Origin of the sequence: Amycolatopsis decaplanina DSM 44594, from assembly GCF_000342005.1 — a bacterium.
Classification (GTDB): Bacteria; Actinomycetota; Actinomycetes; order Mycobacteriales; family Pseudonocardiaceae; genus Amycolatopsis; species Amycolatopsis decaplanina.
In genome coordinates this window covers 677460-735130 of the sequence record NZ_AOHO01000048.1, presented here as the reverse complement: position 1 = coordinate 735130, position 57671 = coordinate 677460, and the positions used below count along the sequence as shown (strand labels likewise).

The 57671-nt window shown below is 69.2% G+C and carries 53 protein-coding genes (2 of these 53 cut by a window edge); 15 read left to right on the top strand and 38 right to left on the bottom strand.

Features of this window, described 5'->3' with window-relative positions:
• Window positions 1-747 carry the 5' portion of an IMP dehydrogenase gene (gene guaB, locus H074_RS16215; RefSeq protein ID WP_007031114.1) on the bottom strand. The gene continues 765 nt to the left of window position 1, outside the view, so only the first 747 of its 1512 coding nucleotides appear in the window; it begins with the start codon at window positions 745-747; its stop codon lies off the left edge, out of view.
• A gap of 135 nt (window positions 748-882) precedes the next feature.
• On the opposite strand from guaB, the gene H074_RS16210 reads away from it, so the two are divergent.
• Window positions 883-1269: a DUF5319 domain-containing protein gene (locus tag H074_RS16210; RefSeq protein WP_005166667.1), complete on the top strand. Its 387-nt coding sequence runs from the start codon at window positions 883-885 to the stop codon at window positions 1267-1269.
• A 90-nt stretch (window positions 1270-1359) separates the two neighbouring features.
• Here the strand turns inward: H074_RS16210 and H074_RS16205 are convergent, their stop codons facing one another.
• From H074_RS16205 to H074_RS16185, 5 genes are all read right to left on the bottom strand, one after another.
• Window positions 1360-2307: an anti-sigma-D factor RsdA gene (locus tag H074_RS16205; RefSeq protein WP_007031112.1), complete on the bottom strand. Its 948-nt coding sequence runs from the start codon at window positions 2305-2307 to the stop codon at window positions 1360-1362.
• Window positions 2308-2880: a sigma-70 family RNA polymerase sigma factor gene (locus tag H074_RS16200; protein WP_026467317.1), complete on the bottom strand. Its 573-nt coding sequence runs from the start codon at window positions 2878-2880 to the stop codon at window positions 2308-2310.
• Between the two features lie 382 nt (window positions 2881-3262).
• Entirely contained in the window at window positions 3263-3859 is a 597-nt protein-coding gene (locus H074_RS16195) for a response regulator transcription factor (RefSeq protein ID WP_003073605.1), read from the bottom strand.
• 140 nt (window positions 3860-3999) lie between these two features.
• On the bottom strand, window positions 4000-4839 hold the full coding sequence (locus H074_RS16190) for a hypothetical protein (protein WP_007031110.1): 840 nt from the start codon (window positions 4837-4839) through the stop codon (window positions 4000-4002).
• A gap of 9 nt (window positions 4840-4848) precedes the next feature.
• Window positions 4849-5763 (bottom strand): MerR family transcriptional regulator, encoded by a 915-nt coding sequence (locus H074_RS16185; RefSeq protein WP_200865785.1) that lies wholly within the window; start codon window positions 5761-5763, stop codon window positions 4849-4851.
• 248 nt (window positions 5764-6011) lie between these two features.
• Here H074_RS16185 and H074_RS16180 point away from each other — a divergent pair, with 248 nt between their 5' ends.
• Entirely contained in the window at window positions 6012-6314 is a 303-nt protein-coding gene (locus tag H074_RS16180) for a WhiB family transcriptional regulator (protein WP_037335869.1), read from the top strand.
• A 285-nt stretch (window positions 6315-6599) separates the two neighbouring features.
• On the opposite strand, the gene groL is transcribed toward H074_RS16180, so the two are convergent.
• Complete coding sequence (gene groL / locus H074_RS16175) at window positions 6600-8213, bottom strand: chaperonin GroEL (RefSeq protein WP_007031107.1); 1614 nt, start codon at window positions 8211-8213, stop codon at window positions 6600-6602.
• Window positions 8214-8313: 100 nt separating this feature from the next.
• The gene (groES, locus tag H074_RS16170) at window positions 8314-8607 is read right to left on the bottom strand and encodes a co-chaperone GroES (RefSeq protein WP_007031106.1); all 294 of its coding nucleotides are present in this window, start codon (window positions 8605-8607) and stop codon (window positions 8314-8316) included.
• A gap of 541 nt (window positions 8608-9148) precedes the next feature.
• On the opposite strand from groES, the gene H074_RS41575 reads away from it, so the two are divergent.
• A complete protein-coding gene (locus tag H074_RS41575) occupies window positions 9149-9310 on the top strand; it encodes a hypothetical protein (RefSeq protein WP_007031105.1) in 162 nt (53 codons plus the stop codon).
• Here H074_RS41575 and H074_RS16165 read toward each other — a convergent pair.
• On the bottom strand, window positions 9307-9969 hold the full coding sequence (locus tag H074_RS16165; protein ID WP_051071930.1) for an HAD family hydrolase: 663 nt from the start codon (window positions 9967-9969) through the stop codon (window positions 9307-9309). The two genes, H074_RS41575 and H074_RS16165, sit on opposite strands and share 4 nt — an antisense overlap.
• A gap of 141 nt (window positions 9970-10110) precedes the next feature.
• On the opposite strand from H074_RS16165, the gene H074_RS16160 reads away from it, so the two are divergent.
• Complete coding sequence (locus H074_RS16160; protein ID WP_007031103.1) at window positions 10111-12006, top strand: N-acetylmuramoyl-L-alanine amidase; 1896 nt, start codon at window positions 10111-10113, stop codon at window positions 12004-12006.
• Between the two features lie 14 nt (window positions 12007-12020).
• Here H074_RS16160 and H074_RS16155 read toward each other — a convergent pair whose 3' ends face one another.
• Both H074_RS16155 and xrtP read right to left on the bottom strand, forming a co-directional pair.
• A complete protein-coding gene (locus H074_RS16155; protein WP_007031102.1) occupies window positions 12021-13409 on the bottom strand; it encodes a glycosyltransferase in 1389 nt (462 codons plus the stop codon).
• Window positions 13409-13912 carry an exosortase P gene (xrtP, locus tag H074_RS16150; protein ID WP_007031101.1) on the bottom strand — a complete coding sequence of 168 codons (504 nt, stop codon included), beginning with the start codon at window positions 13910-13912 and terminating at the stop codon, window positions 13409-13411. The genes H074_RS16155 and xrtP overlap by 1 nt, the downstream gene beginning before the upstream one ends.
• Before the next feature lie 425 nt (window positions 13913-14337).
• Between xrtP and H074_RS16145 the strand changes: the two genes are divergently transcribed.
• The 3 genes from H074_RS16145 (at window position 14338) to wecB (ending at window position 16572) form a co-directional block, all read left to right on the top strand.
• The gene (locus H074_RS16145; protein WP_007031100.1) at window positions 14338-15114 is read left to right on the top strand and encodes a choice-of-anchor P family protein; all 777 of its coding nucleotides are present in this window, start codon (window positions 14338-14340) and stop codon (window positions 15112-15114) included.
• 21 nt (window positions 15115-15135) lie between these two features.
• A complete protein-coding gene (locus H074_RS16140) occupies window positions 15136-15315 on the top strand; it encodes an LPXTG cell wall anchor domain-containing protein (RefSeq protein ID WP_007031099.1) in 180 nt (59 codons plus the stop codon).
• Window positions 15316-15420: 105 nt separating this feature from the next.
• Window positions 15421-16572 (top strand): non-hydrolyzing UDP-N-acetylglucosamine 2-epimerase, encoded by a 1152-nt coding sequence (gene wecB, locus H074_RS16135; RefSeq protein WP_039922599.1) that lies wholly within the window; start codon window positions 15421-15423, stop codon window positions 16570-16572.
• Here wecB and tsaD read toward each other — a convergent pair.
• Genes tsaD through tsaB form a run of 3 tightly spaced genes read right to left on the bottom strand, consistent with a single transcriptional unit; the run spans window position 16569 to window position 18750 of the window.
• A complete protein-coding gene (gene tsaD, locus H074_RS16130; protein WP_007031097.1) occupies window positions 16569-17615 on the bottom strand; it encodes a tRNA (adenosine(37)-N6)-threonylcarbamoyltransferase complex transferase subunit TsaD in 1047 nt (348 codons plus the stop codon). The two genes, wecB and tsaD, sit on opposite strands and share 4 nt — an antisense overlap.
• Window positions 17615-18094, bottom strand: a complete 480-nt coding sequence (rimI, locus tag H074_RS16125) for a ribosomal protein S18-alanine N-acetyltransferase (protein ID WP_039922474.1) — start codon at window positions 18092-18094, stop codon at window positions 17615-17617. The genes tsaD and rimI overlap by 1 nt, the downstream gene beginning before the upstream one ends.
• Window positions 18091-18750: a tRNA (adenosine(37)-N6)-threonylcarbamoyltransferase complex dimerization subunit type 1 TsaB gene (tsaB, locus tag H074_RS16120; protein ID WP_007031095.1), complete on the bottom strand. Its 660-nt coding sequence runs from the start codon at window positions 18748-18750 to the stop codon at window positions 18091-18093. Before tsaB ends, rimI begins: the two co-directional genes overlap by 4 nt.
• Before the next feature lie 398 nt (window positions 18751-19148).
• On the opposite strand from tsaB, the gene H074_RS16115 reads away from it, so the two are divergent.
• Window positions 19149-20570 (top strand): acyl-CoA synthetase, encoded by a 1422-nt coding sequence (locus H074_RS16115; protein WP_007031094.1) that lies wholly within the window; start codon window positions 19149-19151, stop codon window positions 20568-20570.
• Window positions 20567-21898, top strand: a complete 1332-nt coding sequence (locus H074_RS16110) for a carboxyl transferase domain-containing protein (protein WP_007031093.1) — start codon at window positions 20567-20569, stop codon at window positions 21896-21898. The genes H074_RS16115 and H074_RS16110 overlap by 4 nt, the downstream gene beginning before the upstream one ends.
• A gap of 73 nt (window positions 21899-21971) precedes the next feature.
• Here the strand turns inward: H074_RS16110 and tsaE are convergent, their stop codons facing one another.
• The 8 genes from tsaE to glmS all read right to left on the bottom strand — a co-directional run bounded on the left by tsaE (window position 21972) and on the right by glmS (window position 31583).
• Window positions 21972-22436 (bottom strand): tRNA (adenosine(37)-N6)-threonylcarbamoyltransferase complex ATPase subunit type 1 TsaE, encoded by a 465-nt coding sequence (tsaE, locus tag H074_RS16105; RefSeq protein ID WP_007031092.1) that lies wholly within the window; start codon window positions 22434-22436, stop codon window positions 21972-21974.
• Entirely contained in the window at window positions 22436-23533 is a 1098-nt protein-coding gene (locus tag H074_RS16100) for an alpha/beta fold hydrolase (RefSeq protein ID WP_007031091.1), read from the bottom strand. The genes tsaE and H074_RS16100 overlap by 1 nt, the downstream gene beginning before the upstream one ends.
• Window positions 23530-24669, bottom strand: coding sequence for an alanine racemase (gene alr, locus H074_RS16095; protein WP_007031090.1), 1140 nt, complete (start codon window positions 24667-24669; stop codon window positions 23530-23532). The genes H074_RS16100 and alr overlap by 4 nt, the downstream gene beginning before the upstream one ends.
• 28 nt (window positions 24670-24697) lie before the next feature.
• A complete protein-coding gene (locus tag H074_RS16090) occupies window positions 24698-25789 on the bottom strand; it encodes an ABC transporter ATP-binding protein (protein WP_007031089.1) in 1092 nt (363 codons plus the stop codon).
• A gap of 4 nt (window positions 25790-25793) precedes the next feature.
• Window positions 25794-27221 (bottom strand): xylulokinase, encoded by a 1428-nt coding sequence (xylB, locus tag H074_RS16085; protein WP_007031088.1) that lies wholly within the window; start codon window positions 27219-27221, stop codon window positions 25794-25796.
• Window positions 27211-28026 carry a DeoR/GlpR family DNA-binding transcription regulator gene (locus tag H074_RS16080; protein WP_007031087.1) on the bottom strand — a complete coding sequence of 272 codons (816 nt, stop codon included), beginning with the start codon at window positions 28024-28026 and terminating at the stop codon, window positions 27211-27213. Before H074_RS16080 ends, xylB begins: the two co-directional genes overlap by 11 nt.
• Before the next feature lie 234 nt (window positions 28027-28260).
• Entirely contained in the window at window positions 28261-29706 is a 1446-nt protein-coding gene (locus H074_RS16075) for a bifunctional ADP-dependent NAD(P)H-hydrate dehydratase/NAD(P)H-hydrate epimerase (RefSeq protein ID WP_007031086.1), read from the bottom strand.
• A 14-nt stretch (window positions 29707-29720) separates the two neighbouring features.
• The gene (glmS, locus tag H074_RS16070) at window positions 29721-31583 is read right to left on the bottom strand and encodes a glutamine--fructose-6-phosphate transaminase (isomerizing) (protein WP_007031085.1); all 1863 of its coding nucleotides are present in this window, start codon (window positions 31581-31583) and stop codon (window positions 29721-29723) included.
• A gap of 130 nt (window positions 31584-31713) precedes the next feature.
• On the opposite strand from glmS, the gene H074_RS16065 reads away from it, so the two are divergent.
• Window positions 31714-32538: a dienelactone hydrolase family protein gene (locus H074_RS16065; protein WP_007031084.1), complete on the top strand. Its 825-nt coding sequence runs from the start codon at window positions 31714-31716 to the stop codon at window positions 32536-32538.
• A 97-nt stretch (window positions 32539-32635) separates the two neighbouring features.
• On the opposite strand, the gene H074_RS16060 is transcribed toward H074_RS16065, so the two are convergent.
• From H074_RS16060 to H074_RS16040, 5 genes are all read right to left on the bottom strand, one after another.
• Window positions 32636-33172 (bottom strand): hypothetical protein, encoded by a 537-nt coding sequence (locus tag H074_RS16060; protein WP_007031083.1) that lies wholly within the window; start codon window positions 33170-33172, stop codon window positions 32636-32638.
• Between the two features lie 28 nt (window positions 33173-33200).
• Entirely contained in the window at window positions 33201-35582 is a 2382-nt protein-coding gene (locus H074_RS41015) for a collagen-like domain-containing protein (RefSeq protein WP_007031082.1), read from the bottom strand.
• Window positions 35579-35893, bottom strand: coding sequence for a hypothetical protein (locus H074_RS16050; RefSeq protein ID WP_007031081.1), 315 nt, complete (start codon window positions 35891-35893; stop codon window positions 35579-35581). The genes H074_RS41015 and H074_RS16050 overlap by 4 nt, the downstream gene beginning before the upstream one ends.
• 138 nt (window positions 35894-36031) lie before the next feature.
• A complete protein-coding gene (locus H074_RS16045) occupies window positions 36032-36337 on the bottom strand; it encodes an acyl carrier protein (RefSeq protein WP_007031080.1) in 306 nt (101 codons plus the stop codon).
• Window positions 36327-38024, bottom strand: coding sequence for a fatty acyl-AMP ligase (locus tag H074_RS16040; RefSeq protein ID WP_039922597.1), 1698 nt, complete (start codon window positions 38022-38024; stop codon window positions 36327-36329). The genes H074_RS16045 and H074_RS16040 overlap by 11 nt, the downstream gene beginning before the upstream one ends.
• 15 nt (window positions 38025-38039) lie before the next feature.
• Here H074_RS16040 and H074_RS16035 point away from each other — a divergent pair, with 15 nt between their 5' ends.
• A complete protein-coding gene (locus H074_RS16035; protein ID WP_007031078.1) occupies window positions 38040-38972 on the top strand; it encodes a cytochrome P450 family protein in 933 nt (310 codons plus the stop codon).
• A gap of 4 nt (window positions 38973-38976) precedes the next feature.
• On the opposite strand, the gene H074_RS16030 is transcribed toward H074_RS16035, so the two are convergent.
• From H074_RS16030 to rplM, 6 genes are all read right to left on the bottom strand, one after another.
• On the bottom strand, window positions 38977-39456 hold the full coding sequence (locus H074_RS16030; protein ID WP_007031077.1) for a hypothetical protein: 480 nt from the start codon (window positions 39454-39456) through the stop codon (window positions 38977-38979).
• 29 nt (window positions 39457-39485) lie between these two features.
• Window positions 39486-41987 carry a hypothetical protein gene (locus H074_RS16025; protein WP_007031076.1) on the bottom strand — a complete coding sequence of 834 codons (2502 nt, stop codon included), beginning with the start codon at window positions 41985-41987 and terminating at the stop codon, window positions 39486-39488.
• A complete protein-coding gene (locus H074_RS16020; protein WP_007031075.1) occupies window positions 41984-42295 on the bottom strand; it encodes a hypothetical protein in 312 nt (103 codons plus the stop codon). Before H074_RS16020 ends, H074_RS16025 begins: the two co-directional genes overlap by 4 nt.
• Window positions 42296-42431: 136 nt before the next feature.
• Complete coding sequence (gene glmM, locus H074_RS16015; RefSeq protein ID WP_007031074.1) at window positions 42432-43766, bottom strand: phosphoglucosamine mutase; 1335 nt, start codon at window positions 43764-43766, stop codon at window positions 42432-42434.
• A 257-nt stretch (window positions 43767-44023) separates the two neighbouring features.
• Window positions 44024-44518, bottom strand: coding sequence for a 30S ribosomal protein S9 (rpsI, locus tag H074_RS16010; RefSeq protein WP_007031073.1), 495 nt, complete (start codon window positions 44516-44518; stop codon window positions 44024-44026).
• 14 nt (window positions 44519-44532) lie between these two features.
• Entirely contained in the window at window positions 44533-44985 is a 453-nt protein-coding gene (rplM, locus tag H074_RS16005) for a 50S ribosomal protein L13 (protein WP_005166833.1), read from the bottom strand.
• 275 nt (window positions 44986-45260) lie between these two features.
• On the opposite strand from rplM, the gene H074_RS16000 reads away from it, so the two are divergent.
• Together H074_RS16000 and H074_RS15995 are read left to right on the top strand one after the other, a co-directional pair.
• On the top strand, window positions 45261-46151 hold the full coding sequence (locus H074_RS16000; protein ID WP_007031072.1) for a hypothetical protein: 891 nt from the start codon (window positions 45261-45263) through the stop codon (window positions 46149-46151).
• 59 nt (window positions 46152-46210) lie between these two features.
• Window positions 46211-46945 carry a DUF4333 domain-containing protein gene (locus H074_RS15995; RefSeq protein ID WP_007031071.1) on the top strand — a complete coding sequence of 245 codons (735 nt, stop codon included), beginning with the start codon at window positions 46211-46213 and terminating at the stop codon, window positions 46943-46945.
• Window positions 46946-47068: 123 nt separating this feature from the next.
• Here the strand turns inward: H074_RS15995 and H074_RS15990 are convergent, their stop codons facing one another.
• The 5 genes from H074_RS15990 to H074_RS15970 all read right to left on the bottom strand — a co-directional run bounded on the left by H074_RS15990 (window position 47069) and on the right by H074_RS15970 (window position 54365).
• Window positions 47069-47353, bottom strand: a complete 285-nt coding sequence (locus tag H074_RS15990; RefSeq protein ID WP_007031070.1) for a WXG100 family type VII secretion target — start codon at window positions 47351-47353, stop codon at window positions 47069-47071.
• A 52-nt stretch (window positions 47354-47405) separates the two neighbouring features.
• A complete protein-coding gene (locus H074_RS15985) occupies window positions 47406-47726 on the bottom strand; it encodes a WXG100 family type VII secretion target (RefSeq protein ID WP_007031069.1) in 321 nt (106 codons plus the stop codon).
• A 232-nt stretch (window positions 47727-47958) separates the two neighbouring features.
• Entirely contained in the window at window positions 47959-48321 is a 363-nt protein-coding gene (locus H074_RS15980; RefSeq protein WP_007031068.1) for a hypothetical protein, read from the bottom strand.
• A 12-nt stretch (window positions 48322-48333) separates the two neighbouring features.
• On the bottom strand, window positions 48334-50289 hold the full coding sequence (locus H074_RS15975; protein ID WP_039922469.1) for a type VII secretion-associated protein: 1956 nt from the start codon (window positions 50287-50289) through the stop codon (window positions 48334-48336).
• Between the two features lie 68 nt (window positions 50290-50357).
• Window positions 50358-54365, bottom strand: coding sequence for a type VII secretion protein EccC (locus H074_RS15970; RefSeq protein ID WP_007031066.1), 4008 nt, complete (start codon window positions 54363-54365; stop codon window positions 50358-50360).
• Window positions 54366-54835: 470 nt separating this feature from the next.
• Here H074_RS15970 and eccD point away from each other — a divergent pair, with 470 nt between their 5' ends.
• The gene (eccD, locus tag H074_RS15965; protein ID WP_083920423.1) at window positions 54836-56200 is read left to right on the top strand and encodes a type VII secretion integral membrane protein EccD; all 1365 of its coding nucleotides are present in this window, start codon (window positions 54836-54838) and stop codon (window positions 56198-56200) included.
• Window positions 56201-56223: 23 nt separating this feature from the next.
• On the top strand, window positions 56224-57671 hold the 5' portion of the coding sequence (locus H074_RS15960) for a type VII secretion-associated serine protease mycosin (RefSeq protein WP_007031064.1). 202 nt of this gene lie beyond the right edge of the window; the window shows 1448 of its 1650 coding nt (coding positions 1-1448); it begins with the start codon at window positions 56224-56226; its stop codon lies beyond the right edge, outside the window.

Below are 57671 nucleotides of genomic sequence, written 5' to 3'. Positions count from 1 at the left end.
GGCGTCAGCCAGCGCCATCGCGCGCTTGTGCCCGTCCGGGCCGACCCCGACGGCGGCACCGACGAGCAGGCGGCCGTTGGTGTCCTTGGAGGCGTTGGGGTACTGCTCGGTCTTGACGAAGTCCTTGACCGTGATCAGCCCGCGCAGCTTGCCGGCGCCGTCGACGATCGGCAGCTTCTCGATCTTGTGGCGGCGCAGCAGCCCGAGCGCGGCCTCCGCGGTGACCCCGACCTGCGCGGTGACCAGCGGCAGCTTCGTCATCACCTCGTGCACGGCACGGGTGTGGTCGACCTCGAACCGCATGTCGCGGTTGGTGATGATGCCCACCAGCGTCCCGGCGGCGTCCGTGACCGGCACACCGGAGATCCGGAACCGCGCGCACAGGGCGTCGACCTCGGCGAGGGTGTCCTCCGGTGAGCACGTGACCGGGTCGGTCACCATCCCGGCTTCGGAGCGCTTGACGACCTCGACGGCGGCCGCTTGGTCGTCGATCGGCAGGTTGCGCTGCAACACGCCCATCCCGCCCTGGCGCGCCATCGCGATCGCCATCCGGCCTTCGGTGACCGTGTCCATGGCGGCGGAGACCAGCGGGATGTTCAGGGTGACGTTGCGGGAGAGCCGGGTGCGGGTGCTGACCGCACTGGGCACCACGTCGGACTCGGCCGGCAGCAGCAGCACGTCGTCGAAGGTCAGCCCGAGCATGGCGAACTTGCTCGGGACGGGGGCGGTGACGCTGTCGCTGGTCATAGCAGGCGAAGGGCCTTCCTAGCGGTGATAAATGGGAGCCGCCGTGGCTGGTGACATGGTGGCGGGGGCCTGCCCCTCATGATATCCGGGCCGGGTGGCCGCCCGGCCCGGGTGGGCGCCCGGTAGCGTGCAGGCGTGCCGCAAGATGCGTTGCCCCCAGACCCGTTCGCGGATGACCCGGACGACCCGGCCCGCGCGTTCATCGACGACGCTGACCGGCTCGACGAGCCGATCAGTGACGAAGAGCGTACCGAGTTGCTGGCCGACCTCTCCGATCTCGCCGTCTACCAGGCGCTTCTCGAACCGCGCGGGGTACGCGGGATCGTGGTCGACTGCGGTGAATGCGACGAACCCCACTACCACGACTGGCATCTGCTGCGCGCCAGTCTCGAGCAGCTGCTCGCCGACGGCCGCATGCGGCCGCACGAGCCCGCCTTCGACCCGAACCCCGGTGACTATGTGAGCTGGGACTACTGCCGCGGTTTCGCGGACGGTGTCACGGCCAACGAGAGCGCCTACTGATCGCGTTTAGCCCGCTAAAGGCGATTTGAGCTGTACAACGAAAGGGCCTGGTGAGAGGGATCTCACCAGGCCCTTCGGCGTCTGCGGGTGTTACGGCGTCTCGACCGCGGCTGCGGGAGCCTGGGCTCCGGCGCCCGGCGACGGCTCGTTCCGCGAGCCACCGGGGTCATTGCCCGAGGCGGGCGGCGTCGTCGACGTCGTAGGCGGTGGCGGCTCGCTGGTCGTGGTCGGCGGAGTCGGCGAGGGAGTCGTGGTGCCCGGCAAACTCGTGCCGGGGTTGCCGCCTCCGGGCAGCGACGTCGGCGGAGCGGTCGGCTGCGGAGTGGGCTGCGGGGTGGTCGCGACCGGAGTCTGCGAAGGCGACTGCTGATCCGGGGGCAGCGGCTGCTGACCGGGGTTCTGCAGCTGAGCACTCAACTGGCGATGCTGTTGGAGCAGCTGATCGCGATTCTCTTCGTCGGTCACCTGGTTCAACGCGGCCTGTGCTTCGTCGAGCGCCTTGCGGGCGTCGTCGAGGCGCCCGCCGGCGAGCGCGAGGTTGGCCTTCTCGAGATCGAGTTTGGCCGCGGCGGCGGCCTCGACCGACCGGGCGTGGTCGGCGTAGAGCACCTTGGTCAGGCCCCAGAGCGTGTCACCAGGCTGCGCGTCCTTCGCGGCGAGACCGGTACCGGCGAAGGCGATGGCCAGGACGGCCGCGGCGGCGGCCACCGGGACCAGCAGCCGGCGTCTTCCCCCGTGTTTGCGGGCGAGCGCGGCGGTCTTCACGGTGACGACGGCGGTGTCGACGTCGACGAGTTCCGCGAGCGGTTCGCTGTCGATGTCACGCCGCCACGCCAGCAGCAGAGCGTTGAGCTCCTGATCGCCGAGGTCGTCGGCCATCTTCGGGTCCGAGCCACCGAGCGCGTCGAGCAGCGCGTCATCGGCCTGGACGGCCGACAGATCCGCGGCGAACTCGGCCTCCGAAGACGTCAGCCCTCTTTCGAAGGCCGTCAGTTCACGATCGGTCCCAGGGGAGAACCGATGGTCGCGATCGGTCACTCAGATCACCTCCTCAGCGGCCAGAACCTTACGTAGGCGCGCGAGGGCGCGATGCTGGGCCACTCGGACGGCACCGGGGGTGGACCCCACGGCCTCCGCCGTCTCTTCGGCGGACAATCCCACGACCACCCTCAAGACCACGATCTCACGCTGTTTGTCGGGAAGGACGCGCAGTAGTTGCGACATGCGCTCGTTCAGCTCGCCCTGGAGGGCACGCTGCTCGGGACCGACGCCGCCCTCGACCTCGTCGGGGACTTCGGCGACCGGTTCGGCGCGGTTGCGGGCCGCGGCGCGATGCGCGTCGGCCACCTTGTGCTGGGCGATCCCGTAGACGAAGGCCAGGAACGGGCGGCCCTGATCACGGTACGAAGGCAATGCCGTGAGCACCGCGAGACACACCTCCTGAGCAACGTCGTCTGCGGAAGCGAACGAACGCTCCTGCCTGCCAACCCGAGCGCGGCAGTACCGCACTACCAAAGGACGGATGGCCGCCAGCAACCGCTCGACCGCTTGAGGATCACCCTCAACAGCAGCGGCGACCGGCTCATCCAGTCCGTCCCCCACATTGGCCATCGCAGACAACAGTCCCAGTGTTACGTATAGGCGTGCAAAGAGTCCGGTGTGTGACTTCGGAATCCACTACCGGTGACAGCTACCGTACCGCTCGGGTCCGCCGCCTTCGCTGACGGCCGTCATCGGCGCGCCGCCTTCCGGCGGGCACGCTCAAACCCGGGTCTTCCTGGTTCCTTTCGCTCGTAGTCGAACTTTCAACGAGCCGGGAACACAGCGGAGTACGACGGTCCGCCCGGAGGCGGACACGCTCGGGCAAGCGTGCCCGAGCGGTGAAGATAAAGGCGCGAAGCGTGACAGGGAACACAGGTACGGGCCAGGGGTACTCCCCCGGCCCGTTCGTCACCCGTTGCGCGATCTCAGCGGCGAAATCAAGAAAGCGTTGTCAGGAAACAAGTCCACGGCGGAAACCGTGGGCGACCGCCTGAGCGCGGTCACGAACGCCGAGCTTGCGGAACAAGCGGCGCGCGTGAGTCTTCACGGTGTCTTCGGACAGGTACAGCTCGCGGCCGATCTGCCCGTTGCTCTTGCCCTGGCTCATCCCGCGGAGCACCTGGAGCTCGCGCTCGGTGAGCTGGACGCCGGGGTCGGACGGCTGGCGCGGCGCCGGCACCGAGGTGCTGGCGAGCGTGTGCGCCAGTGCGGCGACCAGCTCGGGACGCGAGGCGTCCCAGCGCAGGTAGCCGCGGGCTCCACCGGCGATGGCGGCGGCGATGCTGCCCGCGTCGTCCGGGGCACCGAACACGATCACGTTCGCTTGGGGGTTCGCCGAGACGAGCCGCCGGGTGGCTTCGACGCCAGTCGGGACAGCGCGCTGGGTTCCGACCAGCACGACGTCGACCGGCTGACGGGAGTACCGGGCCAGCAGCTCGTCACCGTGCGCTACGCAGTCGATGCGACTGACCCCTGGTACCGCGGACATCACTCGAGTGAGCCCTTCGCGGACACTGCGTCGGTCGTCGCAGATCAAGACCGTCGTCACGGGGTTTCCTTCCTGCAGCCGGGTGACATTCCACTTCCCCTATCGGACGCTTTAGCCCGAACCTTGACACGATCCGGTGGCTTTTTTTGAAAGTTCTTAGCCCGGTTGCCGGAATGGGCCCTCCAACAGGCTAGACGCCATCAGAGTGGGACCCACGGAGATTGCCGGGCGAGCCACCTCCCGCAAGGATCTGCGTGCCGTAACACTGCGTGCAACAGTTCGACACCTCTGAATCGATACTCATCGGCGTGTCCTGCCCCGAAGTCCGCCGTCAACAGGCATGCCACCCACAGAAGTGAATTGAATTCGTATTTCTCGGCGGTTTCGCGCGCGCTCTCGACCAGCGCTTTCGCCCGCTCCCGCTCCACGGAACCGCCATTCGCGATCGTCACGCCGAGTACAAGCTGCGATTTGACGACATGTCGACACGCACCTCTGGCGCGCGCCGTTTCCAGCGCCATTTCGGCAGGCGCGATCGCCGCACCGGAAATGTTACTCGCCAGTTCGATTTCCGCGCCCACCCAACCGGCCCTCGTCAGGGTCCGCCAGTCACCGGTGTGCGCGCCCGCACGAGCGAGCAATCGCCGGGCGGCGGTCAGCCTGCCACGCCCGAGGTTGTCGGCCGCGAGACCGAGGAGGGCGTCCGCCCGCGCCCCCTCGGCGTCCAGACCGTCGGGGTCGGATGCACCTCGCGGCTCCGCGATCGCCAGCGCGAGCGCCTCGCCGTCGAGGACGAGGGCGGCCGCGTGCCCGCCCAACTGCCGCCGATGCGACGCCAGCGTGCTCGCGGCCAGCGACGCGAGCACCGGGTCGCCGCTCGCGCGCAACTCGTTCAGCAGCGTGGCCGCCGCCGCGTACCGGCCGCGGGCGCCGAGCACGATGGCGGCGAGCAACCGTCCGCGAGGCGACGCGGGCACCGCGAAGGGGTCCGGCGGCGGCACGCCGTCACCGAACGCGGCGGACCGCAAGGACGATTCCATGCGTCCTTTCTATCGCCTCGCACCGACAAGAACGTGCTCGATCCGGTCGGCGGCCGTCGTCAGTTCGCCGAGCAGTTCGATCTTGTCCGGGAGCGTGGCGGGATCCCAGCCCGGACCGCACGCGAACAGCCTGCTGCGCTGACGGCCGCGGGACACCCTGGCGAACAGGCGCGGGTCCGCGGTCGCACGCCGTCCCGACCACAGCACCACCGCCGCCGGAACGCTGCGGCGGACGGTCACCGCGAGTACGTCGGCGGGCAGGGACGCCCCGAACAGCTGGGCGCCGATCCGACGTCCCGCGAGCGCCGCGGCGAGCGCGTACATGGGCATGTTGTCGCGTTCGTCCGGCACGCAGGTCAGCAGGACCGGGCGCTGGTTGCGCGGCTCGCGGAGCACCGGCGTCGCGCGGACGAGGGCGGCGTACACGCATTCGGCGAGCAGATACTCAACCTCCGCGCCGGCGCTCACGCCGCGCCAGCGCGCGCCGAGCGCGGTCAGGACCGGCGACACGACACCGGTCCAGGCGGGCAGTACACCGAGTTCACGGATCGTGTCGGCGAGCATGCGCTGGACCGCGCCGAAGTCCATCGCGAGCGCGGCCGTGCTCAAGCGCCTGGCGAGGCGGGACGGGGCGTCCTGATCCTCCGCGGGCGGCGCGGCTGCCTGCTCTTCCACTTGGACCGCGACGGTTTCCGGAGGTTCCGTCGCCGTCCGGGGCATCTGCTCAAGCGCGTACTTCGCCGCTTCGGCCGTCGAAGCGCCGCGAAGCAACGCGCGCTGCATCAGTTCGAGGCGGCCGATGTCGGAGCTGCCGTAGCGGCGGTGACGGCCGTTGGTGTGACGGCTCGGCCCTACGCCGTATCTGCGGTCCCAGGTTCGCAGGGTGGACGGTGCGACCCCGAGCCGGCGAGCGACCGAGGCCACCGGCAGGGTGGGTTCTTCACTGCTGATCCGAGATCCCACTCGACCCAATATCCAGGCAGCCCGGGACAGGGGCAACCGGAGCGCGAAGTGCCGCTCACACATCCGGGGGATGCCTAACGGCTGAATCGTCTTGAATCTCTTGAACAAGTATTGGCGCGCTTCTAACGTTACCGCCGTTGCACCGAATGGAGTATCCGCAGCGCAGCAGAGCAGGTAAACGCTTCGACCGGATGACGGAGGCGGTCAGGATGGCGGACACACGCAGGCTCCCGGGACCCAACGCGGATGTGTGGGACTGGCAGCTCGAAGGGTCGTGCCGGGGCATGGACAGCGCGTCCTTCTTTCACCCTGACGGCGAGCGCGGGCCTGCCAGAGCCCGCCGCGAGGCGAGGGCCAAAGCCGTGTGCCTGGCCTGCCCGGTACTGGCCATGTGCCGGAACCACGCACTCGCCGTGCACGAGCCGTACGGCATCTGGGGTGGGCTGTCGGAATCGGAACGCGAGCACATCATCAAGGCGGACAAGCGCACATTGAGCATGTCGAACGGCTGATCCGGCCGAGTCGGCGACGCGGAAGGGCGGCATCCGGGTGGGGTGCCGCCCTTCCGCGTCTCCGGCCCCGGATCGCGTTTCGCGGGCTAACCGCGATCTGCCCCGGCCGCCGCTCCCCCGCCCGCCAGGTCGCACTTAGCCCGCGAAAGTCGCTTTGCCCACGGTCAGGCTTCCCCTGTCGTCGGATCGCGGTTAGCCCGCTAAAGGCGATCTGCGCGGGCGGGGGGCGGGACAGCAAAGCGGGGCGGCACTCCAGGTGGAGTGCCGCCCCGCTTCAGGGTGGAACTAGTGCGCGTGGCCGTGACCGGCCGCGGCGGGCTCCTCCTCGGCCGGCTTCTCGACGACGGAGCTCTCCGTCGTGAGCACGAGCCGGGCGATGGAAGCGGCGTTCGCCACCGCGGACCGGGTCACCTTGACCGGGTCGACGATGCCGGCGGCCAGCAGGTCGGTGAGCTCACCGGTGGCGGCGTTGAAGCCGTGCCCCCAGTTCTGCTCCTGGACCTTGTTCACGATGACCGCACCCTCGTGGCCCGCGTTGGTCGCGATCCAGAACAGCGGGGCGGACAGCGCGTCGCGGACGATGCGCACACCGGTCGCTTCGTCACCCTCGAGACCGAGGCTGTCGTCGAGCTCCTTGACGGCGTGCACGAGCGCCGAGCCACCGCCGGGCAGGATGCCCTCTTCGACGGCCGCCTTGGTCGAAGCCACGGCGTCCTCGATGCGGTGCTTACGCTCGTTCAGCTCGGTCTCGGTGGCCGCGCCGACCTTGATCACCGCGACACCGCCGCCGAGCTTCGCCAGCCGCTCCTGCAGCTTCTCGCGGTCCCAGTCGGAGTCGGTGTTCTCGATCTCCTTGCGGATCTGCGCGACGCGCGCCGCGATGTCGTCCTTGGTGCCGGCACCGTCGACGAGCGTGGTGTCGTCCTTGGTGACGACGATCCGGCGGGCGTTGCCCAGCTGGGCCAGCGTGGTTTCGGAAAGCTTGTGCCCGATCTCGGCCGAGATGACCTCGCCGCCGGTGACGACCGCGAGGTCGTCCAGGAACGCCTTGCGGCGGTCACCGAAGAACGGCGCCTTGACCGCGACGGCGGTGATCGTCTTGCGCAGCGAGTTCACGACGAGGGTCGACAGCGCTTCGCCGTCGACATCCTCGGCGATGATCAGCAGCGGCTTCTTGGCCTCGACGACCTTCTCCAGCACCGGGAGCAGGTCGGCCAGCGCCGAGATCTTCTCGCGGACCAGCAGGATGTAGGCGTCCTCGAGGATCGCCTTCTGCTCCTCCGGGTTGGTGGCGAAGTGCGCCGACAGGAAACCCTTGTCGAACTGCACACCCTCGGTGATCACGAGCTCGGTCGCCAGCGTGGACGACTCCTCGATCGTGATGACGCCGTCTTCGCCGACCCGCTCGACGGCCTCGCCGAGCAGGGCGCCGATGGCCGCGTCACGCGAGGTGACGGTGCCGACCTGAGCGATGTTGTCGCGGCCCTTGACCGGGGTCGCCTTCTCCTTGAGGACCGCGATGACCTTCTCCGCGGCGGCCTCGATGCCACGGCCGACGGCGGTCGGGTTGGCACCGGCGGCGACGTTGCGCAGGCCGACCTTCACCAGCGACTGCGCGAGCACGGTCGCGGTGGTGGTGCCGTCACCGGCGACGTCGTTGGTCTTGGTGGCGACGCTCTTGGCGAGCTGGGCGCCGAGGTTCTCGAACGGGTCGTCGAGCTCGATCTCGCGAGCGACGGTGACGCCGTCGAGGGTGATGGTCGGGCCACCGAACTTCTTGTCGAGCACGACGTGGCGACCGCGCGGGCCGAGGGTGACCTTGACCGCGTCGGCGAGCTTGTTCACCCCGCGCTCGAGCGCGCGACGAGCGTCCTCGTCGAAACTGATCTGCTTGGGCATGGCCTGTTCCGCTTACCTTCCAGTTCTAAAGCTCGGAAAACACGAACGCCCCGTTCCCCGGCAATGCGGGGCCCGGGGCGTCATGCGCTGAGAGCGGACGTCAGTTGATGACGGCCAGCACGTCGCGAGCGGAAAGGATCAGGTAGTCCTCACCGTTGTACTTCACTTCGGTGCCGCCGTACTTGGAGTAGATGACGACGTCGCCGACGGAAACGTCGAGCGGGACGCGGTTGCCCTTGTCGTCGATGCGGCCCGGGCCCACGGCCAGAACCTTGCCCTCCTGGGGCTTCTCCTTGGCGGTGTCGGGGATGACGAGGCCGGAAGCGGTCGTCTCCTCGGCCTCACTCGTCTGGACAACGATCTTGTCCTCGAGCGGCTTGATGTTCACGCTCACCGGGTTGACCTCCACGGTCGTCGAAAGCGTTGGCAGGATTAGTTACGGCTCCTACCACCCCCGCCGTCGCGGGTGCCGGGGCGTGTTCGGGCCGTGCAATTAGCACTCTAGCCATGTGAGTGCCAGCTTCGCAAGGAGGGTCCGCTCACCTTGTCTCCGAGCGTCTGACCGGCCGTTTTCGCGCCGCGTCGATCGACGGCGTGCCCGTCCGGCTACCGCACCTTGCCCCTGAGGGCCGAGTACGGACCGCGCGGGTCGCCGCGCCCCTGCCTTCGGATCGGCGCACGCCGGAGGGGAGGAACGATGCCGCCGCTCCTCACTCGAACCAAGCTACCGGCGTACCTGCGCCTGATGCGGGCGGACAGGCCGATCGGCGCGCTCCTGCTCTTGTGGCCGACGCTTTGGGCGCTGTGGAAGCGGGCTGCCTGTTCGCCGTCCTGGTGTCGGCGCTACACGCATCCGCCTCAGGTGATGCTGGGCGCTGCGTTCGGATGGTCGATCCCGATGGCGTTCACGGCCCGGGGGCATCCCTGCCGCCGGTTTGCTGGCTCTTGTCCACGTCGCCGTCGTGCTCGCGGGCGCGATGTTCGCCCACCAGGGCAGGCTGACCGCGCACGAGCGTGACGGCTGTTTCCGGGCGTTCATGAACAACAACCACGTCGGCCTGGTGCTCTTCCTGGGCTTGGTGGCAGATCGCGGTTAGCCCGCTGAACGCAAGTCCGCGAGGTCGCCCACGAGGGCATCAGGGCCGAGAGCGGCGAGGGCCCTGCGCTTCGACGGCGTCTTCGCGAGAGCGATCGAAGCGACGTCGGCGGCCCGCGCGGCCAGGACGTCCGCGATCGAGTCACCGACCATGACGCACCGCCGAGGCGACGTGCCGAGAGCCTTCACCGCGGCGTCGAGGAGCGCGGGCTGAGGCTTCAGCCGCGCGGGGTCGCTCGTCGTCCGCGCGCTGATCCCGCGAACGTGCTCGGCGAGTTCGTGCAACCCCAGGAAGGACCTGATCGCTTCGACGGAGTTGTTGCTGACGATCGTCACCGTGAACCCCTGCGCACGCCACTCGCGGAGCACTTCCTCGACACCGGGGGCAGGCGAGATCAGGGCGACGGCCTCCCCCTCCAAGCGGCTGAGCTGCCGCTCGACGATGTGCGCGGCGTTCGGACCGCACGAAGCCGCGTACCGGAGCACATCGAACGGATCGGCGGAGGCGTTCACCTCGGCGGGCAGGCCGGGTTCTACGAGGCGTTTGAGCCTGTCGGCCACCTCGCCCGCCGGAAGCCTGGCGAACACGTCGCACACCGGACCGTCGAAGTCGAGGAAGACGTGGTCCTTCTCCTGCAGAAGCTCCTTCACCCCAGCCATGCCCCCACCTTGCCACCGACTTGCGTTCAGCCCCCTGATCGCGATCTGGAGGGACCTTACGGAAGAGGCCGGTTTCTGGTTAGGTTCCGACCATTGGGGTCGGTCCTGTTCAGCAGACCTAGTCACTGGGGGTTTACGCCCATGCCGCGTCCCTTCCGCCACGTTTCCCTCGAGCCGCTCCGGCGCCGGTCCAAACGGACCGCCGGGCTCGCGGTCCTCAGCCTCGCCGCCGGCCTCTTGGCCGCGGTCCCCGCCGAAGCCGCCCCTGCGGATCAGCAGCGCCAGCGAGACTTCGCGGCCGCCGCTCACGAGTTCGGCGTCCCCGAGAGCGTCCTGCTCGGCGTCTCCTTCCTGGAGTCACGCTGGGATTTCAACGCCGGGACCCCGAGCACGTCCGCCGGGTACGGCCCGATGCACCTGACCGACTTGCGCGAAGCGGGGACAGGCACGCATCACGATGAAGGCGAGGAGGATGCGCGCGGAGACGACTCCCGCCCGGCGAAACTCCCGGCGACTCCGGCGCCGAAGCCTCCCCCGCCCGGCCTCCAGACCATCGACGAGGCGGCCGCGCTGATCGGCCAGGACGTCGCCACGCTGCGCACGGACACCACCCAGAACATCCGCGGTGGCGCCGCTCTGCTGGCGAAGTATCAGCGTGAAACCGGTGACTGGAACGCCGCCGTCGCGCGCTACAGCGGCGCGAAGGACGCGGAGGGAGCGCAGTCCTTCGCCGCCGAAGTCTTCGACACCATCTCCAAGGGCGTCAGCCGCAGGACCGACGACGGTCAGCACGTCACCCTCGCCGCGACACCGGTGAGCCCCGTGCGCACCCGAACCGAAAACCCGAAGACAGAGTGCCCGAAGAAGGTCTCGTGCCTTTCGGTACCGGCGCCGTACCAAGAGTTGCCGGACAACGACTACGGCAACCACGACAAGGCGGACCGGCCGAAGAGCCAGAAGGTCGAATACATCATCATCCACGACACCGAGGGCTACTGGGACACGGCGATGGACCTGGTCCGTGACCCGACGTACGTGAGCTGGCACTACACGATCCGCTCGTCCGACGGCCAGATCGCGCAGCACGTGCCGACCAAGGACGTCGCCTGGCACGCGGGCAACTGGTACGTCAACGCGAAGTCCGTCGGCATCGAGCACGAGGGCTTCGCCGCGAAGGGCACTTGGTACACGGAGGCGATGTACCGCACCTCCGCGAAGCTCGTCGGCTACCTCGCGCGGAAGTACGACATCCCGCTCGACCGCGCGCACATCCTCGGCCACGACAACGTCCCTGGCACGATCCCCTCGACCATCAAGGGCATGCACTGGGATCCGGGCCCGTACTGGGACTGGGCGCACTACTTCGACCTGATGGGCGCGCCGCTGTCCGGCTTCGGCCGTCCCGGCTCGCCGCTGGTGACCATCACGCCGGACTTCGCCACGAACCAGCCGGCGTTCACCGGCTGCGAGACCGCCGGGAAGCCTTGCCCGGCAAGGGGTTCCGGCTCGGTCGTGCTGCGCAGCGAGCCGAACGACTCGGCGCCGCTGCTCAAGGACATCGGCCTGCGCCCGGACGGTTCGGCGAGCACGATGGCCGTCTCCGACATCGGCAGCCGGGCGGAGACCGGCCAGCGGTACGTGGTCGCCGAGCGGCGTGACGACTGGACGGCGATCTGGTACCTCGGCCAGAAGGGCTGGTTCCGCGACCAGCGCACGACGAGCCCGGCGTTCGGCCTGGTCGTCACGCCGAAGCCCGGTCTGGCGACCGTGCCCGTGTTCGGGCGCGCGTATCCCGAGGCGGAGGCCTACCCGGCGAATGTCCCGGTGCAGCAGGTCGTCCCGCTGCCGTACACGTTCTCGGCCGGGCAGCGGTACTCACTCGGCAACGTGCTCGGCTCCGAGTACTACTGGGCGACGACGTTCGACCCGGCGAACCACGTGGTCGTCAAGGGCAAGACGAAGTACGTGCAGATCCAGTTCGGGCACCGCGTCGCCTTCGTGAAGGCGGACGACGTCCGGATCCTGCCCGCTCTCTGAAGCCGGCCCCGGGGTCAGGAGTCCAGCGCGACCTTGACCCCGGGGGCGTGCTCCGTGTTCCGCCGCGTCTTCGACCAGCCGTTGCGGCCGCGCACCAGCCGGAACAGCGCCCGCCACGACGTGATGTAGAACGTGTAGATGTACAGCGCGTAGGCGAAGCCCATCCCGAGTCCGCGCAGGAGATTGCGGCTCTTCAGGCATTTGAACTGATAGATCGGGCCCCACACGATGAACGGCAGCAGCCCGAACGAACCGTAGATCGCGAACAGGATCCACGCGCCGTCGTCGGCGAACCAGGTCCACACCTGCGCCGGATCCCCCGCGGTGCTGAAGAGCAGCAGGATGAACGGGATCGGGTACAGCAGCGAGCCGAGCAACTGCATCCACGGCTGCGCGAGGTAGTACATCATCTCCGCCGCGCCCAGCGTACTCACGTGCGGCGAATCCCAGATCCGCCGGAGATACCGCGAACACTGCATCGTGCCCTGGCCCCAGCGCGTGCGCTGCACCAGGAATCGCCGCAAGCTGTACAGCCCTTCCTGCTTCACATGGGAATCCGGTGTGTAACCGGTCCGCCAGCCCGCGGTCAGCAGGTGCACGCCGAGTTCGAAGTCCTCCAGCAGCGAACCGCGCCACGGCTGTTCGTCCGGTCCGGCGATCGAGTCCAATGCGGACAGTCGCGTGAATTGACCGTTGCCGCCCATGGAGATCGTGCCGGTGAACCCGCGTGAGGTCTGGATCGCCGCGATGGCCGTGCGGAACTCGAGGTCCTGCATCTGGGCCAACTTCAGCCCGAAGGCGCGCGAGAACCAGTTCTTCCCCGGCGGGCGAGTGCCGGCGTTGCCCATCCAGACGTCGAGTTGCACGGCGCCGATCGTCTCGTCGCCGAAGAGATGGTCCGCGGCGCACACCTCGAGGCAGTTCTCCGCCGGACGGCCGTCCGCGTCGACGACCACGACGACCACGTCGTCACGGCTCGCGTCCGGGCCCATCCAGTCGTTGAGCGCCTGATAGGCGGCGTTGAGCGCGTCGCCCTTGCCCGTCCTCGCCTCCGGACGGCGCCGGGGAACGAGGTGCAGATACGGGTCGTAGCCGCCGTTGCGCCGCCAGATCGACTTGACCACGCGGGCGGTGCGATCCTCGGAGTCGTCGTCGACGACCCAGACGTGCGCGTGCCGGAAGGTCGAACGCAGGTACCGCACCGTTTCACGGATGACGGTCTGTTCGTCCCGGCAGGGGACGAAGAAGTGCCAGGTGAAGTCGGCGGCGTCACCGACGGGCGCGGGTTTGCGCCGCAGGTACGGCACGACGATCACGACCACGTACACGATGAACGCGACGCTCATGGTGAGCGCGAAGGCCTGCGTGATCGCGAGCAGGATCTTGATCGAGCCGCCGCCCATCAGGCGGCCCCGCGTTCGGCCCGGGGCTTGCGGGTGCCCAGCCAGACGAACAGCACGAGGGCGACCGCGCCGCCGATGACGCTGACCATCGAGCCGAGCAGCGTGTGACCCCAGTAATAGCCTTCGTCGATACCCATCATGTTCACGAGTCCGACGATGGCCAAAACCCTCATCTGATTGACAAAAATGACGACGGTCGCGGAAACCGCCAATGAGACGAACAGCCTCTTCGCATTTTTCGGGCGGAAATACAACATGACGGCGGTCACCAACAACAGTGGCAACAACATGAATGCCGACGAGCATTCCGGCGTCATTCTTAACCCGAGTGGAGTATCGCCGGACAACCCAAAGTAGACAGTCTCGCGTTCACCGGCGACGAAGACACCCGATGTGGTGATAACCCTCAGTATCAGCCCCGAAAGCTGCACTTCGAACACCCGATACAAGCGTTCGGCCAGCACCAGTCCGACCGCGACGGCGATCACCGCCAGCACCGCCATACGCAGCGTAAACCGGCTGTAACTCGGCAAAGGAGCGCTCGCAACGGCCACGGTGACCCTCTCAGGAATGACGCAGCAGACGACGGGATCCGTCGAAGCGGACAGGAAGCTCGCCGACGAGAGTAAGTCAGCGAGAACCGGCGCTTTCGATCGGGGTTCGCATTTCAAACGTGAACATGTGCCCTTTCGGCACGAACGTGAAGAAACTTACTAGGCCAAATGGGTGATACATTCGACGACCTGCGAGAAATGTCCGCAAAACCACCTGATCCGGTGATCCTCGCAGTTTTTTGTGCAATTTAAGAAACACTCGGCGATAGACGATCCGCGAGCCGAGTCAGGCCGCTGAGGATTCGTTCGCAACGGTCGCGCCCTCGCGCCGACCGCAGATGAGAGAAACCCCACGAATCAATTCGGAGGACCAGTTGAAGAACACGCACCTCTTGCGACGAGGCGGACTGCTCGCCGCTGTGGTGGCGAGCGTGGCTCTCGCCGGTGCGGCGCCCGCCTCGGCGGCCCCCGGCGACGGCTCCGCGTATGGCGTCAAGGTCGATGTGAAGCTCCTCGGCCTCGACGCGGTGAAGGCCGGGCCGCTCGCCGAGGCGAAGACCTCCGGGCCGACCGCCAACAGCCTCGCGAAGGCCAACCTCACCGGTGTGCTCACCGCCGGCGCGATCAACACCGAAGCCAAGCGCGACGACAACTCCGGTGCCGTGACGGCCAAGGCCAGCACCGCCGATGTCGGCTTGCCGCTGCTGAAGAGTGCCCTCGGCGACGTCGGCGTCAAGGTCGTCGAAGCCACCTGCACCGCGACCCAGAAGGGTGTGCAGGGCGCGACGAACCTGGTCGGTGCCAACCTCGGCAGCGCGGGCGCGATCGACTCGACGCCGGCGCCGAACACCCAGGTCAAGGTCGGCCTCGGTGACGTCAACGTCGCGACGATCATCCTGAACGAGCAGATCAAGAACAAGGACGGCAGCCTGACGGTCAACGCGATCCACGTGAAGCTGCTCGGCGAGGCCCTCACCTCGCTCGGTTCCGGCGACGTGATCGTCTCGTCGGCGACCTGCGGTCCGGCCGGCCTGCCCGTGCCGCTCGCTTCGGGCGCGGGGCTGTGGATCGGTCTCGGCCTGCTCGGTGCCGTCGCCGTCCCGGTCGGCATCCGCGTCGTCCGCAACCGGCGTCCGGCGACCACCGCCTGACCAGGGTGAAGTGAGGTCGAAATGTACAAGTTGCCTGGCGCCGGAGTCGGCGTCGCCGGTGGCGGGGTGGGTGCCCTCGCCGCCACCGGGGCCGATGTCGGCTGGTGGCTGGCCGTCGGGGTGATCCTGCTGGTTCTCGGAACCATCGCGGTCATCGCCGGCTACCGCCGCACGAAACGGCTCGGCGAGATGGGGAGCTGACGCTCCCCGGGACGGACCGGCCGCCGGCGTGGGCCCCTCGCACGCCGGCGGCCACCACCCGCGTTTTGCGGGACACTCGAAATCGTGGATGAGGAGCGCGAACGCGTGGATGTGATGTTGCTGGCCGGGACCCGGCCGGAGGCGGTCAAGCTCGCGCCGCTGGCACTGGCGCTGGCGGAGCACCCGCACCTGCGGCCGTTCGTTGTCCACAGTGGACAGCATCAGGGCATGGTCGAACAGGCGCTGATCCCGTTCGGCCTGCCTGTCGACGCCTGGCTCGACACCCCGCCCAGAACAACCGGCACCCAAGCGGAGCTGGTTTCCGGGCTGCTCCCCGCGCTCGACGAGCTCCTGCGCCGGGTCGCGCCGGCCGCGGTCGTCGTCCAGGGTGACACGACGACGGGACTGGCCGGCGCGCTCGCCGCGTTCTGGCAGGGCATCCCGGTCGTGCACCTGGAGGCGGGACTTCGCACACACGACCTCGCCGCCCCGTTCCCCGAAGAGGGGACACGGCAGATGATCTCGCGCATCGCCGCCCTGCACCTCGCGCCGACCCCGGGCGCCGCGGCCGCGCTGCGCACGGAAGGTGTTCCGCGCCAGCGGATCGCCGTCACCGGCAATACCGTCGTCGACGCCGTGATCACCATCGCCGAACGTGACCTCCCGGCGCGGGACACCGCGCTCGCGTTGCTGGAGATGGAGATCGCCGAGGCGGGCGAGCGTCTCGTCCTCGTGACGTCACACCGGCGCGAGTCCTGGGGCGAGCCGTTGAGCCGCACGCTCGCGGCCATCGAACTGATCGTCGCTGAGCACAGTGACGTCCAAGTGCTGTTCCCGGTGCATCCCAATCCGGCGGTGCGGGATCAGGTCGTGACCGCGCTCGGGGGGACGCCGCGCGTGACGATCACCGAGCCGCTCGAGTATCCCGATCTCGTGCGCGCGCTGCGGCTCGCCGAGCTCGTCCTGACCGATTCCGGTGGTATCCAAGAAGAAGCGCCGACCTTCGGCACACCCGTCCTCGTGCTTCGCGACGTCACCGAACGCCGCGAAGCCATCGAGGCGGGCTGCGCCTGGCTGGTCGGGACGGACACCGGTCTCATCGCCGACACCGCGGCGAAGATCCTTCGCGGCGATCTCCATCCGACGCACGCCGGAAACCCTTACGGCGACGGCAATGCCGCCGCGTTGACGGTGGCCGCGCTGGAGGAGTTGCTCAACCTCGCCCCGGCGCCGCGCACCGCCGCCGAATCGCGTTAGATCGAGATGATCTGAACCGGCAGTGCCGGATTGGCGGAGAAGTCGAGCGAGGCCTGTGGACGGCCGGCGGCGACCACGTGCGCGCCGAGCGCGGCGATCATCGCGCCGTTGTCCGTGCACAGCCGCGGCCGCGGGACACGCAGGGTGATCCCGGCCTCGGCGCAGCGCTCGGCGGCGAGTTCGGACAGCCGCGAATTCGCCGCCACACCGCCGGAAATCACCAGCGTGTCCACTCCGTGTTCCTTGGCCGCACGGACCGCCTTCATGGTGAGGACGTCGGCGACGGCCTCCTGGAACGACGCGGCGACGTCGTCGACGGGGATGTCCTCGCCGCGGCGCTCGGCGCCTTCGACCCAGCGCGCGACCGCGGTTTTCAAGCCGGAGAAGGAGAAGTCGAACTTGGCGTCGCGTGGCCCGGTCATCCCGCGAGGGAACGCGATGGCCGCGCCGTCGCCGTTCTTGGCGGCCTTGTCGATGGGCGGGCCGCCGGGGTACGGCAGGCCGAGGACGCGGGCGACCTTGTCGTAGGCCTCACCCGCCGCGTCGTCCACAGTGGACCCGAGTTCGGTGATTTCGGACGCGATGTCGTCCACCAGCAGCAATTGTGTGTGCCCGCCCGAGACGAGCAGGGCTAGACAGCGGTTGGGCAGTGGGCCGTGCTGGAGCGTGTCGACGGCGATGTGCCCGGCCAGGTGATTGACGCCGTAGAGCGGGATGTCGAGCGCGGCGGCGTAGGCCTTGGCCGCGGCGACGCCGACCAGCAGCGCGCCGGCGAGGCCGGGTCCCGCGGTCACCGCGATGGCGTCCACATCGGACAGTTTCAGCCCGGCCTTGCCGAAGGCCCGCTCGACCGTCGGGACCATCGCCTCCAGGTGCGCGCGGCTGGCGACTTCGGGGACGACGCCACCGAAGCGGGCGTGCTGGTCGACGCTGGAAGCGACCTCGTCGGCGAGGAGCTCGACCGTGTTGTCGTCGTGCAGGCGGACGAGGCCGACGCCGGTCTCGTCGCACGAACTCTCGATGCCCATGATGATGCGCGGCATCAGCCCGCCACCTCGTCTCGGACCTGGGCCCGCGGACGGGCCATCGTGTAGGCGTCGGCGCCGGAAGGCTGGTAGTAGCGCTTCCGGAGGCCGACGCGTTCGAAACCGTGCCGCTCGTAGAGCGTGATCGCCGCGTCGTTGTCGGTGCGGACTTCGAGAAAGACCGGCGCGGCGAGCTCGTCCGCGCGGTCGAGGAGCGCCTTCAGCAACGTGGTACCGATACCCTTGCGCTGGTTGCCGGGGTCGACGCCGATCGTGTGGATGCTCGCCTCGTAGTCGCCGCGGCGGCCGACGACGGCGAGCCCGGCGTAACCGATGACCTCGTCGCTTTCATCCGGACGGGCGACCAGGTAGTAGCCGCCGGCGTCGAGCTCCGCGTGGAAGGCATAGGCCGTCCACGGCGAATCGCCGGGGAAGAGGATCTTCTCTATCTCCACACAGCGGGAAATATCCTTGCGGCGTAAGGGTTCCAGCCTCACGGCGTGGTCACCTTCTTGCGCGCGGCCGGTTCGACGGCGTCCGGGCGGCGGAGGTAGAGCGGAGTGAGTGGGGCGGGCTCGCTCCCGAGGTCCTTGCGAGCGGCCTTGACCAGTCCGATGGGTGACGGGAACCGCGGCTCGATCGGCTGGACGCCGAGGGCGTCCGCGTAGAGGAGGGCGCCGTCGCCCGCCGCGACCTTGATGGTGGTCTCGAGGTCGGCGGGCCGCTGGACGTGGGGGCCGTCGGTGCGGGAGCCGTCGGCGGCGTACGCGGCCCAGTAGACCTCGCGACGCCTGGCGTCGGTGAGGACCAGGAAGGGCGCTTCTCCGGGGGCGACGTCGGCGGCGATCGCGTCGAGACTGCAGACCGGGTGGGCGGGAATGCCGAGGGCGTGGGCGAGCGACGCGGCGGTGGCCATGCCGGCACGAAGGCCGGTGAAGGGGCCGGGGCCGACGCCGCAGACGATGGCGTCGAGGTCGCGAAGCGTGACGCCCGCGGCCTTGACGGCTTCGAGGGCGTGAGGCGTGATCAGCTCGCCGTGCGCGCGCGGGTCGACCGTGACGCGGTCGCCGCGTGACTCGAGGGCGTCGCCGTCCAGGGCGACGAGGCCCGCGGTGACCGCCGGGGTCGAGGTGTCGATGGCCAGTACCAGCACGGTTACCCAGCCTACGACCAGCGCCCCGGATCGCGTTTAGCGGGCTGAACGCGATCGGGTGGCGTGGCCGCTCGCCTACCGCCGGATCGCGTTTAGCCCGCTAAACGCGACCTGCGCGGGGCTCCCCTCCGGTCCCGGCCCCTGGCCGGCAGATCGCGTTTAGGGGGCTGAAGTCGCTCCCGCTCTCCGGGCCGCAGATCGCACTTAGCCCGCTGAACGCGCTCCGGTGGGCCCCTGCCCTCCGGCCAAACTGGATCGCACTTAGCCCGCTGAACGCGCTCCCGCGGCAGCGTGTGAAGCAGGTCGCAGGGGTGCGAGTGGCAAGCGCGGTACGGTCCTGCGAGGGGCCCCTCGGCTCCACACGCCCCGGCCGGCGGAGTCGAGCAGGAGGTCACACGGTGCCCGATCGGTTGTTCCCCGCGCTGGCGAGCGGCTCCGGCAAGGAGGCGCTCCGCTTCGGCGACACTTCCCTCACCTACGCCGACGTCGCGGCCGTCGCCGGCACGCTCGCCCGCGACCTGCCGGGCGGCCGCGTCGCCGTCTGGGCGACGCCCTCGGTGCACACCAGCGTCGCCGTGATCGCCGCCCTGCTCGCGGGCGTCCCCGCCATCCCGCTCAACCCCAAGATCGGCGAGCGCGAACTCGCGCACATCCTCACCGACAGTGAGCCCGTCCTCGTACTCGCCGAACCGGGCGCCGTCCTGCCCGCCGGCCTCGATGGCCTGCCGCGCCGCGACATCGTCCTCGAAGGCGCGCCCGTCGATCTCCCCGCGGAACCGGATGCCGAAGCCCCGGCGCTGATCGTCTACACCTCCGGCACCACCGGCCCGCCCAAGGGCGTCGTCCTCCCGAGGCGCGCGATCTCGACCACTCTCGACGCGCTCGAGGACGCCTGGGAATGGACCGCCGACGACGTCCTGGTCCACGGTCTCCCGCTGTTCCACGTGCACGGCCTGATCCTCGGCATCCTCGGGCCGCTCCGGCGCGGCGGCTCGGTCCGGCATCTCGGTCGCTTCTCCACCGAAGGCGTCGCACGCGAGCTCGCCACCGGCGCGACGATGATGTTCGGCGTCCCGACGATGTATCACCGCATCGCGGTCGAAGTCGGCGACAACCCATCGCTCGCCGAAGCGCTGAGCGGCGCCCGGTTGCTCGTGTCCGGATCGGCCGCATTGCCCGTCCACGACCATCAGCGCATCACCGCCGCGACCGGCCGGCGCGTGATCGAGCGTTACGGGATGACCGAGACCCTCATGAACACCAGCATCCGCGCCGACGGCGAGCACGTCCCCGGCACTGTCGGCGTTCCGCTGCGCGGCGTCGACCTGCGGCTCGTCGACGAGACGGGCGAGCCCGTCGAGGAGATCGAGACCGTCGGCGAGATCCAGGTCCGCGGACCGAACCTGTTCACCGAGTACCTCAACCGCCCCGACGCCACCGAAGCCGCCTTCGACGACGGCTGGTTCCGGACCGGCGACATGGCGACCCGCGACGCGGCCGGATACGTGAAGATCGTCGGCCGGAAGGCGACGGACCTGATCAAGAGCGGCGGTTACAAGATCGGCGCGGGCGAGATCGAGAACGCGCTCATGGAGCATCCCGGTGTCGCGGAGGTGGCGGTGACCGGCGAGCACGATGACGACCTCGGCGAGCGCATCGTGGCCTGGGTGGTGCCCGACGGGGAACGTCCGGCGGAGGCGGAACTCGCCGACCACGTCTCGCGCTTGTTGTCGCCGCACAAACGGCCTCGGGTGGTCCGCTATCTGGACGCGTTGCCGCGCAACGACATGGGCAAGGTCATGAAACGGGCACTCGGATGAGCAGGCCCTCAGCACGGTCCGTCGTCAAGGAGATCGCGACCGGTTTCGAGGATCTGGACGTTCCGCGTGGCGATGAGCCGGACGACGGACCGATCGGCTGGCCGGGCTACCGCTCGGCACGTGAGGCCGCCGAGGAGCGGACCGGCGAGGACGAGTCCGTGCTCTGCGGGACCGCCGAGATCGGCGACGTCGAGGCGGTCGTGATCGCCTTCGAGTTCGGCTTCCTTGGCGGGTCGATCGGTCAGCGGACCGGTGACCGCGTCGAGGCGGCGTTCGCGCGGGCGGTGGAGTCCCGGTTGCCGGTGGTGTCGCTGATCGCGACCGGCGGCAGCCGCATGCAACGCGGGATGCGCGCGCTTTCGCAGTTGCAGCGCATCGCGCGGGCGGCCGCCGGGGCTCGGTCCGTGCCGCAGATCTCGGTGTTGCGCGATCCCACCACGGGCGGCGGCTGGGCGACGCTCGGTGCGAGCGCCGACGTCGTTCTCGCGTTGCCCGGCGCCCAGGTCGGCTTCGCCGGTTCCCGCGTGCGTCCCGCCGACGCGCCCGCGGAGGCGTACACGGCCGAAGCGAAGCTCGCGTGGGGCCAGGTCGACCGGATCGTGGCGCCAGCCGAACTTTCCACGGCCCTTGAGCGATGGCTGCGCTTGCTGACTTCGGCGACGACGGAAGCCGCCGAGCCGCCCGGAGCGCTCGGCGTGACGGACTTACCCGGCAGCGGATGGGATGCGGTCCAGGCGGCGCGCTCCGCTGAGCGGCCGAGGGCAGCGGAGTACCTCGACGCGTACTTCGACTGGCGTGAAGAGGTCTCAGGTGACAGGTGCGGCGGAGTCGACTCCGGTGTCTTGTGCGGCTTCGGCTGGCGAGGTGGCCGAGCGATCGCGTACGCGGCGCAGTGCGGAACGCCGACGCTGCCCGCGGGCTTCCGGACGGCGGCGCGTTTGGTGCGGCTCGCGTCGAGGCTCGGGATCCCGGTCCTCACCCTCGTCGACACCCCGGGCGCGGCGAACGACGAGGCGGCCGAGCGGGCCGGGGCCGGGGCGGCGATCGCGGAGTTGTTCGAGGCGATCGCGAGCGCGGCCGTGCCGATCACGACGCTGGTGATCGGCGAAGGCGGATCCGGTGGCGCGCTCGCGTTCGCGGCGCCGGGGTCGACCTGGGTGACGCACAACGCGTACTTCTCGGTGACCTCGCCCGAGGCCGCCGCGGCGATCCTCAAGCTGCCCGCCGACGAGGTCCCCGCTCTCGCGGACCGGCTGCGGCTACGCCCCCAAGACCTGGTCGACCTGGGAATCGCGCGCTCCGTGGTGAGCCCCGCGGATCGCGTTTAGCCCGCTAAACGCAGGTCGGACGGCACAGATCGCGATTAGGGGGCTAAACGCAGGTCGGGCGGCCGGATCGCGTTTAGCCCGCTAAACGCAGGTAGGGGGTGCGGGACTCCCAGGTGCCATGCGGCTCCAGGGTGACCACGCGGACGTCGTCCTCACGACGCTCCAGCCGCACGACGAGGTAGTCGTCCGACAGGCGCTCGGCGGCCCCCTCGCCCCATTCGACGACCAGGGCGGACCGCTCCAGTTCGGTGTCGAGGTCCAGATCGTCCAGCTGCGAGAGATCCCCGCCGAGCCGGTACGCGTCGACGTGCACCAGCGCGACCCCGGCCTCGCCCGCCGGATGCACCCTGGCCAGCACGAACGTCGGCGAGCTGACCCGCCCGCCGACCCCGAGACCGTCCGCGATCCCGCGGGTCAGCGTCGTCTTGCCCGCCCCGAGCGGCCCGGCGAGCAGCACCAGATCGCCCGCGCGCAGCGAACGTCCGAGCTCGCGCCCGAAATCCATCGTCGACTCGGGAGTCGGGAAAGCGAAATTCATCAGCGTTGCCACCACCAGGTTCGCCGGTCGGAAGTCTCACCATCGGTGCCCGTGCATCGTTGCACCAAGTCGATCAGGTGGCTGTTCACCAGTTCGGGTTGTTCCAGCTGCACCATGTGTCCCGCGCCGCGGACGCGCACCAGCTCGGCGTCCGGTAGCTCCGCCGCGATCCGCTCGGCGTGCGCGATCGGCGTGAACCGGTCGGAATCCCCGCCGACGACCAGCACGTGCGCGTGCTTCAACCCGGCGAGCGCGGCGTACCGGTTGTGGCTGCCGAGCGTGTCGACGAAGTTCACGAGCCCGCGCACGGGTGTCACTTCGAGCATTTCCAGCATGAAGTCGACGAGTCGCGGGGACACGTCACGGCTGCCGAAAGCCAGCCTGCGCACGGCCTGCCGGGTCAGCTGCCCGCCTGCCGCGCGCACGAACTCGACGAGTCCCGGCTGCCAGCCGGCCAGTCCGCCGACGCCTCGCGTGAGCGGGTTGTACTTCGAGAGCAGTGACCGCGGCAGTCCCCGCGCGCCGACTTCGCCCGCCGCGGTCGCGATGAACGCGACGCCGACGACGCGGTCGTCGAACAGCTCGGGATGTTCCGCGGCGAGCTCCATGATCACCATGCCGCCCATCGAGTGCCCCATGAGCACGATGGGTCCCTCTTGCACCACCGAGCGCACGACCATGTCGAGGTCGCGCGCCAGCTGCTCGATGGTGCTCGTTTCGGCGGTCGCGGCGCCGGATTGCCCGTGCCCGCGATGGTCGTAGTAGACCTGACGCACCCGCGGCAGCTTCAGCGACGCGAGGTCTCGCCGCTGGAAGTGCCAGCAGCGCTTCGACAACGCGAAACCGTGCACGCCGACGACGGTCAGCTCCGGTTCTCCCCCATCGGCCGGATCGATCTCCTCGACCGCGAGCGGCGTGCCGTCCTCCGCCGCCACTGTCGACGTCCGATCCGGTTCAAGATCCCCCAACGGCTCGTCCACGAACGGATCCTCACTCTGCCGCCGCTGCTGCGCGGCGACGGCGATCGCGGCGGCGGTGCCGGTGGCCACCGCCCCGACGCCGCCGACGATGGCCAGCAGTCTTCGTGAAGGTGTCACGAGCCTGCCTTCGGATACGTCCGGTGGATGCGGGGCCGGTACATCGAAGTCACGATCTCGTAGTCGATCGTCCCCAGCTTGTCGGCCCATTCCCGGGCCGTGGGCTCGCCGGACGCGCCTTGGCCGAAGAGGATCACTTCGCTGCCGACGGCCGGTTCGTCGTCTCCGCAATCGACGACCAGCTGGTCCATGCAGACGCGGCCGACGACCGGCCGTCGCTTTCCGGCGAGCAGGACGTCCATCCGCCCGGAAAGCGACCGCGGCACACCGTCGGCGTATCCGACCGGGACCAGGGCGAGAGTGGTGTCTTGGCCGGCCGTCCAGCTGTGGCCGTACGAGACCGATTCACCGGACGCGATCCGCTTGGTGAGCACGACGGACGACTTGAAGGTCATCGCCGGACGCAGATCGTCGGCGGTGGGCACCGGGTTCAGCCCGTAGATCGCGATCCCGGGGCGCACGAGGTCGAAGTGCAGGTCGGGCCTGGTCAGCACGGCGGCGGAGTTCGCGATGTGCCGCATCGGATTCAAGCCGGCGGCGCGGGCGATGTCGTAGGCCTCGTCGAACCGCTTCGTCTGCGCGTCGATGGAGGGGTGACCGGGCTCGTCGGCGCACGCGAGGTGTGACCAGATGGCGACTACCTCGATAAGCGGCTTCGCGGCCGCCGCTGCCTTGACCAACGCCGGCCATTCCGCAGGTGGGCAGCCGTTTCGGGACAGTCCGGTGTCGATCTTGAGGTGCACCCGCGCGATCGCGGTTAGCCCGCTGAAGTCGCGTGCCCGGCGCGCGCCGTCGGCTACGCGGGCTAGCTCGTCGAGGGAGCTGACGGCGACGTCGATGTCTTCGGCGACAGCGGGAGCGAAGTCGGCTCCGGGGGTGTCGAGCCAGCTGAAGAGCCGGACCCCGATCCCGGCCCGGCGCAGCGCGAGCGCCTCGGCGAGGGAGCAGGTGCCCAGCCAGGTGGCCCCGCCCTCGACGGCGGCCCTGCCGACCTCGAGGGCTCCGTGCCCGTAGCCGTCGGCCTTGACCACGGCCATCGTCTGGGCCGCGGGAGCGCGGGAAGCGAGCAGGGCGACGTTGTGCCGGATGGCGGACAGGTCGATGACGACCTCGGCACGCGGGAAACTGGCGGTCATAACGACCGCCAGTTTCCCATGAGCCGGCTCAGGACAGGCGCGCCCCGTCGGTGGCGGAGAACACGTGCAGCTCGTCGGGACGGATCCGCAGGTGCAGGGTGTCGCCCATGGCCGGCGGTGTGCGCGGGTCCACACGGGTGACGACGTTCGACTTCGAACCCTCGGCGTCGGTCTCGGCGAGCTTGCCGTAGACGTACGCGTCCGAGCCGAGTTCCTCGACGAGGTCGACCTTGATCGGCAGGGTGCCGTCTTCGCTGGTGGTCACCTCGAGCGACTCCGGACGGAAGCCGAGGGTGACCGTGTCGCCTTCGGCCTTGGCGAGGATCTCGCGGGTCAGCGGCACGCGCGCGCCGCCCAGCTCGGCACCGTCTTCGGTGAGCTTCGCGGTGACGAGGTTCATCGCGGGCGAACCGATGAACCCCGCGACGAAAGCGTTCGCGGGCTTGTCGTACAGGGCGCGCGGGGTGTCGCACTGCTGCAGGAGCCCGTCCGAGAGGACCGCGACCCGGTCGCCCATCGTCATGGCCTCGACCTGGTCGTGCGTGACGTACACGGTGGTGACGCCGAGGCGGCGCTGCAGCGCGGCGATCTGCGTACGGGTGGAGACACGCAGCTTCGCGTCGAGGTTCGACAGCGGTTCGTCCATCAGGAAGACCTGCGGCTCACGCACGATGGCGCGGCCCATCGCGACGCGCTGGCGCTGACCACCCGAGAGAGCTTTCGGCTTGCGGTCGAGGTACTGCTCGATGTCGAGCAGCTTGGCCGCGTCGAGCACCTTCTGCTTGATCTCCGAAGCCGGACGGCCCGCGATCTTCAGGGCGAAGCCCATGTTCTGGCCCACGGTCATGTGCGGGTACAGCGCGTAGTTCTGGAACACCATCGCGATGTCGCGGGCGCGCGGCGGCAGCTGCGTGACGTCGCGGTCGCCGATCCACACGGCGCCTTCGTCGATGTCCTCGAGGCCGGCGAGCATCCGCAGGCTGGTGGACTTGCCACAGCCGGAAGGCCCGACCAGCACGAGGAACTCGCCGTCGGCGATCTCGAGGTCGAGTGCGTCCACGGCGGGCCGCTCGGAGCCCGCGTAGCGCCGGGTCGCCTTGTCGTAGGTGATCGTGGCCATCGGTTCAGTCCTCTTTCGGTTTCGCGGAAATGCCGTGCCCGAGTTCGCGGGCTTCGAGATACCGTTGCCGGATCCGGCGCCCCTCGGCGCGGTCCGCCTCGTTCGGCTCGAGTGGGGTGTAGCCGTGCTGTTCCTGCCAGCGGGGAGGTTCCGTGCTGGAAGCGAGGGCCCAGGCCGCCTGTCGCGCGGCGCCGACCGCGACGTACTCGGCGACCTCGGGGATGACGACGGGCACACCGAACACGATCGGCGCGACCGCGCGGACGGCGGCCGACTGCGCGCCGCCGCCGATCAGAAGGACCCGGCGGACTTCGAGTCCCTGCTCGCGCAGGGCGTCGAGACCGGCGGCAAGGCCGCACAGCATGCCTTCGACGGCGGCGCGGGCGAGGTTCTCGGGCGTCATGTTCGCGCGGGTCAGGCCGAAGAGCGTGCCCTTGGCGTCCGGGAGGTTCGGCGTCCGCTCACCGTCGAGGTACGGCACGAAGGTGAGGCCGCCGGAACCGGGCGTGGCGGCGAGCGCCAGCTTGTCGAACTCCGCGAGTTCGACGCCGAGCATCGCGGACGTGGCCGTGAGCACGCGGGCCGCGTTGAGGGTGCAGGCCAGCGGGAGGAAACGGCCGGTGGCGTCGGCGAATCCCGCGACGATGCCGGAGGGGTCGGCGCTCGCGGTCTCGGAGACGCCGAAGACGGTGCCGCTGGTGCCCAGCGAGACCACGACATCGCCGGGGACGAGTTCGAGACCGAGCGCGGCGGCCATGTTGTCGCCGGTTCCGGCCGAGACCAGGATCCCGTCCGGGGTGTGGCCCGCGGCTTCGGCGGGGCCGATGACCTTCGGCAGTTCGGGAGTGCGGCCGCCGAAGGCGTGTGCGAGGAGGTCTTGGCGGTACTCGCCGGTGGCGGGCGAGAAGTATCCGGTGCCGGAAGCGTCGCCGCGGTCGGTGACCGGCTCGGCGCCGTCGCCCAGCAGCCGCCAGGTCAGCCAGTCGTGCGGGAGCAGGACGCGGGCGACGCGATCGGCCAGTTCTGGCTCGTTCTCCGCCATCCAGCGCAGCTTCGTGACGGTGAAGCTGGCGACAGGCAGCGAGCCGACGGACTTCGCCCAGTTCTCGGGACCGAGTTCGCCACCGAGGTCTTCGGCCGCCTTCGCGGACCGAGTGTCGTTCCACAGCAACGCGGGCCGGACGACCTCGCCTGCGTCGTCGAGGGCGACCATGCCGTGCTGCTGACCGCCGATGCCGATGGCGCCGACGCCGTCGAGCAGGCCATCCGTGGCCTCGCGGAACGCGTCCCACCACGCGGCGGGGTCGACTTCGGTGCCGTCGGGGTGCGCGGCACGGCCGGTGCGGACGATCTCGCCGGTGTCCGCGTCGCAGACGACGACCTTCGTCGACTGGGTCGACGAGTCGATTCCGGCGACCAGGTCAGAACTCATATTCCGGGCCCTCCGGTGCGCATTCGACCTGCTCGATGGCGGTTCCCGCGTTCAGTGCCGCCTCGATCTCCTCGGTCGGCGCTTCTTCGTCGGTGATCAGGAGGTCGTAGTCGCCGATGTCGCCGTACGCGTAGGTGGCGGTGCGGCCGAACTTGGAGTTGTCGACGACCAGGACGTTGCGGTCGGCGGTGCGCAGGGCGGCCTTCTTGAGCTCGGCGTAGTCCTGGACCGGGTGGAACAGGCGGCCGACCGCGACCGCGGCGACCGAGACGAACGCGATGTCGGCGTGCGTGCGGTCGAGGAACGCGACGACGTCCGGGCCGGCGCACGAGTCGAACTCGTGGTGGTAGCGCCCGCCCGCCAGGACGACCTCGACGCTCTTGGCCGGGCCGAGGATGCGGGCGGCTTCGAGCGAGTTGGTGATGACGGTGAGGTCCTCGATCCCGCCGAGGCGGCGGACGAGCGGGAAAAGCGTCGTCGAGTCGTCGACGAAGACCGTCTGGCCGGAGTGGACGTGCGCCGCGGCGGCCTCGCCCAGCGCGTCCTTCGTGGCCTGGTTGAAGGTGTCGCGGAAGCGGGCCGCCGACTCCATGGTCGTCGCGGGGTAGGCCTCGACCTTGCCGCGGAGTTTGCGGAGGAGGCGGCGCTCGGCGAGGTCGTCGAGGTCGCGGTGCATCGTCATCAGGCTGACGCCGAACCGGGTGGTGAGGTCGTCGATGCGGACCTCGCCGGTGGCGATGACGTGGTCGAGGATCTCCTGGCGCCGATGCTCGACGGCGGCGTCCGAGGGCCTGGTCTTAGACATGGGCGACACCGTTCACGAACCGGACCTTCGCGGTCTCAGCGGGGTAGGTGTCGGCGCTCACACCTGCTTCTTACCAGATTATTCGCCCGGAGTTAACACGTAACTCGATAACTCCCGCATTTTTCTCACCGCCGTACCGTCCTCCCCCCGCGTGCGTTTAGCCCCCTAAGTGCGTTCTGCGGGCGGATGCCCTCAGAACGCACTTAGGGGGCTAAACGCAGGTCGGGGCCCTGGTCAGGAGGCGAGAGATCGGACGGACCGGATGGCGTCCGGGACCGCGCCGAGGATGCCGGAAGCCGAGGTCGGCGCGCCGTCTGCGGCCAGCGACCCGGCGATCGAGTGGACGTGCGCGGCGGCTCCCGCCGCCAGCCACGGGTCGAGCCCGGAAGCGAGCAACGCGCCGACCAGACCGGACAGCACGTCCCCCGAACCTGCCGTCGCGAGCCACGATCCCCGCGGCGTGTTCACCAGTGCGCGCCCGTCCGGCGCCGCGACCACCGTGCAATGCCCCTTCAAGAGCACGACGGCGTCGTACTTCCGGGCGGCCGAACGCGCCGCCGCGACCCGGTCCGCCCCCGGCGGCGAACCCATCAGCCGCTCGAACTCCCCCGCGTGCGGGGTCAGCACGAGTGGCGTGTCCGGATCGCGCGCGTCGAGCACGTCGGGCGAACGAGCGATGATCGTCGTCGCGTCGGCGTCCGCGCACACCGGCACGCCGCGGCCGAGCACGAACCTCAGCACGTCCCGGCCTTCGTGCCCGGTGCCGATCCCCGGCCCGACGACCCAGGCCTGCACCCGGCCCGCGTCCGTCACCGAACCCGTCGCGATGACCTCGGGCCAATGCCCGCGCACCACGTCCGCGGCATGACCGGCGTACCGCACCAGTCCGGACGTCGCCCGGACCGCCGCACCGGCCGCGAGCACGGCCGCCCCCGGATACGTCGCCGACCCGGCGGCCACCCCGACCACGCCCTGGCTGTACTTGTCGTCGTCCGGACCGGGCACAGGCCATGCCGCGGCGACGTCGGCCGTGTCGAGCCGCTGCAAGTCGGGCTCGCCGAGTTCCGGTCGCAACCCGATGTCCACCAGGTAGACCTCGCCACAGAACGCGGGCGCGAGGGCATGCACCGGCTTGAGCGCGCCGAAGGTGACCGTCCGGTCGGCCACGACCGCCGGACCGTCGACGGCGCCGGTGTCCGGATCCACGCCGCTGGGCAGGTCGACGGCCAGCACCGGCGAACTCACGTGCTCCAGCAGCGCGGCGGCATCCGCTCGCAACGGCCCGCGCGCCGAAATACCGACGATCCCGTCGATGACGAGATCAGTCCGGCGAATCCACTGTGGACCATCCTCAAGGGACACGATCTTGCCGCCGGATCGCTTCAGGGCGGCCAAACCCGGGGCGTGCGCGCGTTCAGGCTTCAGCAGGATCGCCGAGACGGCCACGTTGCGGCGACGCAGGAACGCACCCGCCCACAAGGCGTCACCGCCGTTGTTGCCCGACCCGACGAGTAGCGTCACCCGCCGCCCGGATACCGAGCCCGTGTGCTCGGCCAGCATCTCGGCGGCGTGCACCGCGAGGCCGAAAGCCGCTCGTCGCATGAGCTCGCCGTCTGGAGTGACGGCGAGCAACCGGTCCTCCGCCGCGCGAATCCGTTCCGTGGTCCAGATTCCCTGCACGACGCCTCCGGTCTCTACTCGACGGTGACCGACTTCGCCAGGTTACGCGGCTTGTCGACGTCGTACCCACGCGTGCGGGCGATCTCGGCCGCCAGCACCTGCAGCGGCACCGTGGAGACCAGCGGCTGCAGCAAGGTCGGGACGGCCGGGATCTCGATCAGCTCGTCGGCGAACGGGCGGACGGTCTCGTCGCCCTCCTCCGCGATCACGATCGTGCGGGCGCCGCGCGCCTGGATCTCGCTGATGTTCGACACCAGCTTCGAGTGCAGCATCGCGCGTCCCTTGGGCGACGGCATCACCACGACGACGGGGAGGCCTTCTTCGATCAGGGCGATCGGGCCGTGCTTGAGCTCGCCGGCGGCGAAGCCCTCGGCGTGCATGTACGCCAGTTCCTTGAGCTTCAGCGCGCCTTCGAGAGCGACCGGGAAACCGACGTGACGGCCGAGGAACAGCACGGCCTTCGAGTCGGCGATCCGGCGGCCGAGGTCGCGGACCTGGTCCACAGTGGACAGGACCTTCTGTACCGCGGCGGGCATGGCCTCGAGTTCGGCGAACTCACGGGCGACCTCGTCCGGGTACTTGGTGCCGCGGGCCTGCGCGAGCGCCAGGCCGACCAGGTAGTTGGCCGCGATCTGCGCGAGGAACGCCTTGGTCGAGGCGACGCCGATCTCCGGACCGGCGTGCGTGTAGAGGACGGCGTCGGACTCGCGCGGGATCTGCGCGCCGTTGGTGTTGCAGACGGCCAGGACACGGGCCTTCTGTTCGCGCGCGTGGCGGACGGCTTCGAGGGTGTCCGCGGTCTCGCCCGACTGGGAGACGGCGACGACCAGCGTCGCGCGGTCCAGCACCGGGTCGCGGTAGCGGAACTCGCTGGCCAGCTCGACTTCGACCGGGAGGCGGCACCAGTGCTCGATGGCGTACTTGGCGACGAGGCCCGAGTGGTACGCGGAACCACAGGCGACGACGAAGACCTTGTCGACGTCGCGCAGGTCCTGGTCGGAGATGCGCTGTTCGTCGAGGATGATCCGGCCGCCGTCGAAGTGGCCGCGCAGCGTGTTCGCCAGCGCCTCCGGCTGCTCCTCGATCTCCTTGAGCATGAAGTACTCGTGGCCGCCCTTTTCCGCGGCCGAGAGGTCCCAGTCGACGGTGAACGGCTTGGCCTGGGCGGCGTCCCCGTGGAAGTCGGTGACGTCGTAACCGTCGCGGGTGATCACGACGAGCTGGTCCTGACCGAGCTCGACCGCCTCGCGGGTGTGCTCGATGAACGCGGCGACGTCGGAAGCGACGAAGTGCTCCCCCTCGCCGACACCGACGACCAGCGGCGACGAACGGCGGGCGGCGACGATGGTGTCCGGCTGGTCGGCGATGCTCACGACCAGGGTGAACGCGCCCTCGAGACGACGGCAGACCGCGGCGACGCTGGCCGGGAAGTCACCCTTCGTGTCGCTTTCGGTGTAGGCACGGGCGATGAGATGCGCGGCGGTCTCGGAGTCGGTGTCGCTCGCCATCTCGACGCCTTCGGCCTCGAGCTCGGCGCGCAGGGCGGCGAAGTTCTCGATGATGCCGTTGTGCACGACGGCGACGCGCTGGGAGGCGTCGCGGTGCGGGTGCGAGTTGCGATCGACCGGGGCGCCGTGGGTGGCCCAGCGGGTGTGGCCCATCCCGGCGGTGCCGGTGAAGGCGTCCCTGCCGACGGTGTCGAGCTGGGTCTCCAGGTTGGCCAGGCGGCCCGCTTTGCGCTCGACGTTCAGCTCGCCGGCGCCGTCCAGGACGGCGACGCCCGCCGAGTCATAGCCGCGGTACTCCATCCGGCGAAGCCCGCCGATGACGACGTCCAGGGCCGGACGGTGTCCGACGTATCCCACGATTCCACACACGGCCTCCAGACTAACGACGGAAATCCGGCCCCTTCGCCCCGGGAGCCCGCGCATCGCCTTTAGCGGGCTAAACGCGATGCGCGGGGCGGCGCGCGGGCCGGACCGGGGTGCGGGCAGTAAGGTCACGAGCATGGCCAGCAAGCCCAAGCAGCTGCTCGCGGAGCTGTCCCACCCAGGTCCGCACGAGGTTCTGCGCGGCAACCTCGCCCTGGTCGGACTCCCCGGTGTCGTGTTCACGCCCCGTTCGGGGCTCGGTCTGCCCGCGATCGCCTTCGGGCACGGCTGGTTGCAGCCGACCGGGAGCTACCGGCACCTGCTCCGGCACCTCGCGAGCTGGGGCATCGTCGCGGCGGCTCCGGCCACCCAGCGCGGGCCGCTGCCTTCGCACCGGCTGCTGGCCGGCGACCTGCTCACCACACTCGACTTGATCACGACGGTCCGCCTCGGCCCGGACGGCATCAGTGTCGACCCGGCGAAGCTCGGCCTGGCCGGGCACTCGACCGGCGGAGGTTCGGCGGTGTTGGCGGCCGCGCAGGCAGCCGAGAACGACGAGCGGCCCGAGATTCGCGCCGTCGCGACCATCGCCCCCGCGCAGACATTGCCGCCGGCGACGGTCTCGGCCCGGTCGGTGAGCGCCCCCGGCCTGCACCTCGCGGCGGGCGAAGACCTGGTCGCGCCGCCCGTCGGGCATGCCGAGGCCATCGCGGACGCGTGGGGCGGGCCGGTGCAGCTGCGGACGCTCGGGAAGTCGTCGCATCTCGGCGTCACCGAGGGCAGGCACTGGAGCCAGCTGCTGCTGCACGGGAAGCCGCACCGCGGGACCCAGCAGCTGACGAGGGCGCTCTTCACCGCTTTCTTCCTCACTCACCTGACGGGAACGACGAAGTACCGGCCACTGCTGGACGCCGACGTCAAACGCGCCCCGATCGAGGTCCAGGACGAACCCGCCGCCTGACGCAGATCGCGTTTAGCGGGCTAAACGCGATCCGGCGCCAGGGGCAGAAGAAGGGCCCGGCTCTGGCGAGCCGGGCCCTGAAGTGCGGTGAAGCCGGTCAGTCGACCATCCACGAGTTATTCGAGAAGTCGTCGTCGTCGAATCCCTTGTCATCACGGGCGTGACGACCTCGCCGACGCGCGGGCGTGCCAGGTGCTTCGGACGCTGCGGCACTCGGAGCGGGTGCCGGTGCCGCAGGCGGGACGTCCACCGTCGCCGGCATTCCGGGCACCCCGGGCGCGACCGGAGGAGGCGGAGGAGGCGGCGCCGGCCGTGACGCATCAGGCCGGGCACCGAACTCGGCGAACCGGGCGTCCGGCTTGTCGTCGTCCTCGATGTCGAAGCCGATCGTGTGGTTGCGGTCGGCGGTCGTCTTGCCGGTCAGCCAGCCGCCCGCCTCCTTGCTCCGCTTCCCCAGTTCCTGCATGTGAGCGGCGTACTTGTCGTGGATGGCGGCGTCCTTTTGCATGGTCTCCACCGCCTGGGCCTTGGCATCGGCGAGATGCCGCTCCCGCAGCCCGCGCTGCTCCAACTGCTCCGTGATGGCGGCGTCCTGCCTGGACATGGCGGCCGCCAGCCGGTCGACAGCGCTCATCGGTCCTCCCTCGTTCCCCGGCTACCGATCATCGCTCGTAGCTGATCGAACGGTCGCCACTCTCGTCGTCGAGCGATCCGCTGATCCGGCCGCCCGCGCCACTGGTCTCGAAAATGCCACCCTCGACGCGGTACTGGCTCGACCCGCGTTGCGTGTCACCCCCGCCACCGCCTGCCGCGCCGCCCATGGCACCCATTCCACCCATCATGCCGCCCATTCCGGCGGGCGAGCTTCCGGCGCCGGCGCCCGCGGGCGCCGGGTCCATCCCGCCGGGAGCCATCCCGAGGCCTCCCTCGACCGCGGCCGGCTGCGCGCCACCCCCGGACTGCATGCCCGGTTCGAGCGATCCGGCTTCGTTCAGCGACCCCGCCGAACCACCGTCGATGGCGCCGCCGAGCGCGCCTTCGAAGCTGCCACCGCCTCCGCCGCCACTGGCGGTCGGCACGGTGCCATCGGCACCCGAACCCGACGCGCCACCACCGGCTTCCGCGGACACCGCGGCGGTCCCTTCGGCGCCGACACCGACCTCGACTCCGCCCGGAGCACTGAAGCCACCGCCGCCGCCGGACGCCATGCCCGCATCGGCCGGGGCGGGCATCGGACGGACCTCTTCGACCTTGCCAGGCTGCGGGTTGCCGGGATTCCGGTCGTCGAGCCCGTTCTTCATGTCGTCGGTCTCGAGGACGTCGCCGGGCTTGAGTTCCTTCTTCTCACCCTTTTCGTCGAGGGTGTAGGTGGTCGGCTCGCCCTTGCCGTCGTCGACGGTCACCACGGTCGGGCCGTTCGGGCCCTGCGGCTGCTCGGCGGTGATCTTGAGGTTGCCGTCCTGGATGTGGATCTTGCCGTCCGGACCGGGCCGGTAGACGCCGTCAGGGCCGGGCTCGCCTTCCTTGACCGCACCCTTCGGCCCGAAGTCGCCGTCCTTGCCGTCCTTGCCCTCTTCGCCGGGCTTGCCGTCCTCGCCCTTCGGGTCGTCGAAGTCGAGCTTGTAGTCCTTCTCGTTGCCCTTGCCGTCGTCGACCTTGATGTCCATCTTGCCGTCTTTATCCGGCTCGGTCATCTCGATCTTGTTGTCGCCCTTTTGGACGGTCATGGTGTCCTGACCGTCGATGCCGTCCTTGATCGCCTCGCCCGTCGCCGGGTCGATCGGGTACGGCTTGCCGGTCTCGGGGTCCAGCTCGAGCGGCTTTCCGGTGACCGGGTTCATGCCCTCGGCGGGCTTGTCCTCCGGTTTCGGCGCCTCGGGAACCGAAGCCGACGGCGGCGTGCCGCCCCCACCACCGGGAGGTGTGCCACCCCCGTCGCCGGGCGGGGTCCCGCCGCCACCACCGGGCGGGGTGCCGCCGCCGTTGCCGTCGTTGCCCGGCGGCTTCTGGTCACCCGGCGGCTTCTGGGAACCGGCCGCGGGGAACGGGTTCGTGTAGTCCTCCATGAACCGCGAAAGCTCGTGATACTGCGTGTTGATCGTGTCGGTCGCGTTCTTGCAGAGCTTCTTGAAGTTCTCGAACCGCTCGCCGAACTCTTTCGCGAACGACCCCTTCAGCCACTGTTTCGCGGCCCCGATCGCGTATTCCTTGTTCTCGTCGTTCAGCTTGCAGTCGTCGTCCCGCAGCCGTTCGGCGAGATTGTTGCCCGGACACGCGGAGTCGAGCCAGTACGCGACGTCCATGAGCTTTTCTTTGGAGTCGACCTTGCCGTTCGCGATGTCGACGACCTGTTTCGCCGTGAACAGCGGGGCCGTGGCGACCTTGTCGACACGCAGCTTCAGCGTTTCGTCGACCTTCAGCTTGAGCGCGGTGTAGATCTTGTCGATCGTCGCCGGCACCAGTTTGATGGCGCCGTCCATCTGCGCGATGAGTTCTTTCGCGTCGGGCTGGATCCGCTGCTCGTATTTGACCTTCGCGGCGGTGGCGCCCTCTCCCTTCCAGTCGTGGAAAAGAGTGGTCAGCGCCGCGGTCGCGTCCGTCCGGGTCTGTTCGACGGCCTTCTTCGCGTCGCCGAGATCTTCCACTTCGTCGAACATCTTCTGGAAATCGATCTCACGATTCTCGTGGAACCGGTCCCAGACATCGGTCTTGTAACTGATTTCGTACGGCCGGTCCGGCATCTTGTTCCAGACCTGCTCGGCCCAATCGGAAAAGAAATCCAGGGCCGGCTTCCCCAGGTCGAGCACCTGGTCGGACTTGGTCGTGGACCCGCCCGCGGCAGGCCTGGCCATGGCGTCGAGATCCTTGTCCGCCTTTTCCACGGCGGTCTTCTGCCTCTTGTCCGCGGCCGCGTTCGAGTCACGCTCGGCGATGGCCTTCTCGTAGGCCGCGTCCCCGCCGAAGATCAGCGCGTCCTTCGTGCCCTGCGTGATGTACGGATCGTCGAGCAGGGCTTTCTTCTGCTCCCACGTGTACTTGCTCATTGCGTCCCCGCCTTGTTGGCAGCCGCGGCGTTCGCCTGGTCGGATGAGGTGTAGCGGGTCGACGCGGTGCTGACCCCGCCGGCGAGCTGGGTGAGCTGGCCCGCGTAGCCCTTCATCGCGTCGGAGATGGCGAGAATCCCGGTGGCGTAGCCCTTTTGGTAGTCCTTGTGGACCCGGCCGAAGTCCGCGGGCTGCACCTGGGTCGGCCCGACCTTCCCCGCCTCGGACGTCGTGTTCTCAGCCGCGCGCTCCAACGACGTCGACGCCGTGAGCATCGCCTCTGAATCGGCTTTGTAGCCCCCGTCCGGCATGACCGGTGCCCCCTTCGTCCCGCTGTTTCCGCCTCGTTGTCCTACCTACGACGCACGCCGGCGGCATCAGGTGCCGTCGCATATGCACACAGAATGTACCCACCGGTCACCGAGGCCGCAGGGACATTCACACCTTTGCTAACTCAAACGATTTCGGCGCAAGAAGCCTGGTAGACCGCGTTTTCGCGGTTTCGCGCCCGCCTCGATGGCCTCGGCGAGCACGGTCGCCGCGCCTCGGATGTCGACGAGGCGATCCAGCTCGTCGAGGTCGATGTCGATGCCGAACTCCACCTCGACCGTCGCCAGTAGCCGGACGCGGCGCCGGGAGTCGACACCCATCTCGGCGAAGGGCGTGTTCTCGTCGATGGTTTCCGGATCGACGTCGAAGGTCTCGCAGACGAGCGCCTTGATCTCGTCGACGTACTCACTCCCGTCAGCTGCCATGGGGGGATTCTGTCCCATCCGCCGCCCAGTACCGCGTTCTGGCCGCGGAACGCGCGACCTTGCCGCTGGAGGTCCGCGGCAGACCGCCGGGTTTCACCAGGAAGAAGGCACGGAGGCGCACGTCGTGCCGCTCGGCGACGGCGCGGGTGACGGCTCGCGCGATCTCGGGCTCGTCGAAATCGGGGGCCTTCCGGGCGCGCTCGGCGACCACGACGACACCCTCACCTTCGTCGCCGTCGACCGAGAACGCGGCGATCCGTTCCGGCCCGAGAAGAGGGTGCGCGGCGGCGACGGTCTCTTCGATGTCGTGGGGGCTGTGGTTGCGGCCGTCGATGATGATCAGGTCCTTGATGCGGCCGGTCACGGAAAGCCTGCCGTCGCGGATCTTGCCCAGGTCGCCGGTGCGGAGCCAGCCGCCTTCCCCGTCGAGTTCCGCGCCGAACACCTCGGCGGTCAACTCCGGACGCCGCCAGTACCCGGCCGCCACGTTGGGCCCCTTGACCCAGATCTCGCCCGTGTCGCCTTCAGCGGGCAAAACGCGATCCGACGGGGCGACGACGCGGACACGCTGCCCCCTGGGCCGGCCGATCTCGACGACTTCCCGTCCGTCCACTTCGGTCACGACCGGGCCGCTGGAATCGCCGCTGGCGACGTAGACGGTGGCCTCGGCCAGGCCGTAGGACGGGCGGAACGCGCCCCTCGGGAAGCCGTGGGGTTCATAGGCGGCGAGGAACTCCCGGACGGTCGCCGCCCGGACCGGTTCACTGCCGCTGAGGGCGATCGACACCGTCGAAAGGTCGTACTCGGCGCGCTTCGCCTCGGGCACGGCCTCGGTCACCAGGTCGTACGCGAAGTTCGGGGCCGCCGTGAGCGTGTTCGGATACGCCGACATCAGCAGCAGCCAGCGCTCCGGGCGCCGGATGAACTCCAGCGGCGCGATGAACACCGTCCGGCCGCCGGAGTGCATAGTCCCCGCGAGCAGTTGGGCCAGCCCCATGTCGTGGAAGAACGGGATCCAGCCGACGCACGTGGTGCGCTCGTCGACGTCGTAGGCCGCACAGATCTGCCAGCAGGCGGCCGACAACGCCCGATGCGTGATGATCACACCGGCGGGTGATCGCGTCGTGCCGGAGGTGTACTGCAGGTAGGCGGGGTCTTCGGGGGAGACAGGCGACGGCGGCGACTGGTCCGCCGGGTCCGGCGGCAGGGTGTCGACGGCGATGATCTCGCGGGGCGCCGGAACCGGTTCGGCCCCGGCGAACTCCGTGAGCCGTTCGACCAGGGCTTCCGACGTGAGCCAAATGTCGGCGTCGCAGTCGTTGAGGACCCCGACGAGCCGCTCGCGGTGAGCGCGGACGTCCGGAGCGGACAGCGGCACCGCGACGGCTCCCGCGTACAGCGCGCCGAAGAACGCGACAACGTACGACAGGTCCTGCCGCGCCGTGATCGCGACGCGGTCTCCCGGCTGGATCACCTCGCGTAGCTTCGCCGCGACAGCGCGAACGTGGATCAGCAGCTCGGCCCAGGTCAGCGTGTCCTCGACTGGTTCGTGCCGGTTCGAGCAATCGAGGTGCGTGTACGCCGGACGCTCGACCCCGGCGCGTTCGAGCAGCCGGCGCAGGAGCGGGGTCCGCAACACTTCGTCGGGCACTTCTGGTGACACTGGCACATCCTCCGGCCGCGGCATGGGCATCATACGAACGTGGACGACTTCTTCGTGCTGGACGATCCAGCGGACCGCGTCAAGGCCCTGCGCGACCGCGAGCTCAGCTCGAACCCGGGCGGTTCCGCGGCCGAGACACCGAATCTCCTGCTGATGGACGGCGCGGACCACCGGCGGCTGCGCGCGGTGGTCAAGGAGGTCATCGCCCTGGTGGAGCCCCTGCCGGACGACGTGCTCTCCGACCTCCGCGTCGCGGTTAGCCCGCTGAAGTCGCGTGCGCGGTTCGACCTGGTGGCCGATTTCGCCAGGCCGGCGGCGGCCAGGGTGACGGAGGCGATGCTCGGCACGGTCGAGCCGCTCGGCGAGAAGTTGCTGACGAACCTCTCGGAGACCGCCGCGAACCTGGACGTCTGGTCGGGCGAGCCTGCCGGAGCCGACACCGCCGCGCTCAGGATCGCGATGTTCTTCCTCAAGGCGACGGCCATCGAAGGCGGGGGGCTGGCGCTGCTCCGCGAAGCACACGAAGCGGGCCGGATCACCGAAGACGAGCTGATGATCACGCCGGTGATGCTCGCCCACGCGGCGTACGAGAACTCCATGAACTTCCTGGCCCTCGCCGGCCTTGAACTCCTACGCCGCCCAGACGTTCTCGACGACGTACGCGGCCTGATCCACGAAATCGCCCCGACCCGCTTCGCCGCCCGCCGCGTGATCACGCCGTTCTCCTTGGCGGGCAAGGACTTCACGACCGGGGACAAACTGGCCATCCCGCTGGGCCCCGGCGCCGAACTCGCCTTCGGCCTCGGTCGGCACACCTGTCCCGGCTCGCGAGTCGCGGTCGCCGAGGGCGAAGTGGCGCTTCGCGCCCTTGCCGAGATCCTGACTCCCGACCACGTCGCCGAAGACGTGCGGTACAAGACGCACGCCGTCTTCCACGGCGTCGAGCGGGCCATCGTGGCGCTGCGAACCTGACCGCTCAGGTCGCCAGCCAGTCGGTGTTGGCGAAATCGTCGTCGTCACCCCGAGCGGCCGTCGCCCGCCGGTGCCGCCCGGCCGGACGCTCTTCCGGAACGGGCGCCGGAGGCGGCGGGGGTGGCGGCGGAACAGCCGGAACAGGCGGCCGGTACGCGACCGGCGGCTCCTCGGCCGTCCGATACCCGGCACGGCGCTCGTTCTCAGCCTCGTCCTCCTCGAACCCGAAGTCGCCGTCGTCCTCGACCTTCTCGCCCAGCGTCGACTCGGTCGCCCAGCCGCCCGCGGCCTTGGCCTTGCGGTTGCGCTCCTGCAACCGGACGATGACGCCGCCCTGGATCTTCGACTGCTTGTCGAACTTCTCCTTGGCCTCGGCGAGCGCCTCTTCACGGCGCTTGTCGAGCAGAGCCATCCTGGCGGAGTTCTCGCTCTCCAGACTCGCCAATTTGCTCTTCATCGCGGCAAGCGCGTCTTCGGAACCCACGGTCAGTCCTCCCTCGCTGGTGCCTGCCGTTAGCGGAACCCGATGACGCCGTCGTCATCGAGAGAACCGCTGATCCGGCTGCTCGATGTCGCCGTGTCGAAGAGACCGCCGTCGACGCGGTAACCGCTTGAGGAGCGTTGCTGATCCTCGCCACCACCACCGCCCGCTCCGGCACCACCCATCATGCCGCCGCCCATCATGCCCATTCCGCCGCCCATGGCGGCAGCGGACTGATCGCCACTCCCGCCCGGCGCCGAGCCGAGCCCCGAGGTCGAGGAAGCGGACGCGCCGCCGCCGGCACCCGCCGGGTCGGAGGCCTCGCCAAGGCCGTCGTCGTCACCCATGGGGTTGCTCAACGATTGCGGTGACGTCGAGTCCGAAGCCGCTGCCGGCGTGGTCTGTTCAGCGGCGGCCGCCGGGACTTCGACCGCGCCGGAAGGCGGAATTTCGTGCGTTCGCACGGGCTGGTCCCCACCATGCGACGCCGACTCCGGAGCGGTCTGCACCGTCGCGTGGTCCCTCGCCACCGCTTCCACCGGCTGCCCGGGAACGTGCTCGGCGGTGTGCCTGCCGCCCGGCACGGCGGCGGCGTCCGAACGAGCCTCGGTGGCGACACCACCAGCCGTCTTGGCCGCAGGGCTCTCCTCGCCGAGGGTGTACGTCGTCGGCTTGCCGCTGCCGTCGTCGACCGTCACGCGAGTGGGTCCATCGGGCCCGTCCGGCCGTTCGGCGGTGATCTTGAGATCGCCGTCCTCGATGTGGATCTTGCCGTCCGGACCGGGCTTGAACGCCTGGTCGTCCGCCCGCGGAGCGTCCGTCGGTTGTGCGGTGTCGCGATGGATCGCACCGCCCGCCGCCGCGTCACCGCCGGGTCCACGGTTCGGGGTGTCGTCCGGCAATGGCCGCGAGTCACCGAAGTCGAGCTTGTAATCCTTCGGTTGCCCCGTGCCATCGTCGACCGAGATCCCCATCTTGCCGTCCTTGCCGGGCTCGGCCATGGAGATCTTGTGATCGCCCTGCTCGACGGTGACGGTTTCCGGACCCTCTGGTTTGACCGCCTCGCCGGTGCGCGGATCGATGGGATACGCCTCGCCGGTCTCCGGGTCGATTTCGAGCGGCTTGTCCGTGACGGGGTTGAGGTTCGGGTCCGGAGGACTCGGCGGCGCCGGAGGGGCGGGAGGCTTCGTGTCACCGATCGGTGTGGTGTTGCCACCGCCACCACTACCGGGTCCGGAGCCCGGACCGGCGGTATGACCGCCACCGTTGTCCTGTCCTCCGCCGGTCTTGAACCCACCGTCCGAAGTCCCGGCAGCCGCGTCGAGATTGACGAACGGGTTCTCTTCGAGCTGGCTGAAGAAGTCGGTCAGGCCTTGCCAAGCCCCGGCGACCGCGGTGTGGGTGTTGGCGCACATGGTCTGGAAGTCGGTCAGGTACTTCGAATAGAACGGGTTGAAGGTTCCCGACAGGTAGGCCTTGACCTGCCCGATGATGTGCTCGACCGTCTCGCTGTCGAGGTCGCAATCGTCGTCGTTGATCATGTCGCGCGACTGCTGGTCGAGGAACTTCGAGCAGTGCTTGAAGTCGTCCTGGCTGGCGTTGTTGCCGAGCTCCGCGATGCGGATGATCCGATCCAGGTCCTGCGCGGTCACCTCACCGAGCCGGTCGCACGACGCCTTGATCATCCAGTCGGCCTTGTCGCGGCAGAATTTCGCGACCGAACCGGCCGCCGTCATCATCGCGACGGCCGCGTGTTCCGCGCCGTCGGCGACGACCTTCGTCTTGGCCTCGTAGTTCTGCTGATAGGTCCGCGCCTGGTCGGCGGCGGCCCCCTCCCAGCCACCGAGGTTCTTCTTCATCTCCCCGGAAACGTCACCGGAGGAAGTGACGACCGCTTCCTTCAGCTTCGTGAACTCGTCGGCACCGGCCGCGAATTTGCCGAACGGGATCTTCCGCTGCTGGTCGTACAGCCCACGCAGCTGGTTGATGTCGGCCGGAGCACCGGAATGCACCGCCGCGACCGAACGGTTGTAGAGCGGAACGAAGATCTCGATGTTCCGGAACGACGGCTTGCCGAAGTCCAGGATCTGATCCGAGGTTTCCGCCGCGGGATTGGTAGCCGTCGCCTTGGAGGCCATCTGATCGAGGCCCGCCCTGGCATCGGCGTTGGCCTTCTGATTCGCCTGACGGTCTTGCTCGGCGAACTTGTCGACATATCCCTTGGCGTTGCCATAGGCGACCTGGACACTGTCTTCCAGGCTGTTGATCACCGGGATGTCGGACAGCATCCCGCCCCAGACATTGTTCCCGTTGAGATCGCCTTCGCTGATCTTCATCTGCGCCTTTACGGCGTCACGGAAACCGTTCTTGTCCTCGTCGCTGGCGAAGCCGACCTCGTCGGGGTCTTCGTCTTCGATGTAGTCGATGTACTGGAGGGCGAGATCCCGCCGAACGTCCCACGGGATCCGCTCGTCGTTGATGATCTGCTCGACCTCGGCACGGGTCGGGAGGTCGTCTTCTTCCTGGGCGGTCACCGGCCACTCGCTTTCACGGACTGGCTCGTGTCGGCCTCGTTGGCCTCGTACTTGCCGCCCGAGGCGTTCAGCTTCTGCGCGAACAGGTCAGCGGCCTTGAGATAGCTGTCGGCCATGTTCGCCAGCCGCGTGACGGCGGGCCGGTACGGGCCGTAGCTCTCCTGGTGTCCCTGCCCGAAATCCATCGCGACCAGCTGGATGTCCTTGACCGCGGCCAAAGGCTGCTCCAAAGCGTGCTTCGGAATGTCGCTCAGTGCCTTGGCCGCCTGCGTCAACGCCTGCGGATCGACCTTGTGGCCGCCGGCCATGTCTCCCCCTCACCCTGGGCAACGATCTGCGTCGGAGATCAGACGTGGCCCAAGCCCTCCCGGTGCCGTTCCTTGCACACGGAATGTACCGGGCCGGTAACCCGGGCGCAGCGACTTGGGAAGATCGTGAGGGGGCTTACGAGGCGGAAGAGACGACGCCCGCGAGCCGGTCCGCCGCCGCCTGTGCGGTGTCGTGCGCGGGAGCCTCGACCATGACGCGGACCAGCTGCTCGGTGCCCGACGGGCGCAGCAGGACACGACCTTCTTCGCCGAGTTCGGCCTCGACGGCTCCCACGGCGTCGCGGACCGCGGCCGAGACGGCGACCGCCGCCTTGTCCGCCACCGGGACGTTCACCAGCACCTGCGGGAGGCGGTTCATGACGGCGGCGAGGTCGGCGAGCGACTTGCCGGTGGACGCCATGCGGCTCATCACCCGCAGCGCGGTGAGGAGGCCGTCGCCGGTGGTCGCGTAGGCGGGCAGGACGACGTGCCCCGACTGCTCGCCACCGAGCGCGAACCCGCTCGCGCGGAGCTCCTCGAGGACGTAGCGGTCGCCGACCGCGGTGGTGACGAGGTTGATGTCGTGTGCGCGCATCGCCAGGTGCAGCCCGAGGTTGCTCATCACGGTCGCGACCAGGGTGTTCTTGGCCAGCTCACCGGTCTCGGCGAGGGCGAGCGCGAGGACGGCCATGATCTGGTCGCCGTCGATCAGTTCGCCGGCGGCGTCGACGGCGACACAGCGGTCGGCGTCACCGTCGTGCGCGATCCCGAGGTCGGCACCGTGCTCGACGACGGCCGCGCGCAACGCGTCCGGGTGATTCGACCCACAGTGCTCGTTGATGTTCACGCCGTCCGGGTCGGCATGGATCGCGATGACCTCGGCGCCAGCCTTGCGGTAGACCTCGGGGGCGGCGAAGGAGGACGCGCCGTTCGCGCAGTCGACGACGACGCGCAGGCCCGCGAGCGGGTGCGGGGTGGCCGACAGCAGATGCTGGATGTAGCGGTCACCCGCGTCGGGGACGTCCTTCACCCGGCCGACGCCGATGCCGGTCGGGCGGGTGACGGGAGCGGCGAGACCGGCTTCGATCTCGTCCTCGATGCCGTCGGGAAGTTTGTGGCCGCCCGCGGCGAAGAGCTTGATGCCGTTGTCGGGCATGGGGTTGTGGGAGGCGGAGATCATCACGCCGAGATCCGCTTCGAGCGCGCCGACCAGGTACGCGACGGCGGGCGTCGGGAGGACGCCGAGGCGGAGCACGTCGGCACCGGCGGACGTGAGGCCCGCCACGACGGCGGCTTCGAGCATCTCGCCACTGGCACGCGGGTCACGGCCGACGACCGCGACCGGGCGGTGCGAACGGTCGTGGGCGGCGAGGACGCGGGCGGCGCTGGCGGCGAGCGAGAGCGCCAGCTCCGGGGTCAGCTCCTCGTTGGCGAGGCCACGTACGCCGTCGGTACCGAATAGACGTGCCATCTGTCGACCTCCTTGAAAAACCACCACGACAACCTAGCCAGTGCCCCTGTCTGTCCTCCCGCACCCCCGGTTCGCCTTTAGCGGGCTAAACGCGACGCGCGCGACTTTAGCGGGCTAACCGTGACACGGGTGGGGCGAATGTGGCGGGTGAGGCTGGTGGGACTACGGCGAGAGCGGAGCCCGAAGGACCCCGGAAACACGGAAGCGCCCATCCGAGAGACGGATGGGCGCTTCCGAGGGTTGCGCCAGAGGCGCGATCAGCGCTTGCTGTACTGCGGAGCCTTACGGGCCTTCTTGAGGCCGTACTTCTTCCGCTCCGTGGCGCGGGCGTCACGGGTCAGGAAGCCGGCCTTCTTCAGGGCCGGGCGGTCGTCGGCGTCGACCTCGACGAGCGCACGGGCGATCGCGAGACGGAGCGCACCGGCCTGGCCCGAGATCCCGCCACCGTGCAGGTTGGCGAAGATGTCGAACGAGTCGGGCTTGTCGACCGTCACCAGCGGCTCACGGATGAGCTGCTGGTGCACCTTGTTCGGGAAGTACTCTTCGAGCGTGCGGCCGTTGAGCTTGAACTCACCGGTACCGGGAACGACGCGCACCCGGACGACGGCTTCCTTGCGGCGGCCGACGGTCTGGGCGTTGCCACCGGCGGCACGCGACGGGCGCGGGGCGGCGGGGGTTTCGCTGGTCGCGACGGCGTCTCCGACCGCGGGGGTCTCGACGGCCTCGACGGCCTCGGTCTCGGTGCTGGTCACAGACTGTTCCTCACTCACTGCGCGACCTGCGCGATCTTGGTGATCTCGCGCGCCTGCGGCTGCTGCGCGGCGTGCGGGTGCTCGGCACCGGCGTAGACCTTGAGCTTCTTCGCCTGGGCGCGGCCGAGCTTGTTCTTCGGGAGCATGCCCTTGACGACCTTCTCGAGCAGGTGCTCGGGCTTGGTGTCGAGCAGTTCGCCGAAGGAGCGCTTACGCAGACCACCGGGGTAACCGCTGTGCCGGTACGCGAACTTCTGCTCGCGCTTGTTACCGGTGAGCGCAACCTTCTCGGCGTTGACGATGATGACGAAGTCACCGGTGTCCACGTGCGGGGCGTAGGTCGGCTTGTGCTTGCCGCGCAGCAGCGTGGCGACCTCGGTCGCGAGCCGGCCGAGCACGACATCCTCGGCGTCGATCACGTGCCAGGCACGAGTGACGTCGCCGGGCTTGGGGCTGTACGTGGGCAAGGGTCTACCTCGTCGTCAACATTGCGTGTGGGTTCTGTGCGGGCCTAGCGCTTACGCGCCGCAGCGCACAACGACTAATGAAGATACCCCCACGCCCGACCCTGCCTCGAAGCGGGGGTCGGTCCGGGGTCCCATACTAGGACCGGCGCCCGGCGGGCGCCCCGCAACTGTACCCCGCCGGTGTGGCGGAACCGCCCACGGCATCGTCCTTCGCGGGAGAGGATGAGACGATCCGGTCGCGCACCGCGCGCGGGGACTCGATCAGGGGAACGGCGATGAACAAACGTCCAACGACCATCTTGTGCGTGCTGAGCGCCGTGCTGGCGCTCACCACCGCCTGCGGCCAGGGGCGGGCGGGCACCGCCGTGCCGAAGGGCGACGACGCGGCGACCTACGTCGGCACGAAGTTCGAAACGGCGATGAACAAGCTGCAGGACACCATCGGCCAGCAGCGCGACGTCACCAGCGAGTCGGGCGCCTACTTCCGCTTCGACGAGAAGTACATCCGCAGCACGATCTCCTCGGCCCGCACCGGTACGCCGGAAGGCCGGGTCAGCCGCCAGCGCTCGCAGAAGAACCCGGACGACAGCATCGACTGGTACACCCCGGGCGACGGGACCGTCGAGTACGTGTACCTCGGGCCCGTCTATAAGAGCCTCGCCCCGACGCCGTGGGTTTCGATGCCGAAGTCGGAGGCCGGGCTGACGATCCCCTGCGCGTGGGTCGGGATCATCCACGCCTGCAAGATGGCCGACGCGATCGCCGTGTCCTACAACGCGGACAAGAAGATCGTGAAAGGCGCCAAAAGCCTTCCCGAGAACCGGATCGAGCTGACCGCCGACGTCCCGTTCGGGAAGTTCATCGAACGACGGGTGGAGGTCCTGCCGCCGTCGATCAGCGGGGCGATCACGGACGAGATGAAGAAGGCCCCGGTTCAGACCACCGTCTCCCTCAACCCGGACGGGACGCTGAGCCAGATCGTGATGGAGGCGAAGATCGAGGGCGGCGGGCACAAGATCGAGCTGCGCTACGACTTCCGCTTCACCGGCAAAGCGAGCGCGCAGGACCTGCCGAAGCTGCCGGACGCCTCGCAGATCACCGTGCTGCCGGACAAGGCGGCCAAGGACGACTTCAATCGCCGGTTCAACGAGCTGAAGGGCGTCTGAGGCATGACCCGCTTTCGTCCCGACGCCGTGCACTTCTCGATGCCCCGAGGTGACCACCGATGAGCCAGCCGCCCGAACAGCAGCCACAACAGCCGCAGCAGTGGTGGCAGCCGCCCGCGAATCCCGCGAACCAGCAGCAAGGCTGGCAACAGGAAGGCCAGGCCACCGGACCGCATGCCGGGCAGTGGCAGCAGAACGACGCAGGCGCCGCGACCACCGGCTCCTACACGGGGCAGTGGCAACAGCAGCCCGGCGTCACAGGTTCCTTTTCCGGACCCTGGCAGCAAAGCGCCACCCCGGCGCCGGGCACGGCGTGGCAGCAGCCACAGCAGCAGCCGGTGCCGCAGCAGGATTGGCAGGCACAGCAACAGATTCCGGGCACTCCCCCGCAGGGACAGTACGGCGGCGGGTTCCAGCCCGCGCAGTCTTCGCAGTACGGCGGGCTCGGCGCTTTCGGCGCCGAGCCCGGAAAAAAGCCCAAGGTTTCCAAGAAGACCTTGCTGATCGGCGGGATCGCGGCGGCCGTCGTGATCGCGGGCGGTGTGGGAGCCTGGCTGCTCGGCGCGTTCGCGGGTGACACTCTCGATCAGAAGTCGGTCCAGGACGGTGTCGTCCGCGTGCTCAATGAGAACTACGGCGAGCCGGACGTGAAGAACGTGACCTGTCCTTCCGGCCAGCCGGTGGAGAACGGCACCACGTTCGACTGTTCGATCGATCTTTCGGGACAGCAGAAGAAAGTCACCGTCCGGGTGCTGAACACCACCCCGGAATTCGAGGTCGGCGCGCCGCACTGACCTCTTCCGGACACGGAAAAGCCGCGACGCTCCCCGTCGCGGCTTTTCCTTTGACACAAACGAAACGGCGGGCTCGGCATCCGAAGATGCCTGCCCGCCGTTGCTCGTTCGGAGCCGGAAGACTCAGAACAGGCCGGTGACGCCCTGTTCCGTGGCCTGGTAACCGTCGGCCAGCTGCGGCAGCACGCCGGCGACCTGCGCGAGCAGCTGCTTGAGCTCCTCGAACTTGTTGTCCCACTCGGTCTGCGCGGCGATGTACGCGGTCTGCGCGTCACCCTGCCAGGTGTTGACCAGCGGAGCGAGGTCGCTCTTCAGCTGCCCGAAGAGGGACTCCAGCTCGCCACCGGTGCTCTTGCAGTCGTCGGCCGCCGCGTGGATCGTGGCGTAATCGACCTTCATCTCGCTCATAAGTTCCTCCAGTGATTAAGAAAGTCTCGGATTGTCGCGGGGTGGAGCAAGATCAGCCGAGGACGCCGAAGCCCTTGTTGACCGAGTTGATGAGTTCCTGCTGCTGCTGCTCGGAAGCGTTGTACTTCGAGCCGGCCTGCTCGAGCAGGTCGGCGATGTTCTGGAGGGCCTGGTTGAGCCCACGGCCCGCCTCGTTGAAGCGCTTCATCACGTTGTTGAACGCGATCGAAGCGTCGCCGGTCCAGCCCGCGCGGGTGGCCTCGATGTTGTCGCGAAGCTTGCTCAGGTTCTGGTCCATCGAGACGCGAACCTCGGTCACCCGCTTCTCAGCCTGGGTGAACTGCTCGACATTCCCCTGAAAACCGCCAGCCATGGGAGCTACCCCCTTCGTTCGTGGTTATCCGTACTCGGTGAAGTTCGTTTGGTACGGACCTACGACGGAGACACTGCCACGTCTGGTTCCCTCTTGTCGCTCGTTGCTTTCAAGTAGTTGCTTGCGTTAACGCTCCCGAAGGGAACCGAACGAGGGAACCCAGGCCGCGCGCTGCGATTCACGCGGAAAAAATGGCTTCCACCACGGGATTTAGCGAATGCACAGTGGTCGATCAATCGCCGCGGCTCATGATTCGCGACTGCGAAAAGTCCTCGTCGTCGTCACTCACACGTGGCCGTCGGGGCGCCGGTTCTGGCCGAAGGGGAACCAGGTCTGCCGCTGGGGGCAAAGCGGGAACCGGAAGACCGGCGCCCGCGCGGAACCGTTTCGCGGCGTTCCGGACGACGGCGGGGGTCGGCGCGGTCTCGCCACCCGCGAGTCGTCCTTTGCCGAATTGCTTCGCCAGTTCGGCGTTCTCGCCCCGACGGCGTTCGTAGCGTGCCTTGGCCGTACGGGCGACCTGCCGGGCATAGGTGACCGCGTCGCGCCCTGTGCGCGCGAAGTGCTCGGCGGCGGTCTCGGGTTCGGGTGGCATGTGCCTCCCCCTTCAGTTGACGACCGCCATCGTTTTGACGACCTGTTCGCAGGCCGCGCTCACCCGCTGTTCGTGCGGTGAGCCGGTGCCGTACTGGCAACCGATGTGGACGCGGATCTTTCCCTGAGCGACCACGTACCAGTCGACGCGGGCACTCGGCTTGGTCTCGCGGTAGTAGATGACGGTTTTGCCGGCGTAGTTCGCGGAACCGTTGAACCCGCTGTACTTCTGGTCGGGGTCATTGGCCGCCTTGGTCCCGAGCTCGTCGACCAGTTTCTGTCTGTCGGCGGTCGCGTCGTAGTTCATCACGAACTCCTGCGCGACCACGAGGTCGTCTCCGGTCAGGGAGTCGCTCGGGTGGATCACCACCTGGCGGTCGGCGACGCGGTCGTCGGTCTGTGTCCAATCCGGCGGGGCGATGAAGCGGTAGTCGTACTGGGAGAGCGTCCGGCCCTCCGGCTCGGCCTCCCCACTGTTGACCGCGAAGAGGACGCCGCCGACGACCGCCGCCACGGCCACCACGGCCGCGGCGATGATCCAGGGCGTCTTCTTGCTCTTGCCGCCACGCTCGGCGGGCTTGGTGTCCCGGGAGGGCTCACCCGGCCGCCACGGCGGCGGGGCGGCTATCCCCTGTCCCATCGGAGGCGACGGCGGCCCCTGCCGCGTCGCGTTTAGCGGGCTAAACGCGCTCTGCGGGGGCGGGGCGGGCTGGTGGGGGCCGGGAGGGAACGGGGGGCGCGGGGCGTCGGGACGCCGATCGGCGGGAACCGGCGCGGGGGCACCGCCGGCACGGGAGACCGCGGAGCCCGCCAGTGAACCCGTCCGGTCGGGGTCGATCAGCACCGCGCGCAGGGCGCCGCGGGCGACCACGGTCTCGGGCTGATCCAGGGTGGTGGGCACGACGCCGGTCCGCTCGTGCACCAGCCGGGACACCATCGGGATCCGGCTGGACCCGCCCACGAGGAAGATCGCCGTCAGCTGCTTCGGCCGCAGTCCGGAATCGCCGATCGCGGCCACGGTCAGCTCGACCGCGCGTCCGAGCGGGCCCGCGATGAGCCGCTCGAGGTCCTCCCGGGTCACATGCGCGTCGGCGAACGGCGGCGGCATCGGGACGTCGGTGTACGCGTGCCGGGACAGTGTCTCCTTCGCGCCGCGCACGTCCTGCCGCAGGACGCGGCGCCGCCGCCTGTCCGTGAGTTCGCGACCCTCGACGAGCTTCCGCCATTCCGGCGGATCGGCGGACGACACCAGCGAACCCACGTGCTCCAAAAGCGCCTGATCGACGTCCGCTCCCCCGAAGCTCGGATCCCCCCGGGTGGCCAGCACCTGGAACCCGGCGCGTTTAGCGGGCAAACTGCGATCCGCGGGGCTGCCGGGCATGCGCTGCACCACGGACACGTCGACGGTGCCGCCACCGAGATCGAGTACCGCCAGAGCGTCGCCGGGACGACCGCTGAATTCGACGGTGCGCTCGGAATTGAGATCGGCCGGAGCGAACGTCGCCGCGTGATAGACCGCGGCGGCGACCGGCTCCGGCACGAGCGCGACCTGGCGCGCGAGCCCGCCCGCCGCCTGCCGGAGCAAACGGGTGCGGGTCGCGCCCCAATCGGCTGGGTGGGTCAAGACGAGCAATTCGACTTCGGCGTCCCCGGCGAGCCGGCGTGCCTCGGTCACCGCTCGCTTCAGCACGGCGTGGACGACGTCGGTCACGCGGAGGACGTTGTCGCCCAGCAGCAGGTCGCCTTCGTCGATCCGGCGCTTCGGATTCGGCTCGTAGCGCGATGGATCCACCGCCGCCTGCCGTTCCGCCTCCTGGCCGACGAACAGCGTCCCGTCCGGCGCGGCGTAGACCGCCGACGACATCAAGGGCTGCCCGTCCACCACGACGACCTGCGGCTCGCGGCCGTTGATCGAAGCGACTACGCAGGTGCTCGATGTCCCGAAGTCCACCGCTACCCGCACTGCCACAAGCCACTCCCGCAGATCGTCGTCGTCATCCCACGCCCGGCCCGTACCTCACCTGGTTCCGCGGGAGGTCAGTCCGGCTGGATCCACGAGACCTGCATGAGCTGCTTGCCGTGCTTCCGGGTCACGAGGTTTCCTCGGCCCGGCGGCATCTGGCTCGGCTTCACGTTGGCGACGAGGTTGCCCTCGTCCCGCGAGCCGTTCATGACCATACCGGGCGCCGCGATCTCCCTGAGCTTGCCGAGGATCGGGTCGAACATCGCCCGGCTCGCGCCACCACTGCGGCGCACGACGACGATGTGCAGACCGACGTCCTTCGCCTGCGCGAGGAACTCGGCGAGCGGCTTCAGCGGGTTGCTCGTCTGCGTGGCGACCAGGTCGTAGTCGTCGACGATGATGAACAGCTCCGGACCGGTCCACCAGGACCGGGTCTTCAGCTGCTCCTGCGTGACGTCCGGGCCGGGGAGCCGCCGGGTCATCGACCCGTGGACGTCCTTGACCATGCTCTCCAGCTGCGCGGCGGACACCGCGTAGCCGAGCAGCTGGTCTCCACCGATGAAGCCCAGCATCGTGCGCCGGTAGTCGACGAGGATGATGACCGCTTCCTGCGTCGTGTACCGCTCGGTGATGCCCCGGGTGATCTGGCGCAGCAGGTTCGTCTTGCCCGACTCGCCGTCCGCGAACGCGTAGAAGTGCGAATCGGCGGCGAAGTCGAGGTAGATCGGCTGGAGATCTTCCTCGTTGACGCCGATCGGCACCAGCTTCGTGTTGCGCTTGGAGTCGATGCCGAGGACCTCGTCGTAGGTGACCATCTCCGGCAGCAGGCGGACCTGCGGCGCCGGGCGGCCCTTCCACGCGGCCTTGATCTTCGCCACCGCGTCGGCGACACCGGCGGCGACGTCGTCCGGGTTGCTCGATCCGTCGATACGCGGCAGACCGGTCAGCAGGTGCAGCTTGTCCCTGGTGAGACCACGGCCGGGGCGGCCTGCCGGGACGTTCACCGCGACCCGGCGGTCGATGTCCGACTCGCTCGGGTCACCGAGGCGCAGCTCGAACCGGGTACCGATCATGTCCTTGATCGCCGGGCGGATGTCCGCCCACCGGTTCGCCGCGATGATGACGTGCACACCGTAGGAAAGACCCTGGGTGGCGAGCTTGGTGATCGAGGTCTCCAGCTCGTCGAAGTCGTCCCGCAGCGCCTTCCAGTTGTCGACGATCAGGAAGGCATCGCCGAAGGCGTCTTCCTCGGGCTTGATCTCGCCCCGTCGCTTGCGGTTGCGGAACTCGTTCATCGAGTCGATGCCCATGGCACCGAAGCGGCCTTCCCGCTCGGTGAGCAGGGTGGTCAGCTCGGCCACGATCCGGCGGGCCTTGTCCGGCTCGCGCCGGGCGACGGCGACGCCACCGACGTGCGGCAGGCCCTGGAGACCGGCCAACGTACCGCCACCGAGGTCGAGCGCGTAGAACTGCGCTTCCTCGGGGGTGTGGGTCAGCGCCATCGACATGATCAGGGTCCGGAGCATGGTCGACTTGCCCGACTGCGGACCGCCGACGATCACACCGTGCCCGGCGCCACCGGAGAAGTCGGCCCACAGCAGGTCACGGCGCTGCTCGTACGGACGGTCGACGATGCCCATCGGCACCTGCAGCCGTCCGTTGCCGAAGAACCCGACCGGGGAAAGGCCGCGGTCGTCGGTGGGGTTCAGGTTCGGCAGCAGGGTGTCGAGCGAGTTCGGCTCCTTGAGCGGCGGCAGCCAGACCTCGTGCGCCGGCGGGCCCTGGCCGATCAGCCGGGAGACGATCACGTCGAGCTCACTGGGCTCGACGGCCTCCTCCGATTTGGCCTCTTCGACCGGCGCGGCCTCGATCTGCTGCGGCTCCGGTTCTTTCGGCAGTTCGACGAAGTCCGGGACGAACAGCTGCGGGCGTTTGTCCGCGCGGACCACGGTCGCGACCGGCCCCGCGGCCTTGATGCCCGCGGGCCGGTACGGACCCGAGACGTACGAGGCCTTGAAGCGGACCAGCGTCGAGGTGTCGTACTTGAGGTAACCGCCGCCGGGAACGGACGGCAGCTCGAACGCGTCGGGCACGCCGATCGCGGCGCGGGATTCCGCGGCGGAGAAGGTCTTCAGACCGATGCGGTAGGAAAGGTGCGAGTCGAGACCGCGCAGCTTGCCCTCTTCCAGGCGCTGCGACGCGAGGAGCATGTGCATCTGCAGCGACCGGCCAAGACGGCCGATGGCGACGAACAGGTCGATGAAGTCCGGCTTCGCGGCCAGCAGCTCGGAGAACTCGTCACAGACGATGAAGAGCGCGGGCAGCGGGTCGAGGTCGGCGCCGTTCTCCCGGGCCTTTTCGTACTCCCAGACGTTCTTGAAGTTACCGCCGTTCTTCAGCGCCTCCTGGCGCCTGTTCATCTCGCCTGCCAGCGCGTCCTTCATCCGGTCGACCAGCGTGACCTCGTCCGCGAGGTTGGTGATGACCGCGGAGACGTGCGGGGCGGAGTCCAGACCGAGGAACGTCGCGCCACCCTTGAAGTCGACGAGGACGAAGTTCAGCGTGCTCGACGAGTGCGTGGCGAGCATGCCCAGCACCAGGGTGCGGAGGAACTCCGACTTACCGGAACCGGTCGCCCCGATGCACAGGCCGTGCGGGCCCATGCCCTCCATCGCGGCTTCCTTGATGTCCAGCTCGACCGGCTGGCCGTACTCGCCGACGCCGAACGGGACGCGGTAGCGGTCTCGCACCGGGCGCGGCCGCCATGCCTGCTGGACGTCGAAGGTCATCGGGTCGCCGGGGATGCCGAGCAGTTCGAGCAGACCGGGGTTGGACAGCAGCGGCTCTTCCTCGGCGGCGTCCTGCGCGGCGGTGCCGACGCGGTACGGGGCGAGGAGCCGGGCCAGCGCTTCGGCCTCGACCACGCTGAGCGTGTCCGGACGGCCGAACCATTCGACGCCGCCGGCGCTGCGCGCGCCGAGACGGTCTTCCTCGACGACCAGCCGCAGACCGCGACGGGCCGCGAGGTTGCCGATGGAGTCGGAAAGGTCGATCAGGGTGACGCCGACCAGCCCCTCTTCGAGGATGATCTGCTCCTCGCGGGTGACCTCGGCGTCGTCGATGATGATGACGACGTGCGGCTGGTCCGGTGCGGGCGTCGCGTTGCGGGAGAACCGCTGGCGGTCACGGAGTTCTTCGTCGAGCCACTGCTCGATCTGCGCGAGGGAACCGGCCATCATCCGCAGCTGGCCGATACCGTCGGCGAGCGCCGGGTGCTGGGCGTGCGGCAGCCACTTCGCCCACTCCCACTCCTCTTTGGCGCGGCCCGCCGTCGCGACCGCGATGAGGACGTCGTCGGGGCTGTGGAAGGTGACCAGCTGGGCCAGCATCGCCCGGGTGAGGCCGCGGGTGAGGCCGCGGTCGCCCTGCATGCTGACCGCGGCGAACCCGCGGAGGGTGATCTGGGTCGGCAGGTCCGGGACGATCGAGTGCGCGCGGACGAAGCGGCGCAGGGCGAGCGTGGCGATCGGCTCCAGCTCGTCGACAGGGCCGGTCTGCGGCGGCACGAGCCGCGTCGCGAGCCGGTGCGAGCTTCGGCCGACGCGGAGGTGGAGGAAGTCCTGGTCGTTCTGACGGCGTTCCCACATGCGGCGGCTCGCGGCCAGGGACCACAGCGTCTGCGGGTCGGGGTGGACCCACTCGAGCGCGGCGCGCTGGTCGACCATGGCCTCGCGGGCCCTGTCACGCATCTGGCCGAGGTAGCGCAGGTAGTCCTTGCGGTCCTCGTCCATCTCGGCCTTTTTGGCGCCGCCACCCTTGCCCGCGCCGCCGGCCATCATGCCGACGGTGCTGAGCACCATCATGCCGCCCATCATCATCATCATGGGATTGCGTCCACCCGTGGTGAACATGAAGACCATCATCCCGAGGGAAGCGACGATCATCACCGCGGGAAGCAGCTTCATGACGATGTTGCCCGGGATGGTGCGCGGCACCTCAGGCGGCGGTTCGAGATGCACCTCGCCGCCCGGCGGCCGCGGCGCCGCCAGGCGCGGTGACTTCTTGAACTGCAGCGTGCTCATCGAAGGACCCCTCTTCAAACTCGACGATGGCGGCCACCGTTGGTGCGCGTACGGGTGCGCGAGACAACCTATCGAACGTGGCCGGTGAAATCCGGACAACGCCGAGAACGGCCCCAGCCGGGGCAGTACGCATGTCGGGAGTGTAGGGCTCCGGCTCCGCCGACGTGCGTTTAGCGGGCTAAGTGCGATCCGGCGGCCAGACGCCCGACGTGCGTTTAGCCCCCTAATCGCGATCCGGCGGTCGGGGCCCGCTCAGGTGCCCAGGCTCCCCTGGACGTCACGATCAGCCCGCTAAAGTCGATGCGCCGGCAGCCGGTCAGCGGGGCTTCGGAGGTCGCCTCTCGTACTTTTGCCGGTCTTTTTCCGACAGTCGATGATGTGGGCACCCGGGTTCGGTATAGGTTCCCCCGGGAGCAGACTCTCAGGGCAGGGGGAAGGCAGTGGCAACGGGCACGACGGTATTCAGCAGGGTGACGGTGGTCGCGCCACGCACCCGGATCGACGTGGCTTTGCCGGCTGACGTCGCGGTGGCGGACCTGCTGCCCATGCTGTTGGAGATGGCGAAGGAGGCGACGCCGGACGGCGGCGCCCGCCACGGCGGCTGGGCACTGGCGAAGCTGGGCGACGCGCCGCTCGACCCGAGCCGGACCCTCGCGTCCCTCGGTGTCGTCGATGGCGAACTGCTGCAGTTGCGCAAGCGCAACGAGAACCCGCCGCCCCCGCTGTACGACGATGTAGTCGACGCGATCGCCGAGTCGTCACCGGACAGCTTCCGTCCGTGGACCAAGGAGACGGCGCGCCGCTTCGGGCACATCGCTGGCGGCCTGGCGCTGTTCTTCGCGGCCCTCGCGCTCTTCACCAGTGGATCTTTCTACGGTGGCAACGCGCTCGCCGCCGCGATCGCGGGCGGTGTCGGCGCGATCGCGTGCGTCGCGATCGGCGCGACACTGGCCAAGGCCTACCAGGCGGAGGCGACCGGTGTGCTGATCGCCGCGACAGGCGGTCTGCCGCTGGCGTTCGTCAGCGGGTTCTACATCGTGCCGGGGCTGTCCCTGTGGGCGAACCTGCTGCTCGCGAGCACTCTCGTGATCATCGTGGCGGCGGTCTGCATCCTCGTCATCGGGCACGGGATCACCACTTTCATCGCGGCCGCGACCACGGCCACGATCTCGGCGCTGACGTTCCTGGCCGCGACGCTCATCGACACCCCGATCGCCGGTGTCGCCGCCGGCGCCACCGCGTTCTCGCTGGCCTGCATCTCGATCCTGCCCCGCGCGACGATCAAGCTCGCGGCCCTTCCGACGCCGCACGTTCCCGGCAGCGCCGAAGAACTCAAGGAAGACTCGGGCTTCCCGGACTACCGCGCCATCGAACGCCGTACCGCGGTCGCCCACGAGTACATGACCGGCCTGCTGACCGGCTGCGGCGCGGCCACGGCCCTGTTCGCGATCATCGCCTCGACGTCGCCGACGATCTTCGGCCCGATCCTCGGCGTGGTCGCCACGCTGGTCCTGCTCCTGAGGGCGCGGGCGTACGCGAACGGCGCGCAGGCCATCGCCCTGCTCACCACCGGCATGGTGTCCGGTGCGGGCATCCTGCTCGGCTGGATGTGGTCGGCGAGCCCGTTGAACCGCGTCCTGTTCGTGTTCGGCGCGCTGCTGCTGATCGGCGCCGGCGCGCTCGTGGTCGGCGTGATCTTCCCGAACCAGCGCTTCTCGCCGCCGCTGCGGCGGACGGTGGAGATCTTCGAGGCCGTCTTCATCGCGACGGTGCTCCCGCTGGCGCTCGGCGTCATGGATCTCTACACGACGCTGCGCCACCTCAACTTCAAGTGACGACCCGATCGGATGATGCTCTGATGGCCGTAGCGCGGAAGTCCAGGGGGACGCGCGTCCGCCACCTCGGCCTCGCCGGACGTACCGGAACGGTGCTGCTGGCGGCCGGTATCGGTGTTCTCTCGCCGGCGTCGGTGGCTCTTCCCGCGTGGGCGCAGCAAAGCAGCGTCGCGCCGGACGCCGGTGGCTACTACGCGACCCCGCCTCCGGTGGACAAGTCCAAGAAGCCGAACGACTCGGGCAAGCCGGACAAGACCTACGAGAAGAAGACCGAGTGCGTCCAGCGCAGCAAGCTCGGCGGCGACCAGGTCGACATCAAGAACCGGCCATGGGGCCAGGAGTACCTCCAGATCGAAAAGGTGCACCAGCTGATGCGCGGCGCCACTAAGTCGGTCGGAGGGGGCATCAAGGTCGCCGTGATCGACACCGGCGTCTCCGCGCACCCGTACTTCGGGGGCCGTGTCGAATCGGGTGGCGACTACGTCGCGAACCCCGGCGGGGGCAAGGCGCCGGGGCTCGAAGACTGTGACGGCCACGGCACCGAGGTGGCGGGGATCATCGCCGCGAACCCGCCCGACGCGAGCATCGGATTCCGAGGGGTCGCGCCGGACGCCACGATCCTGTCGATCCGTCAGTCCAGCCAGAACTACGAAGAGGCCGAGAAGAAATCCGAGCCGCCACCTGTCTCCAGCTCCGCTCCGCCGGCTTCGTCGAACAACCCGGGATCGCAGCTTCCGCCGTCCTCGCAGGGTAATGGCGCTGTCGGCGGCGCGGCGGACGGAACCGCACCGGGCCAGGACAAGGGCGGACGGCAGCAGGAGCAGGGCAAGACCGCGGGCACGCTGACAACGCTCGCGCAGGCGGTGGTCCGGGCTGTCGACCAGGGCTCCAATGTCATCAACATGTCAGTCGACAACTGCCGCTCGGCCACCGGCAGCATCACCAAGGGCGAGCAGGAGCTTCAAGCGGCGGTGAACTACGCCGTCGAGCGCAACGTGGTCGTCGTCGCGGCGGCGGGCAACGTCGGCGACAAATGCCCGCAGAACGATCAGCCGGACCCCAGGTCCCCCAAGACGATCGTCACGCCGCCTTGGTTCTCCGAAGACGTGCTGTCGGTCGCGGCGATCGACGACACCGGCGGCGTCGCGGAGTTCAGCGTCCACGGGCCGTGGGTCAGCGTCGCCGCTCCGGGCACCAAGATCATCTCGCTGGACCCGGCCGAGGGGTCCAGCAGCCTGGCCAACCTGACCATCGAGGGCGGCAAGGACCCCGGCCCCATTCAAGGGACCAGCTTCGCCGCCCCGTACGTCGCCGGTGTGGCCGCACTTGTGCGCGCGAAGTTCCCGGAGCTGACGGCCCGTGAAGTGATGACCCGGATCAAGGCGACGGCACAGCACCCCGCGGCGCCGGGCGGACGGGACAACTTCGTCGGCTTCGGCGTCATCGATCCGATCGCGGCGCTGACGGCGAT

Bases quoted from the DNA above. Each gene is read 5' to 3' on its own strand.
- alr (WP_007031090.1), bottom strand. From the start codon at position 24,669: ATGACCGCCAGTTTCCCGCGTGCCGAGGTCGTCATCGACCTGTCCGCC.
- H074_RS41015 (WP_007031082.1), bottom strand. From the start codon at position 35,582: ATGAGCAAGTACACGTGGGAGCAGAAGAAAGCCCTGCTCGACGATCCG.
- H074_RS16165 (WP_051071930.1), bottom strand. From the start codon at position 9,969: ATGGCTGGGGTGAAGGAGCTTCTGCAGGAGAAGGACCACGTCTTCCTC.
- H074_RS16140 (WP_007031099.1), top strand. From the start codon at position 15,136: ATGTACAAGTTGCCTGGCGCCGGAGTCGGCGTCGCCGGTGGCGGGGTG.
- H074_RS15990 (WP_007031070.1), bottom strand. From the start codon at position 47,353: ATGAGCGAGATGAAGGTCGATTACGCCACGATCCACGCGGCGGCCGAC.
- H074_RS15995 (WP_007031071.1), top strand. From the start codon at position 46,211: ATGAGCCAGCCGCCCGAACAGCAGCCACAACAGCCGCAGCAGTGGTGG.
- tsaD (WP_007031097.1), bottom strand. From the start codon at position 17,615: ATGCCGCGCATCATCATGGGCATCGAGAGTTCGTGCGACGAGACCGGC.
- xrtP (WP_007031101.1), bottom strand. From the start codon at position 13,912: ATGGCGGTGCTGGCGGTGATCGCCGTCGCGGTCGGACTGGTGCTGGCC.
- H074_RS16040 (WP_039922597.1), bottom strand. From the start codon at position 38,024: ATGCCGCGGCCGGAGGATGTGCCAGTGTCACCAGAAGTGCCCGACGAA.
- H074_RS16045 (WP_007031080.1), bottom strand. From the start codon at position 36,337: ATGGCAGCTGACGGGAGTGAGTACGTCGACGAGATCAAGGCGCTCGTC.
- xylB (WP_007031088.1), bottom strand. From the start codon at position 27,221: ATGAGTTCTGACCTGGTCGCCGGAATCGACTCGTCGACCCAGTCGACG.
- H074_RS16080 (WP_007031087.1), bottom strand. From the start codon at position 28,026: ATGTCTAAGACCAGGCCCTCGGACGCCGCCGTCGAGCATCGGCGCCAG.
- H074_RS16000 (WP_007031072.1), top strand. From the start codon at position 45,261: ATGAACAAACGTCCAACGACCATCTTGTGCGTGCTGAGCGCCGTGCTG.
- H074_RS15985 (WP_007031069.1), bottom strand. From the start codon at position 47,726: ATGGCTGGCGGTTTTCAGGGGAATGTCGAGCAGTTCACCCAGGCTGAG.
- H074_RS15970 (WP_007031066.1), bottom strand. From the start codon at position 54,365: ATGAGCACGCTGCAGTTCAAGAAGTCACCGCGCCTGGCGGCGCCGCGG.
- H074_RS16020 (WP_007031075.1), bottom strand. From the start codon at position 42,295: ATGGCCGGCGGCCACAAGGTCGATCCGCAGGCGTTGACGCAGGCGGCC.
- H074_RS16190 (WP_007031110.1), bottom strand. From the start codon at position 4,839: ATGGAATCGTCCTTGCGGTCCGCCGCGTTCGGTGACGGCGTGCCGCCG.
- glmM (WP_007031074.1), bottom strand. From the start codon at position 43,766: ATGGCACGTCTATTCGGTACCGACGGCGTACGTGGCCTCGCCAACGAG.
- H074_RS16090 (WP_007031089.1), bottom strand. From the start codon at position 25,789: ATGGCCACGATCACCTACGACAAGGCGACCCGGCGCTACGCGGGCTCC.
- H074_RS16050 (WP_007031081.1), bottom strand. From the start codon at position 35,893: ATGCCGGACGGGGGCTACAAAGCCGATTCAGAGGCGATGCTCACGGCG.
- H074_RS16180 (WP_037335869.1), top strand. From the start codon at position 6,012: ATGGCGGACACACGCAGGCTCCCGGGACCCAACGCGGATGTGTGGGAC.
- H074_RS16065 (WP_007031084.1), top strand. From the start codon at position 31,714: ATGGCCAGCAAGCCCAAGCAGCTGCTCGCGGAGCTGTCCCACCCAGGT.
- H074_RS16160 (WP_007031103.1), top strand. From the start codon at position 10,111: ATGCCGCGTCCCTTCCGCCACGTTTCCCTCGAGCCGCTCCGGCGCCGG.
- H074_RS15980 (WP_007031068.1), bottom strand. From the start codon at position 48,321: ATGCCACCCGAACCCGAGACCGCCGCCGAGCACTTCGCGCGCACAGGG.
- H074_RS16155 (WP_007031102.1), bottom strand. From the start codon at position 13,409: ATGGGCGGCGGCTCGATCAAGATCCTGCTCGCGATCACGCAGGCCTTC.
- H074_RS16110 (WP_007031093.1), top strand. From the start codon at position 20,567: ATGAGCAGGCCCTCAGCACGGTCCGTCGTCAAGGAGATCGCGACCGGT.
- H074_RS16060 (WP_007031083.1), bottom strand. From the start codon at position 33,172: ATGAGCGCTGTCGACCGGCTGGCGGCCGCCATGTCCAGGCAGGACGCC.
- groL (WP_007031107.1), bottom strand. From the start codon at position 8,213: ATGCCCAAGCAGATCAGTTTCGACGAGGACGCTCGTCGCGCGCTCGAG.
- H074_RS16200 (WP_026467317.1), bottom strand. From the start codon at position 2,880: ATGGCCAATGTGGGGGACGGACTGGATGAGCCGGTCGCCGCTGCTGTT.
- tsaE (WP_007031092.1), bottom strand. From the start codon at position 22,436: ATGAATTTCGCTTTCCCGACTCCCGAGTCGACGATGGATTTCGGGCGC.